Annotated in this window: 51 protein-coding genes, 3 tRNA genes, 3 rRNA genes, 14 pseudogenes and 1 riboswitch (2 of these 72 cut by a window edge); of the genes and pseudogenes, 37 read left to right on the top strand and 34 right to left on the bottom strand. The window is 69.8% G+C overall.

Annotated features, from left to right (window positions below):
• Together ACQ86J_RS30490 and ACQ86J_RS30485 are read right to left on the bottom strand one after the other, a co-directional pair.
• Positions 1-343, bottom strand: the start of a protein-coding gene (locus tag ACQ86J_RS30490) for an FG-GAP repeat domain-containing protein (RefSeq protein ID WP_431268441.1). 809 nt of this gene lie to the left of the window's left edge; the window shows 343 of its 1,152 coding nt (coding positions 1-343); the start codon lies at positions 341-343; its stop codon lies beyond the left edge, outside the window.
• A gap of 432 nt (positions 344-775) precedes the next feature.
• Complete coding sequence (locus ACQ86J_RS30485; protein ID WP_431268440.1) at positions 776-925, bottom strand: hypothetical protein; 150 nt, start codon at positions 923-925, stop codon at positions 776-778.
• A 188-nt stretch (positions 926-1,113) separates the two neighbouring features.
• Between ACQ86J_RS30485 and ACQ86J_RS30480 the strand changes: the two genes are divergently transcribed.
• The 11 genes and pseudogenes from ACQ86J_RS30480 (at position 1,114) to ACQ86J_RS30430 (ending at position 5,688) form a co-directional block, all read left to right on the top strand.
• A complete protein-coding gene (locus tag ACQ86J_RS30480; RefSeq protein ID WP_431268439.1) occupies positions 1,114-1,452 on the top strand; it encodes a hypothetical protein in 339 nt (112 codons plus the stop codon).
• Positions 1,418-1,519: pseudogene (locus ACQ86J_RS30475) on the top strand (hypothetical protein); the annotation flags it as partial. The gene ACQ86J_RS30480 and the pseudogene ACQ86J_RS30475, both read left to right, overlap by 35 nt.
• Before the next feature lie 61 nt (positions 1,520-1,580).
• Positions 1,581-1,778, top strand: coding sequence for an NAD(P)-dependent oxidoreductase (locus ACQ86J_RS30470; protein ID WP_431272590.1), 198 nt, complete (start codon positions 1,581-1,583; stop codon positions 1,776-1,778).
• A gap of 64 nt (positions 1,779-1,842) precedes the next feature.
• A complete protein-coding gene (locus ACQ86J_RS30465; protein ID WP_431268438.1) occupies positions 1,843-2,031 on the top strand; it encodes a hypothetical protein in 189 nt (62 codons plus the stop codon).
• A 238-nt stretch (positions 2,032-2,269) separates the two neighbouring features.
• Entirely contained in the window at positions 2,270-2,956 is a 687-nt protein-coding gene (locus tag ACQ86J_RS30460; protein WP_431268437.1) for an SbmA/BacA-like family transporter, read from the top strand.
• Positions 2,911-3,249, top strand: a pseudogene (locus ACQ86J_RS30455) (ABC transporter ATP-binding protein/permease); the annotation flags it as partial. The gene ACQ86J_RS30460 and the pseudogene ACQ86J_RS30455, both read left to right, overlap by 46 nt.
• A 122-nt stretch (positions 3,250-3,371) precedes the next feature.
• Positions 3,372-3,713, top strand: a complete 342-nt coding sequence (locus tag ACQ86J_RS30450) for an ATP-binding cassette domain-containing protein (protein ID WP_431272589.1) — start codon at positions 3,372-3,374, stop codon at positions 3,711-3,713.
• Between the two features lie 641 nt (positions 3,714-4,354).
• Positions 4,355-4,495 carry a hypothetical protein gene (locus ACQ86J_RS30445; protein ID WP_431268436.1) on the top strand — a complete coding sequence of 47 codons (141 nt, stop codon included), beginning with the start codon at positions 4,355-4,357 and terminating at the stop codon, positions 4,493-4,495.
• A gap of 91 nt (positions 4,496-4,586) precedes the next feature.
• A complete protein-coding gene (locus ACQ86J_RS30440) occupies positions 4,587-4,883 on the top strand; it encodes a hypothetical protein (protein ID WP_431268435.1) in 297 nt (98 codons plus the stop codon).
• The gene (locus ACQ86J_RS30435; RefSeq protein WP_431268434.1) at positions 4,868-5,254 is read left to right on the top strand and encodes a hypothetical protein; all 387 of its coding nucleotides are present in this window, start codon (positions 4,868-4,870) and stop codon (positions 5,252-5,254) included. The genes ACQ86J_RS30440 and ACQ86J_RS30435 overlap by 16 nt, the downstream gene beginning before the upstream one ends.
• Complete coding sequence (locus ACQ86J_RS30430) at positions 5,254-5,688, top strand: hypothetical protein (protein ID WP_431268433.1); 435 nt, start codon at positions 5,254-5,256, stop codon at positions 5,686-5,688. Before ACQ86J_RS30435 ends, ACQ86J_RS30430 begins: the two co-directional genes overlap by 1 nt.
• Before the next feature lie 92 nt (positions 5,689-5,780).
• Here the strand turns inward: ACQ86J_RS30430 and ACQ86J_RS30425 are convergent, their stop codons facing one another.
• The 4 genes and pseudogenes from ACQ86J_RS30425 to ACQ86J_RS30410 all read right to left on the bottom strand — a co-directional run bounded on the left by ACQ86J_RS30425 (position 5,781) and on the right by ACQ86J_RS30410 (position 8,549).
• Positions 5,781-6,020, bottom strand: coding sequence for a hypothetical protein (locus ACQ86J_RS30425; protein WP_431268432.1), 240 nt, complete (start codon positions 6,018-6,020; stop codon positions 5,781-5,783).
• A gap of 105 nt (positions 6,021-6,125) precedes the next feature.
• Positions 6,126-6,536, bottom strand: coding sequence for a hypothetical protein (locus ACQ86J_RS30420; RefSeq protein ID WP_431268431.1), 411 nt, complete (start codon positions 6,534-6,536; stop codon positions 6,126-6,128).
• A 97-nt stretch (positions 6,537-6,633) separates the two neighbouring features.
• A pseudogene (locus ACQ86J_RS30415) lies at positions 6,634-6,870 on the bottom strand (LLM class flavin-dependent oxidoreductase); the annotation flags it as partial.
• Positions 6,871-7,052: 182 nt separating this feature from the next.
• On the bottom strand, positions 7,053-8,549 hold the full coding sequence (locus tag ACQ86J_RS30410; RefSeq protein WP_431268430.1) for a YncE family protein: 1,497 nt from the start codon (positions 8,547-8,549) through the stop codon (positions 7,053-7,055).
• Positions 8,550-9,203: 654 nt separating this feature from the next.
• Here ACQ86J_RS30410 and ACQ86J_RS30405 point away from each other — a divergent pair.
• The 9 genes and pseudogenes from ACQ86J_RS30405 to ACQ86J_RS30365 form a co-directional block, all read left to right on the top strand.
• Positions 9,204-9,551 (top strand): annotated as a pseudogene (locus tag ACQ86J_RS30405) (2-dehydro-3-deoxygalactonokinase); the annotation flags it as partial.
• 88 nt (positions 9,552-9,639) lie between these two features.
• Positions 9,640-9,891 carry a 2-dehydro-3-deoxygalactonokinase gene (locus ACQ86J_RS30400; RefSeq protein WP_431272588.1) on the top strand — a complete coding sequence of 84 codons (252 nt, stop codon included), beginning with the start codon at positions 9,640-9,642 and terminating at the stop codon, positions 9,889-9,891.
• A gap of 20 nt (positions 9,892-9,911) precedes the next feature.
• Positions 9,912-10,082: a hypothetical protein gene (locus ACQ86J_RS30395; protein ID WP_431268429.1), complete on the top strand. Its 171-nt coding sequence runs from the start codon at positions 9,912-9,914 to the stop codon at positions 10,080-10,082.
• Positions 10,073-10,693, top strand: a complete 621-nt coding sequence (locus ACQ86J_RS30390; protein WP_431268428.1) for a 2-dehydro-3-deoxy-6-phosphogalactonate aldolase — start codon at positions 10,073-10,075, stop codon at positions 10,691-10,693. Before ACQ86J_RS30395 ends, ACQ86J_RS30390 begins: the two co-directional genes overlap by 10 nt.
• Before the next feature lie 79 nt (positions 10,694-10,772).
• Positions 10,773-11,138: a hypothetical protein gene (locus ACQ86J_RS30385; protein ID WP_431268427.1), complete on the top strand. Its 366-nt coding sequence runs from the start codon at positions 10,773-10,775 to the stop codon at positions 11,136-11,138.
• Positions 11,135-11,920 (top strand): hypothetical protein, encoded by a 786-nt coding sequence (locus ACQ86J_RS30380; protein WP_431268426.1) that lies wholly within the window; start codon positions 11,135-11,137, stop codon positions 11,918-11,920. The genes ACQ86J_RS30385 and ACQ86J_RS30380 overlap by 4 nt, the downstream gene beginning before the upstream one ends.
• Positions 11,821-12,102: pseudogene (locus ACQ86J_RS30375) on the top strand (TRAP transporter small permease); the annotation flags it as partial. The gene ACQ86J_RS30380 and the pseudogene ACQ86J_RS30375, both read left to right, overlap by 100 nt.
• Before the next feature lie 100 nt (positions 12,103-12,202).
• A pseudogene (locus tag ACQ86J_RS30370) lies at positions 12,203-13,180 on the top strand (TRAP transporter large permease); the annotation flags it as partial.
• A gap of 67 nt (positions 13,181-13,247) precedes the next feature.
• Positions 13,248-13,640 (top strand): TRAP transporter large permease subunit, encoded by a 393-nt coding sequence (locus ACQ86J_RS30365; RefSeq protein WP_431268425.1) that lies wholly within the window; start codon positions 13,248-13,250, stop codon positions 13,638-13,640.
• Here ACQ86J_RS30365 and ACQ86J_RS30360 read toward each other — a convergent pair.
• Together ACQ86J_RS30360 and ACQ86J_RS30355 are read right to left on the bottom strand one after the other, a co-directional pair.
• Positions 13,633-13,770: an EAL domain-containing protein gene (locus ACQ86J_RS30360; RefSeq protein WP_431272587.1), complete on the bottom strand. Its 138-nt coding sequence runs from the start codon at positions 13,768-13,770 to the stop codon at positions 13,633-13,635. The genes ACQ86J_RS30365 and ACQ86J_RS30360 overlap by 8 nt on opposite strands.
• Positions 13,771-13,864: 94 nt before the next feature.
• A pseudogene (locus ACQ86J_RS30355) lies at positions 13,865-14,431 on the bottom strand (EAL domain-containing protein); the annotation flags it as partial.
• A 176-nt stretch (positions 14,432-14,607) separates the two neighbouring features.
• Here ACQ86J_RS30355 and ACQ86J_RS30350 point away from each other — a divergent pair.
• From ACQ86J_RS30350 to ACQ86J_RS30325, 6 genes are all read left to right on the top strand, one after another.
• A complete protein-coding gene (locus ACQ86J_RS30350; RefSeq protein WP_431268424.1) occupies positions 14,608-15,873 on the top strand; it encodes an acetyl-CoA C-acyltransferase in 1,266 nt (421 codons plus the stop codon).
• A 108-nt stretch (positions 15,874-15,981) separates the two neighbouring features.
• On the top strand, positions 15,982-17,022 hold the full coding sequence (locus tag ACQ86J_RS30345) for an alpha/beta fold hydrolase (protein WP_431268423.1): 1,041 nt from the start codon (positions 15,982-15,984) through the stop codon (positions 17,020-17,022).
• Positions 17,019-17,135 carry a carboxymuconolactone decarboxylase family protein gene (locus ACQ86J_RS30340; RefSeq protein ID WP_431268422.1) on the top strand — a complete coding sequence of 39 codons (117 nt, stop codon included), beginning with the start codon at positions 17,019-17,021 and terminating at the stop codon, positions 17,133-17,135. The genes ACQ86J_RS30345 and ACQ86J_RS30340 overlap by 4 nt, the downstream gene beginning before the upstream one ends.
• Positions 17,135-18,580 carry a 3-carboxy-cis,cis-muconate cycloisomerase gene (pcaB, locus tag ACQ86J_RS30335; protein ID WP_431268421.1) on the top strand — a complete coding sequence of 482 codons (1,446 nt, stop codon included), beginning with the start codon at positions 17,135-17,137 and terminating at the stop codon, positions 18,578-18,580. Before ACQ86J_RS30340 ends, pcaB begins: the two co-directional genes overlap by 1 nt.
• On the top strand, positions 18,537-19,166 hold the full coding sequence (upp, locus tag ACQ86J_RS30330) for a uracil phosphoribosyltransferase (protein WP_431268420.1): 630 nt from the start codon (positions 18,537-18,539) through the stop codon (positions 19,164-19,166). The genes pcaB and upp overlap by 44 nt, the downstream gene beginning before the upstream one ends.
• Before the next feature lie 62 nt (positions 19,167-19,228).
• The gene (locus ACQ86J_RS30325; protein ID WP_431268419.1) at positions 19,229-20,032 is read left to right on the top strand and encodes an enoyl-CoA hydratase; all 804 of its coding nucleotides are present in this window, start codon (positions 19,229-19,231) and stop codon (positions 20,030-20,032) included.
• A gap of 66 nt (positions 20,033-20,098) precedes the next feature.
• Here the strand turns inward: ACQ86J_RS30325 and ACQ86J_RS30320 are convergent.
• Positions 20,099-21,701: pseudogene (locus ACQ86J_RS30320) on the bottom strand (ABC transporter substrate-binding protein).
• A 74-nt stretch (positions 21,702-21,775) separates the two neighbouring features.
• Positions 21,776-22,561: an alpha/beta fold hydrolase gene (locus ACQ86J_RS30315; protein ID WP_431268418.1), complete on the bottom strand. Its 786-nt coding sequence runs from the start codon at positions 22,559-22,561 to the stop codon at positions 21,776-21,778.
• A gap of 171 nt (positions 22,562-22,732) precedes the next feature.
• Between ACQ86J_RS30315 and ACQ86J_RS30310 the strand changes: the two genes are divergently transcribed.
• The 4 genes from ACQ86J_RS30310 (at position 22,733) to ACQ86J_RS30295 (ending at position 26,168) form a co-directional block, all read left to right on the top strand.
• Positions 22,733-22,939, top strand: a complete 207-nt coding sequence (locus tag ACQ86J_RS30310) for a hypothetical protein (RefSeq protein ID WP_431268417.1) — start codon at positions 22,733-22,735, stop codon at positions 22,937-22,939.
• Positions 22,936-24,399: an AMP-binding protein gene (locus ACQ86J_RS30305; protein WP_431268416.1), complete on the top strand. Its 1,464-nt coding sequence runs from the start codon at positions 22,936-22,938 to the stop codon at positions 24,397-24,399. Before ACQ86J_RS30310 ends, ACQ86J_RS30305 begins: the two co-directional genes overlap by 4 nt.
• A gap of 79 nt (positions 24,400-24,478) precedes the next feature.
• Complete coding sequence (locus ACQ86J_RS30300; RefSeq protein ID WP_431268415.1) at positions 24,479-25,849, top strand: thiolase family protein; 1,371 nt, start codon at positions 24,479-24,481, stop codon at positions 25,847-25,849.
• A complete protein-coding gene (locus tag ACQ86J_RS30295; protein ID WP_431272586.1) occupies positions 25,842-26,168 on the top strand; it encodes an acyl-CoA thioesterase in 327 nt (108 codons plus the stop codon). The genes ACQ86J_RS30300 and ACQ86J_RS30295 overlap by 8 nt, the downstream gene beginning before the upstream one ends.
• 49 nt (positions 26,169-26,217) lie before the next feature.
• Here ACQ86J_RS30295 and ACQ86J_RS30290 read toward each other — a convergent pair.
• From ACQ86J_RS30290 to ACQ86J_RS30265, 6 genes are all read right to left on the bottom strand, one after another.
• Positions 26,218-26,294, bottom strand: a tRNA-Met gene (locus ACQ86J_RS30290).
• Between the two features lie 45 nt (positions 26,295-26,339).
• Positions 26,340-26,454: ribosomal RNA gene (gene rrf / locus ACQ86J_RS30285) — 5S ribosomal RNA — on the bottom strand.
• A gap of 106 nt (positions 26,455-26,560) precedes the next feature.
• A 23S ribosomal RNA gene (locus tag ACQ86J_RS30280) occupies positions 26,561-29,294 on the bottom strand.
• A gap of 330 nt (positions 29,295-29,624) precedes the next feature.
• Positions 29,625-29,697, bottom strand: a tRNA-Ala gene (locus tag ACQ86J_RS30275).
• A 160-nt stretch (positions 29,698-29,857) separates the two neighbouring features.
• A tRNA-Ile gene (locus tag ACQ86J_RS30270) sits at positions 29,858-29,931 on the bottom strand.
• Between the two features lie 298 nt (positions 29,932-30,229).
• A 16S ribosomal RNA gene (locus ACQ86J_RS30265) occupies positions 30,230-31,719 on the bottom strand.
• Together the 16S, 23S and 5S rRNA genes with 3 tRNA genes alongside form the textbook arrangement of a ribosomal RNA operon.
• A gap of 655 nt (positions 31,720-32,374) precedes the next feature.
• Between ACQ86J_RS30265 and ACQ86J_RS30260 the strand changes: the two genes are divergently transcribed.
• From ACQ86J_RS30260 to ACQ86J_RS30250, 3 genes are read left to right on the top strand one after another with little or no spacing between them, the layout of a single operon-like run.
• Positions 32,375-32,677, top strand: a complete 303-nt coding sequence (locus ACQ86J_RS30260; RefSeq protein ID WP_431268414.1) for a hypothetical protein — start codon at positions 32,375-32,377, stop codon at positions 32,675-32,677.
• 43 nt (positions 32,678-32,720) lie between these two features.
• Positions 32,721-33,428 (top strand): peptidoglycan DD-metalloendopeptidase family protein, encoded by a 708-nt coding sequence (locus ACQ86J_RS30255; RefSeq protein WP_431268413.1) that lies wholly within the window; start codon positions 32,721-32,723, stop codon positions 33,426-33,428.
• Positions 33,425-33,643 (top strand): hypothetical protein, encoded by a 219-nt coding sequence (locus ACQ86J_RS30250; protein WP_431268412.1) that lies wholly within the window; start codon positions 33,425-33,427, stop codon positions 33,641-33,643. The genes ACQ86J_RS30255 and ACQ86J_RS30250 overlap by 4 nt, the downstream gene beginning before the upstream one ends.
• Positions 33,644-33,710: 67 nt before the next feature.
• Here the strand turns inward: ACQ86J_RS30250 and clpB are convergent.
• Positions 33,711-36,301: pseudogene (gene clpB / locus ACQ86J_RS30245) on the bottom strand (ATP-dependent chaperone ClpB).
• A gap of 45 nt (positions 36,302-36,346) precedes the next feature.
• Here clpB and ACQ86J_RS30240 point away from each other — a divergent pair.
• Positions 36,347-37,207 carry an MOSC domain-containing protein gene (locus ACQ86J_RS30240; protein ID WP_431268411.1) on the top strand — a complete coding sequence of 287 codons (861 nt, stop codon included), beginning with the start codon at positions 36,347-36,349 and terminating at the stop codon, positions 37,205-37,207.
• 91 nt (positions 37,208-37,298) lie between these two features.
• Positions 37,299-37,535 carry a hypothetical protein gene (locus ACQ86J_RS30235; RefSeq protein ID WP_431268410.1) on the top strand — a complete coding sequence of 79 codons (237 nt, stop codon included), beginning with the start codon at positions 37,299-37,301 and terminating at the stop codon, positions 37,533-37,535.
• Positions 37,536-37,601: 66 nt separating this feature from the next.
• On the opposite strand, the pseudogene thiC reads toward ACQ86J_RS30235, so the two are convergent.
• The 15 genes and pseudogenes from thiC to ACQ86J_RS30160 form a co-directional block, all read right to left on the bottom strand.
• Positions 37,602-39,412, bottom strand: a pseudogene (gene thiC, locus ACQ86J_RS30230) (phosphomethylpyrimidine synthase ThiC).
• Positions 39,413-39,490: 78 nt separating this feature from the next.
• Positions 39,491-39,600: riboswitch (TPP riboswitch) on the bottom strand.
• A 97-nt stretch (positions 39,601-39,697) separates the two neighbouring features.
• The gene (locus ACQ86J_RS30225) at positions 39,698-40,150 is read right to left on the bottom strand and encodes a DUF4167 domain-containing protein (RefSeq protein WP_431268409.1); all 453 of its coding nucleotides are present in this window, start codon (positions 40,148-40,150) and stop codon (positions 39,698-39,700) included.
• Positions 40,151-40,391: 241 nt separating this feature from the next.
• The gene (locus ACQ86J_RS30220) at positions 40,392-40,742 is read right to left on the bottom strand and encodes a sensor histidine kinase (protein WP_431268408.1); all 351 of its coding nucleotides are present in this window, start codon (positions 40,740-40,742) and stop codon (positions 40,392-40,394) included.
• Positions 40,718-41,218, bottom strand: a complete 501-nt coding sequence (locus ACQ86J_RS30215) for a hypothetical protein (protein WP_431268407.1) — start codon at positions 41,216-41,218, stop codon at positions 40,718-40,720. The genes ACQ86J_RS30220 and ACQ86J_RS30215 overlap by 25 nt, the downstream gene beginning before the upstream one ends.
• A gap of 125 nt (positions 41,219-41,343) precedes the next feature.
• Positions 41,344-42,171 (bottom strand): hypothetical protein, encoded by an 828-nt coding sequence (locus ACQ86J_RS30210; protein ID WP_431268406.1) that lies wholly within the window; start codon positions 42,169-42,171, stop codon positions 41,344-41,346.
• A gap of 203 nt (positions 42,172-42,374) precedes the next feature.
• A pseudogene (prmC, locus tag ACQ86J_RS30205) lies at positions 42,375-43,245 on the bottom strand (peptide chain release factor N(5)-glutamine methyltransferase).
• A gap of 22 nt (positions 43,246-43,267) precedes the next feature.
• Positions 43,268-44,323: a peptide chain release factor 1 gene (prfA, locus tag ACQ86J_RS30200; protein WP_431268405.1), complete on the bottom strand. Its 1,056-nt coding sequence runs from the start codon at positions 44,321-44,323 to the stop codon at positions 43,268-43,270.
• Positions 44,320-45,692 (bottom strand): annotated as a pseudogene (gene hisS / locus ACQ86J_RS30195) (histidine--tRNA ligase). Before hisS ends, prfA begins: the two are co-directional and overlap by 4 nt.
• Positions 45,693-45,731: 39 nt before the next feature.
• Positions 45,732-46,130, bottom strand: a complete 399-nt coding sequence (locus tag ACQ86J_RS30190; RefSeq protein WP_431268404.1) for a type II toxin-antitoxin system VapC family toxin — start codon at positions 46,128-46,130, stop codon at positions 45,732-45,734.
• Position 46,131: 1 nt separating this feature from the next.
• Positions 46,132-46,374, bottom strand: a complete 243-nt coding sequence (locus ACQ86J_RS30185; protein WP_431268403.1) for an AbrB/MazE/SpoVT family DNA-binding domain-containing protein — start codon at positions 46,372-46,374, stop codon at positions 46,132-46,134.
• 64 nt (positions 46,375-46,438) lie between these two features.
• Complete coding sequence (locus tag ACQ86J_RS30180; protein ID WP_431268402.1) at positions 46,439-46,606, bottom strand: hypothetical protein; 168 nt, start codon at positions 46,604-46,606, stop codon at positions 46,439-46,441.
• Between the two features lie 10 nt (positions 46,607-46,616).
• Complete coding sequence (gene ispG, locus ACQ86J_RS30175; RefSeq protein ID WP_431268401.1) at positions 46,617-47,756, bottom strand: flavodoxin-dependent (E)-4-hydroxy-3-methylbut-2-enyl-diphosphate synthase; 1,140 nt, start codon at positions 47,754-47,756, stop codon at positions 46,617-46,619.
• A gap of 91 nt (positions 47,757-47,847) precedes the next feature.
• Entirely contained in the window at positions 47,848-48,819 is a 972-nt protein-coding gene (locus ACQ86J_RS30170) for a helix-turn-helix domain-containing protein (RefSeq protein WP_431268400.1), read from the bottom strand.
• A gap of 158 nt (positions 48,820-48,977) precedes the next feature.
• Positions 48,978-49,975, bottom strand: a pseudogene (locus ACQ86J_RS30165) (NAD(P)H-dependent flavin oxidoreductase); the annotation flags it as partial.
• 4 nt (positions 49,976-49,979) lie between these two features.
• Positions 49,980-51,207: pseudogene (locus ACQ86J_RS30160) on the bottom strand (aspartate kinase).
• A 334-nt stretch (positions 51,208-51,541) separates the two neighbouring features.
• Between ACQ86J_RS30160 and ubiG the strand changes: the two are divergent.
• Positions 51,542-52,021 carry a bifunctional 2-polyprenyl-6-hydroxyphenol methylase/3-demethylubiquinol 3-O-methyltransferase UbiG gene (gene ubiG / locus ACQ86J_RS30155; RefSeq protein WP_431268399.1) on the top strand — a complete coding sequence of 160 codons (480 nt, stop codon included), beginning with the start codon at positions 51,542-51,544 and terminating at the stop codon, positions 52,019-52,021.
• Positions 52,022-52,496: 475 nt separating this feature from the next.
• On the top strand, positions 52,497-54,581 hold the full coding sequence (locus ACQ86J_RS30150) for a hypothetical protein (RefSeq protein ID WP_431268398.1): 2,085 nt from the start codon (positions 52,497-52,499) through the stop codon (positions 54,579-54,581).
• 313 nt (positions 54,582-54,894) lie between these two features.
• On the opposite strand, the gene ACQ86J_RS30145 is transcribed toward ACQ86J_RS30150, so the two are convergent.
• Together ACQ86J_RS30145 and grxC are read right to left on the bottom strand one after the other, a co-directional pair.
• Positions 54,895-55,383: a DUF1178 family protein gene (locus ACQ86J_RS30145; RefSeq protein ID WP_431268397.1), complete on the bottom strand. Its 489-nt coding sequence runs from the start codon at positions 55,381-55,383 to the stop codon at positions 54,895-54,897.
• 151 nt (positions 55,384-55,534) lie between these two features.
• A protein-coding gene (gene grxC / locus ACQ86J_RS30140; protein WP_431268396.1) for a glutaredoxin 3 crosses the window boundary here: on the bottom strand, positions 55,535-55,554 show its end. Its footprint extends 238 nt past the window's final position; the window shows 20 of its 258 coding nt (coding positions 239-258); the start codon falls outside the window, past its right edge; the stop codon is at positions 55,535-55,537.

The following is a 55,554-nucleotide window of genomic DNA, read 5'->3' as shown; positions in this document are numbered from 1 at the left end:
GCACGGTATTCCAGCCGGCTCCGTGGTTGATCAGCGCAATATCGGTCGTGCCGTTGCCGTTGAAATCACCAGTTAAGGGCTCGACGGTATAGCTAGCCGCCCAGGCCGCGAAGTCTCCCACGAACCGGTTCTGGATGGTAAAGCCATTCGGATCCGACAGGGCCACCGGCACCGTATTCCAGCCTGCATCATGGTTGACCAGCGCCAGGTCTGTCGTCCCGTTGCGATCGAAGTTGCCAACTAACGGCTCGACGAAGGCGGACCCAAAAACGTTAGGAGCCACCCAGTTTGCAAAATCCCCAACGAACCGGTTTTGTATCGTAAATGCCATAACGTCCTCCATATAAAATTTTCTTAAACAGACCTGCTAAGATGGACACTTTGCTCGAAATGCTATTCTGCTTTTTATATAGCAGATCTGTTCGGACTACTATGCCGGCTTCAACGCCATTAGTGATTAGCAGAACAGCAGTTGAAGCCTATGCTGCCAAATCTGCGAACTGAATCTTGTTTTTATGAGGAGCGTGCTGTGGCAACTCCTCGGCCGTTAAGGCTCAACCCGAAAAAGGCGATCCGATCAGCGCGGCAGCGGCACAAATGCCTTACCGGCGCCCCTCGCCATCATATCGGGCCGATGTCTCCCGTTGACATTCCAAGCCCCGTTGACCTGCCGCCGCTGTCTGGCCTTCCCGTTTCCCGCCCCAGCCGCGGTGATGATTGGAACATCCTGGCCGACGCCGAGGGGTCGTCTTCGCCGTAGAGTGTGCGTATTGCCTCATCCGACGATGCTCCCGAGCCGGGCGGCCCTTGCGTTATCCATCCACCAGAGGATCGCGGCGGACCGACAAGGGTGGCGCTGATTGGCGATCTTCTCGCCATGCTGCAGGCCGCTGACCTTGGGGAAGCCGGGAATCAGGACGTTCACGCCACTGGCGTCCGGGCCATGATCGCCAGTTCGGTAAGGGAGGGTCCAGCGAGGATACCTCCTCCCTGGCCTTGCTGCCTGCGGCCAGCCCCGGCATGACGGCAGGGCCTGTCTGGAGGAAACGAACATGGCCCCGCGCATCCTGATGATGGAGAACCCGCTCAGCGCGATCGAGATCGCGCGCGAGCTTGCCCCTGCCGGCATGGAGCTGGTGGTGGCGCCGCTCGGCAGCCCGGAATCTCGAGGCCGCCCTGCCCGGCGCCGACTTCCTGGTCGGCTTCGGCAACCGCGCGGTGAACGCGGATTTCTTCAAGCGGGCACCGAAGCTCAAGCTGATGCAGCTGCTCTCGGCCGGCTACGACACGGTGGACATCGAGGCGGCGCGCGGCGCCGGCATCCCGGTCTGCAACAACGGAGGTGCCAACAGCACGGCGGTGTCGGAGCACGCGATCCTGCTGATGATGGCGGTTGCCCGCCGCCTGGTATGGCAGCATGAGAGCGTCGCCGCCGGCCCGCTGGCGCGGTAACGACCTGGCCGGCACCAAGCTGTACGAGCTGCGCGACAAGACGCTCGGCATTGTCGGGCTCGGCGCGATCGGCAAGAAGGTGGCGCGGCTGGCGAACGCCTTCGGGATGACCGTCCACTACTACGGATATCCGCCGGGTCTCGGAGGCGGAGGAGGACGCGCTGCAGGTCCGCTTCAAGCTGCTCGGCGAGATCCTGCGGAATGCCGACATCGTCTCGCTGCACGTGCCGCTCACCGCGGCGTCCCGCCACATGATAGGCGCTGCCGAAGCTCGCGCAGATGAAGCCCAGCGCCTACCTGATCGAACACCTGCCGCGGCCCGGTAGTGGATGAGGCGGCGCTCGCACCGCGGCGCTGACCGAGGGCAGCATCGCCGGCGCCGGGCTGGATGTGTTCGACCAGGAGCCGCCGCCGGCCGGCAACCCGCTCTTCAGGCTGAAGAACGTGGTGCTGACGCCGCATTTCGCCGGGCCGACCTGGGACAACCAGCAGGCGCGGTTCAGGAACGCCTTCGACAATTGCCAGCGGGTGGCGCGGGGCGAGAAGCCGCTCTGGGTGATCCCCGAACTGGCCGACTGACCCGCCGCGGCGGTCGGCCCGTCGAGGGCCGGCCGCCGCCAGGCCGGCGCGCCGCGCACCGCCCCTTCCCGTATTCCCGAGCACAGCGCCGGCACGGCGGGCCTGCCGAGGGTCACCCTGGCCGGGTTGCCACACTTGCCCCGATCCCGCCCAATTTCCGCCTTGCAATCCATTTGCGGCCTCACGCTTATTTGTATACTGCCTCCTATTCCAGGGCAACCGTTAGGGAGAGGGCGAAGTGATCGACCAGACGGAACGGCCGCGCAGCCCCTTGGCCAGCACCGTCCGGCTCGCCCGCGGCTGGTACGGCTCCGCCGAGCGCCGCATGGCCTGGGGCCTGACGGTGCTGGTGGTGCTGATGACCCTGGCGCAGATCGCCACCGCGCTCGGCGTGAATGCCTGGAACGGCGCCTTCTTCGCCGCGCTCGACCGGCGCGACCAGGCTGCCATGACGCACCAGGCCTGGCTCTTCGCCGGCCTCGCCCTGCTGACCATGGCGCTGGCCGTCGCCCAGCTCGGGGCCCGGCAGATGCTGGCGCTGTCCTGGCGCCGCTGGCTGGTGCAGCACCTGCAGGGCCGCTGGGCGCGCGATGCCAGCAACTACCGCATGGGCCTGCTGCCGGACGCCGCCGACAACCCCGACCAGCGGATCAGCGAGAACACCCGCTGGGCCACCGCGGTCTCGGTCGATCTCGGCTGCAGCCTGCTCTATGCCGTGATCAACCTGGTCTCCTTCGTCGGCCTGCTCCTGGACCCTCTCGGCCGCGGTGCCGCTGGCCGGGCTCGCGGTGCCGGGCGGCATGCTCGGCCTCGCCGTCCTCTATGCCGGGGCCGGCACGCTGCTGACCTGGGCGATCGGCCGGCCGCTGATCGGGATCCATGTCGACCGCAACCGGGCGGAAGTCGGAGCACCGCTTCGCGCTGATCCGCCTGCGCGAGAATGCCGAGGCGGTGGCGATGATCGGCGGCGGCGCCGACGAGGCGCGCCACCTCGACGGCAGCTTCGGCAACGTGGTCGCCGTCATGCGGCGGATGCTGCGGCAGGAGCGGCACCTCATGTGGCTCGGCTCCGGCTACGGCATGGTCGCCGCCGCCCTGCCGCTGCTGCTGGCCGGCCCCGCCTTCTTCGCCGGCGCCATCGGCCTCGGCGCCCTGGTCCAGCTCGGCCAGGCCTTTGCCGAAGTGGTCCGCGCGCTGTCCTGGCTGCAGGAGCACTGGCCGCAGATCGCCGACTGGCGCAGTCATGTGGTGCGGATCGACGCGCTGGAGGACAGCCTGGAGGCGGCGGCGGCGCTGGGCCGGGCCGGCGGGATCGCCGTGGAGCCGGGCGCCGACTCCTGGTGCTGGACCGTGTCACGCTGCGCGCCCCGGATGGCCGCGTGCTGGTGGACAGCGCCAGCGCCACCATCCGGGCTGGCGAGCGTGTGCTGCTCCAGGGCGGCAGCGGCAGCGGCAAGTCGACGCTGTTCCGCGCCGCCGCCGGGCTCTGGCCCTGGGGCGAGGGCCGCATCCGCATGCCCGACCCGGCCGGGACCATGCTGCTGCCGCAGCGCCCCTACCTCCCGCTCGGCACCCTGCGGGAAGCGGTCTGCTACCCCTGCCCTGCCCGGCCGCTTCGCCGATGCGGCGATCGCCGCGGCGCTGGTCCGCTGCGGCCTGGCCGGGCTGACGGGGCGGCTTGAGGAAGCCGGCCGCTGGGACCGCACGCTCAGCCTCGGGAGCAGCAGCGCCTCGGCTTCGCCCGGCTGCTGCCGCACGCGCCGCGCTGGGTGCTGCTGGACGAGGCCACCTCAGCGCTCGACGAGCCGGCTGAGGCGCTGGTGATGGGGCTGTTCGAGCGCGAGCTGGCCGGGGTGGCGCTGGTATCGATCGGCCATCGCCCCGGGCTCGCCCGCTGGCATGACCGGGTGCTCCGGCTGGAAGGCGGGCGGCTGCAGGCGGCCGGGCTGCCCCCGCTGCCGGCGCCGGGCCGGGTGCGGGTGGCACATGCGCATGCCCTGCCGGGAGAGCGTGCGGCGGAGCGGTCGGCGGACCGCGGCATGGTCCGGCCGGAGCGGCGGCCGCGGCCCCGGGCTCTGGCAGCCGGTGGCGTGAGGCAAGACGCATTGCTAAACGCATTAAGTGATTGGTATGCGAACACCTCAACCATTCGCTTATTAAATCACGTAAGCCCCGGAGTTCCCGATGCGCAAGATCCTGCCCGCGGCCTTCGCCGCCCTGCTGATGCTGGCCGGCCCGGCCAGTGGCGGCGGACGACAACTACAACTCCGGAGCCGCCACCACCACGAACAATGATGGCAACGCCAACTGCCATTCAGCGACCATGCTGGACGGCTGCGGCGACAGCTACACCGAGGCGCCGTTGCCCCTGGCCGGCGCCGGGCTGGCCGGGTTGCTGCTGGCCGGCGGCGCTGGCGGCATCGTCATGCTGGTGCGCCGCCGCCGGGAACACCGGCCTGGCTGAGGCACGCGCCGCTGAGGCCGCCGCCCCCGGCCTCCTCGTCTCGCTGGGGATCCTGGCCGCCGCCGGGAACCTGGCGGCGAATGGCGGCGGGGTGCCGGGTCTGTCCTCAGGCACCGGACTGCTCGCTGCGGGCGCCGCGCTGCTGGCGCTGCGCCGCATCCCCGCCGGGGCGATCGCCACCTCCCTGGATTGGGCCTGCTTCACCGCGGCACTCGCCCTGGCCGCCGCGCCGCCGCGGGCCGGCGCGGCGGCGGCGCTCCTCCCTGCTGACCCTGCCCTGCCTGCGGCACGGCGCGGCCGCGAGGGGCGCCGCGGTGCTGCTGCTGGCGGCCGGCGCGGTCGGCCTCTTCGACCTGTTCGGCAGCGGCGTCGTTGGCGGCGCCGGTGATGGCGGCCGAGGCGCGGGTGGTCGTGGCGTTGCTGCATGCCGCCGGCCTGGCGGCTGAGGCGGTCGGCAACCTCGTTGCCCTGCCGGAGTCGCGCCATGCCCTGCTGATCCTGCGCGGCTGCTCGGCGCTGGTGCTGCTGCCGGAGATGCTGGTGCTCAGTCTCGCCCTGGCGCTGCTGCTGCGGCCACAGGGCCGGGTCTCGCGGGCCGTGGCGCTCGGCATGGGGATGGCACTGCTGCTGAACCTCGCCCGGCTGGCCGCCATGGCGGTCTCCGTGCCGCTGGCCGAGGCGTTGCACAGCGAATGGGGCCTGGCCGGCCTTCAGCTGCTCTGGACGGCGCTGGCCTTGCTCGCGGCCCTGGCCGCGTGATGCGGCGCTCCCTGGCGGTGCTCGGCCTGGCGGCGAGCCTCACCCTCGGCCTCGGCCTCAAGCTCGGCCGCGCGGTGCCGGAGCCGGCGGCGGTGGACGCAATAGCCTGGTTCGCCGCCCGGGGCGAGCCGGCGGTGGCGGCGCGCGGCCTCGGCCAGACCGGCAGCTACCGCATGCTGCGGCTGGCCGGGCCCTGCGCCCGGCAGGTGGTGCCGCTCGACAAGCCGGAGGAGATCCTGCCGCTGCTGCGCCGGGCCCTGCCGGACCAGGCCTGGGACGGCGCGCAGCTTTGGCTGGGCGGGCTGGAGCCCTGGCCGGAGGACCCGGCGAGCCTGCCGCGCCGGCGGCCTCGGCACCGGCTGCGGCATGGCGTCACGCCGACCCCGGCGCTGGTGCTGTCCGGCGAGGGGCCGCTCGCGCCGCGCTGCCGATAGCCGCCGCGGCAGGTTCCGGTCTGCGGCGCGAAAAGCCGAGCCGCCGACCGACGCCCGAGGGGCAGGAAGGGGGAGCCTTCCTGCGCCGGGTATCAGAGATCGACCTTGCCGGTGTGGAGGCGCATTCGCATGTGGTCGGGCACCTCCTGCCCGGCATCGACGAAGGCCTTGCGCAGCGCATTCATGCTCGGCCCGAAGATGCCGCTGCGGTTCTCCGAGCACCACTCGCGCGACTGGGCCGGCATGGCCAGCGAGTTCTGGAAATGCGGCATGACCCAGCGGGCGAAGAGCTTCGTAGCTCCGCATGGTGTCTTCCCGGTTCGCCCATTCATGCGCGCGGAACAGCACGCCGCCGGCCCCGCCCTCGGTGTATTCCAGCAGCCGCTCGATGCCCTTGACGATGGTCTCGGGGCTGCCCACCAGGGTGGTGCCGGCCTTCAGCCCGTCGCCGAGCGGGTTCTCCGAGCGCATCGGCGGCCGGCCGAGGGTTTCCGAGAAGTAGGACAGCGTCTCGATCCGCTCGCCGCGAGCGAGCAGTCGCGCGGAAGGCGCGCTCGTCCTCCTCGGCGCAATGCATGTTGACGACCAGCCGCCAGCCGTCGCGCTTGAACTGCTTGCCGTGCTTCGCCGCCTCGGCCTCGCCCTGCCGCCAGTAATCCGCAAGCTTGGCATTGCCGCCGGGCAGGCCGGCGCCGAGCGAGGAGCAGGCCGACGCCGTACTTGCCGGCCGCCAGCACGCCGGAAGGCGTGGTGGCCGAGGCCACCGCGATCGGGAAATGCGGGTAGGTGTAAGGGGCCAGGTGCAGCCGCGCCTGGTTCAGCTCGAACCAGTCGGTCTTCATCGTCACGGGCTCCTGGCAGGCCAGCAGCCGGGTGATGGCGTCGAGCTGACTCGTCCATCATCCGCCGCTGATCCTCGGCCTTGATGCCCATCATGTAGGCGTCCGAGACCAGCGCGCCCGGGCCGCAGCCGAGCATCGCCCGGCCGCGCGTCATGTGGTCCAGTTGGACGAAGCGCTGCGCCACCAGGAAGGGATGGTGGTAGGGCAGGCTCGTCACGCCCGAGCCCAGCATGATGTGCTTGGTGCGTTCCGCCGCGGCGCCGATGAAGATCTCCGGGGAGGCGATGATCTCCCAGCCCGCCGAATGGTGCTCGCCGATCCAGGCCTCGTCGTAGCCCAGGGTATCGAGCCAGGAGATCAGCTCGAGGTCGCGGCCCAGCGCCAGCGTCGGGTTGTCCCCGACCCGGTGGAAGGGGCGAGGAAGATGCCGAAGCGCAAGCCGGCATGGGCCATGGGATGGGTGCCTTTCCTGGAGCGGTTTGGTGTTTCCGTTAGCAGGCTAAGGACGTCTTCCGGCCGCGGTCAACCGGACGACTGACCACGGCCCATGCGCCCGTGCTGCGCCCGCGCACCGCGGCGCCGGCCGCGGGCTGTCATGGTTCCGTCACGCCAGGAGCCGCCGGTCCCGGCGGGACCAGGCCCGCACCCCGCCTCGGACCCTGCCGTCGCGGCGCGGGTGCGGCTCTGGCTGGCGGCAGCGGCGCCAGGCGGTGGTGCTGCGCCAGGTCGACCAGCGGCTTTGCGAAGATGCCGGGCTGCCGGTCGACCCGTCCCTGTCGAGCCTGTCCAGGGGCCGCCCGCGGGTGCTCCGCTTCCCCGGCGCGCCGGGCCGGGCGCTACCGCGCCGCCCGCTGCCGCGTCACCCGCAGCGCCGCCGAGCCGCCCGCCACCCTGAGCCGCGGCCCGCCCTCCGACAGCTTGCCGTCCTCGGCGACCTTCAGGACCGAGATGTCGCGGTCGGTCATGTTGCCGACGAAGAGCGTCCGCCCGTCCGGCGCGAAGGCGGCGCCCTGCGCCCAGGTGCCGACCTGCGCCTCCGCGACGATCGACAGCCGCATCCCCTCCACCTTCAGCAGCTTCACCAGACCGGGCCCGAAGAACGGCGAACTGGCCGGCTTGTTGGAGCCGTTCATCACCGTGACGGCCACGTGCCGCCCGTCCGGGCTGGCGGTGATGCCCTCCGGCGTCTGACCGACGCTGATGGTGTCGACGATGCGGAAGGGCTCCTTCGTCAGGTCCACCAGGCTGACGGTATCCGCATCGCCGGTGCCGCGGCCGATATTGGCCACCACCGCCCAGCGCCCGTCCGGCCCGACCGAGAGCCTCGTAGGGGCGGACCCCGGTGGTGATCTCCCGGTCCAGCTTGGTGACCTTCTCGCCCTCGACCTGCAGCACGTTCAGCATGTGGTCGCCGTTGCGGGTCACCAGGGCGAAGCGGCCGTCCGGGGTGAATCCACATGGCTGAGCTTCGGAGCCGACGGTGCCGACATCGACCTTGCCGGTCGGGGTCACCTGGCCCTGGGCGATGCGGTAGACGCTGACCGTCCCCTCCGCCCGGTTGGCGACCAACGCCAGGGTGCCGGCGCGGTTGATCGAGACGCCGGCCGGCGCGGCGCCGGTCGGCAAGGTCGCCTGCAGCCTCGGCGGGGTGGCGCCGAGGTCGATGACCGCCATGGTGTTGCCGGGCAGCAGCTTGCCCGGCTCGGCCGGGTTGGGCCGCTGGTTGGCGGTGACCAGGGCCAGTTTCTCGTCCGGCGTGATGGCGATGGAGGTGGGCGGGCCGACCACGCTCGCGGCGACGGCGATCTCCGCCCGCAGCGTCGGCGGGCTGGTCGAGAGGTCGAAGACGGCGAGGGTATCGGGCTGCGGCTCGCGCAGGGTTTTCACCACCCCGTTCTCCAGCACCACCTTGTTGTCGTTGGCCGAGAGCAGGAGCTGGGCGCGGGCAGCTCCGGGAACGGCCAGGACCGGCAGGGCGAGGCCGAGCGCGGCGACCCCGGCGAGCAGCAGATGTTTCATGGCGTGCGGCCCATCCCCCGATTGGCCAGCGAGTGTCGGGCGTGGGGGCTGGCTGTCCAGATGGGTGGTTGCGCGGCCGGCGCAGCTTTGCCATCGCCGCGCGGCGTCGGGCGGCGCAGGGCTGCGGCGCCGCTGCCCGCACAGCTGCTGATCAGGGACGGCTCGCTCACCGTCCTGCGCTTCGGCCGGGGTGGCTGCGCGCTGGCCCTGGTGGTGCTGCCGCCCGACCCCGCCCTGCTGGCGGTGGTGCAGTCCGCCTGGGGCCTGAGGCCGGGGGCCTGGGCATCGCCTTCCTCGCGGCCGGGCAGCTGCGTTTCGCGCCGCCGCGGCAACCCGGGCGGGCCGCGCGGCTGGGGCAGGAGATCCGCCGCCGGCTGGGCGGGCCACCGCCGCCATCTCCTTCAGCATCGCGGTCGCCGCCAAGGGCGGCCAGCAGGGATGCCTGGCCGGCCTCGACCTGCGCGGGGTGCTCGACTGGTACGGGCCGCCGCGGGTTCCGGGCCGCGGCCCGTAGGGCCGGGGCGCACGGAGGCGGAACCTTCCTGAGCGCGGCACGACCCTGCAAGCCGGGTGCGCCGGGCTGCGTCCGGCGCTACCCTCGGCCGGATGATCGGCAGCGACCCATGATCGGCAGGAACCCATGATCGGCATCGATTGGGGCACCACCGCCTTCCGCGCCTACCGGCTGGACGAAGGGGCAAGGTCCTCGACAGCCTCGACCGGGCTGCCGGCATCCTGACCATCCCGCCGGGCGGCTTCCCGGCGGCACTGCGGGAGGCCGTCGGCCCCTGGCTGGCTGCGGGCGAGACCCGGATCCTGCTCTGCGGCATGGTCGGCAGCCGGCAGGGCTGGGTGGAGGCGCCCTACCTGCCCTGCCCCGCCGGCCCGGCCGAGATCGCCGCCGCCGTGGTGGCGCTGGACTTCCCCGGCACCGATTGCCGCCTGGTGCCAGGCCTCACCGTCCGCGACGCCGGCGGGGTGCCGGACGTGATGCGGGGCGAGGAAACCAAGCTGATCGCGCTGCTGGCCGAGGCCGGGGCGAAGCCCGCGCTGGTCTGCCTCGCCCGGCACCCACAGCAAATGGGCCCGGATCGCCGGCGGCCGGATCGCCTGCTTCGCCACCCAGATGACCGGCGAGACCCGCGCCGTGCTGCTGCAGCACAGCATCCTCGGCCGGCTGGCCGAGCCCGGTCCCGAGGACGAAGCGGCCTTCCTGCGCGGCGTCCGCCGCGCCGCGGGAGTCCGGCGGGCTGCTGCACCACCTCTTCGGCACCCGCGCGCTCGGCCTGATGGGCGAACTGCCCGCCGCCGGCACCGCCAGCCTACCTCTCCGGCCTGCTGATCGGGCATGAGCTGCAGGCGGTGATGGCGGAAGGCGTGCCGGCCGGACCGATCCAGCTTGCCGGCAGCGAAACCCTGGCCCGGGCCTATGCGCTGGCCTTCACGGCACAGGGGCTGGCCTTCACCCGGCACGCCGACGACATCGTGGCGCGCGGCTTGGCCCGGATCGCGGAGACGATTGCATGGTCCTGACCCATTGGCTCGCCCGCTGCCCGCTGGTCGCCATCCTGCGCGGCCTGACGCCGGAGGAGGCGATTCCGGTCGGCGAGGCGCTGGTCGAGGCCGGCATCGTGGTGCTGGAAGTGCCGCTGAACTCGCCCGAGCCGATCGAAAGCATCCGCCGCCTGGCACGGCATTTCGGTGATCCGCGCCCTGGTCGGCGCCGGCACGGTGATGACCGCGGCGCAGGTCAGCGAGATCGCCGCGGCCGGGGCAGGCTGATGGTGACGCCGCATGCGGACCCCGGCCTGGTCCGCGTCGCGAAGACCCGTGGCCTGCTGGCGGCGCCCGGCTTCTTCACCCCGGCCGAGGCCTTCGCCCTGCTCGCGGCCGGCGCCGACGCGCTGAAGCTCTTCCCGGCCGAGGCGGCCTCCCCGGCCGTGCTGCGGGCGCTGCTGGCGGTGCTGCCGAAGGGCATCGCGGTGCTGCCGGTCGGCGGCATGTCGGCCGAGACGATCGGGCCCTGGCGCGCCGCCGGGGCGCAGGGCTTCGGGATCGGCTCCTCGCTCTACAAGCCGGGCGATTCCGCGGCGACCGTCGCGGCCAAGGCCAAGGCGCTGGTGGACGCCCTGCACGGCGGTTGAACCCGCCCGGTCCATCCGCCATATCGCGTAACGAGGCGGCCGCGCGCCCGGCCGCCCGCCCGTCCAGGAAACAATCAAGATGCACCGTCGTACCGCCCTCGGCCTGGGTACGTCCCTGGGCGCCGCCCTCGCCCTGCCCGCGCTCCGTCCCGCACGGGCGCAGGAGATGACGCTGCGGCTGCACCACTTCCTGCCCGCCGTTTCCAACGTCCACCGCTTCTTCCTGCAGCCCTGGGCGCAGAAGGTCGCGGCCGAGAGCCAGGGCAAGCTGAAGATCCAGATCTTCCCGGCGATGCAGCTCGGCGGCGCACCGCCGCAGCTCTTCGACCAGGCGCGCGACGGCGTCGCCGACATCATCTGGACCCTGCCCGGCAACACCCCGGCCGCTTCCCGAAGGTCGAGGTCTTCGAGCTGCCCTTCGTCTCGCACAAGCGGGCGATCGTGAATTGCCTGGCGATCCAGGAATACGCCGATGCGGTGCTGCAGGACGAGTTCCGCGAGGTGCATCCGCTGTGTGTCTGGGGGCATGGCGAGGGGCTGATCCACAGCCGGAAGCAGGTCACCACGATGGAGGACCTGGCGGGGATGAAGCTGCGCTTCCCCTCCCGGCTGAACGGGGAGGCACTGCGCGCGCTCGGCGCCGCGCCGGTCGGCATGCCGGTGCCGCAGATCCCGGAAGCCATGACCCAGGGCGTCATCGACGGCGCCGTGGTGCCCTGGGAGGTGGTGCCGAGCATCCGCCTGCAGGAGATGGCGAAGTTCCACACCGAGATCCCGGGCAGCCCGACGCTTCTACATCGCCACCTTCATCCTGGCGATGAACAAGGCGAAGTACGAGGGCTGGCGCCCGAGCTCCGCGCGGTGCTGGATGCGAACAGCGGCGCTGCCGCGGCCCGCATGGCCGCCGTCCCCTGGGACGATCGCGGCCCGATCGTCGAGGCCGAGGCGAAGAAGCGTGGCAACATCGTCACCATCATCTCGGAGGCCGAGAAGGCCCGCTGGGTTGAGAAGACCAACCCGGTAGTCGAGGCCTGGGTGGCCGGATCGAAGGAGAAGGGGTTCGACGGCGCGGCGCTGCTGGCCCAGCGCGCGCGCTGGTGGCGAAGCACGGCGCCGGCATCGCCTGAGTGGCGGATGATCCGGCACCGCCGCGCGGCCCTGTCGCGCGGCTGGCCTCCGTCCTGGCGCTGGCGGGCGGCGCGGCGCTGCTGGCGACCGCGTTGCTGACGACCTACAGCGTGGTGCAGCGCTGGATCACCCGCCAGCCGGTGCCCGGCGACTTCGAGCTGGTCTCGCTCGGCGCCGGCCTGTCCGTGATGGGCTTCCTCGCCTATGGCACGGTGATGCGCAGCAACATCCTGGTCGACAGCTTCTCGGGCTGGCTGCCGCGGCGGGTGAACGACTGGATCGACGCCTTCTGGATGCTGGTCTGGGCCGTGGTCGCGGCGGTGCTGGCCGAGCGGCTGACGGTTGGCGCGCGGGAGACGCTTGCGGAGCGGCACCACAACCATGGTGCTCGGCCTGCCGACCTGGTGGGCGATCGGGCTCGGCGCGCTGGCCTTCCGCCGCGACGGCGCTGGCGGCGCTTTACTGGACGCTCCGTTTCAGCCGGGGGCGCGGCTGATGGCGCCAGAATTCCTCCAGGCGGCGCTCGGCTTCGCCGCGCTGCTCGGGCTGATCGCGCTGCGCTGCCCGGTCGGGCTGGCCATGCTGCTGGTCGGCGCCGGCGGGTATCTTTACATCGTCGACCTGGCGACCCTGCTGAACTACCTGAAGACCACGCCCTGGCACCTCTTCGCCAGCTACACTCTCTCGGTCATCCCGCTCTTCATCCTGATGGGCGCGATCGCCGAGCGCGGCGGGCTGGCGCGCGATCTCTTCACCGCCGCCAATGCGCTGATCGGCCACAAGGCCGGCGGCATGGCAATGAGCGTGATCGGCGCCTGCGCCTGCTTCGGCGCGGTCTGCGGCAGCAGCGTGGCGACCACCGCCACCTTCGGCCGCGCCGCGCTGCCGGAACTCCGGCGCTACAGCTACGACCCCGGCCTCTCGACCGGCACCATCGCGGTGGGCGGGACGCTCGGCATCCTGATCCCACCCAGCGTGATCCTGGTGGTCTATGCCATCAGCACCGAGCAGAACATCGCCAAGCTCTTCATGGCGGCGCTGATCCCCGGCCTGCTGGCGACGCTCTTCTACATCCTGGCGCTGGCCGTCCTCGCCCGGCTGCGGCCGGCGCTGATGCCGGCGGCGGCCCGAGTCACCGGCGAGGCGAAGCGGCAGGCGATGCGCAACGTCATCCCCGTGCTGCTGATCGCCGTGGTGGTGGTGGGCGGCATCTATGGCGGCGTCTTCACGCCGACCGAGAGCGCCGCCATCGGCTGCATCGCGACGCTGGCGGTGGGCGGCCTGCGCGGCACCCTCAGCCCGCGCCAGGTGCTCGAGGCGCTGCAGGCCACGGCCGAGACCACGGCGATGATCTTCGTCATCCTGCTGGGCGCCGAGGTGTTCAACGCCTTCCTCGCCCTGACCTCGGCGCCCGAGGCTGCTGGCCGTGTGGATCGGCGAGCAGGGCTGGCCGCCCTATGGCGTCCTGGCGGTGCTGCTGGTCGCCTACATCATCCTCGGCGCGGTGATGGACGAGCTGGCGATGATCCTGCTGACCCTGCCGATCTTCTTCCCCGTCGTCACCGCGCTCGATTTCGGCCTGACCACCGAGGAGACGGCGATCTGGTTCGGCATCCTGGTACTGGTGGTGGTCGGCATCGGCCTGACCGCGCCGCCGATCGGGCTGAACGTCTTCGTGGTGTCCTCGCTGGCGCGGGACGTGCCGATCGCCCGGACCTACCGGGGCGTTGCCCCATTCCTGGCGACGGACCTGCTGCGACTGGCGCTCTGCGTGGCCTTTCCAGGGCTGAGCCTCTGGCTGGTGCGGCTGCTCAGTTGAGGCCGGCGGGCAGGCTCGCCCCCGGCAGGATGCGGAAGCCCGGCCGGGCGAAGAGGTAGCCCTGGAACAGCCCGACGCCCATTTCGCGCAGCGTGGCGTATTCGGCCCGCGTCTCGATCCCCTCGGCCACCACTTGGATGCCGAGTTCCGCGCAGAGCCCGCACCACGCTGGCGATGATCACCCGGCGCGGCCGGTCGATGTCGCAGCCGTGGACCAGCGCCATGTCGAGCTTCACCATGTCCACCCGCAGGTCGGCCAGCAGCGAGAGCCCGGCATTGCCGGCGCCGAAATCGTCGATCGCCAGGGTGAAGCCCATCGCGCGGTAGGTCTCGACGATGGATTGCAGGTGGCGCGGGTCGGTGACCTTCTCGCGCTCGCTCAGCTCGAAGATCAGCAGCTCGGTCGGGAAGCCGATGCGCTTCGCCGCAGCCAGCGTCGACTTCATGCAGGTCATTGGGTTGAGGATGGCATTCGGCAGGATGTTCACCGACAGCTTCGCGCCGCTGGCTGGCAGGCCGAGTCGGCTCGCCTCCTCGATCGCGGCAATGCGGCAGGCCTTGTCCAGCGCATAGACCGCCTCCGGCGCCACCTGGTCGAGCACCCAGGCGGCGCCCTGCCCGTCCGGCCCGCGCACCAGGGCCTCATGCGCCAGGGTGGCGCCGCCGCGGTCGGCATCGAGGATGGGCTGGAAGGCCGTCGCCAGGGCGAAGCCGAGCCCATGCCCGGTGCCGCAGCCCTCGCAGGCGGACACACCCGATCCGGCCGGCCGCCTGGATCCTCCAACCGCCATGGTTACGACTTTCGAACTGCAAGCGGCGGAGGTATGCCTGCGCCGGTGGGCTCTACATGGGGGCCCGGACCCTTGGCCGAAGGCCCATCGCGGCCTTGGCATGCGAAACCGGCCGGGCGTTGACCGCGGCCGGCGCCGGGGGCAAGTCTCGCCGACCTTGAGGGAGGAGAGCCGCCATGGCCGATGCCTATATCTGCGACGCCGTCCGCACCCCGATCGGGCGCTATGCCGGCGGCCTCGCCCCGGTCCGCGCCGACGACCTCGGCGCCATCCCGCTGCGCACGCTGATGGCGCGCAACCCCGGCGTGGATTGGGAGGCGGTGGAGGACGTGATTTACGGCTGCGCCAATCAGGCCGGCGAGGACAACCGCAACGTCGCCCGCATGGCCCTGCTGCTGGCCGGCCTGCCATCCAACATCCCGGGCAGCACGGTGAACCGCCTGTGTGGCTCCGGCATGGACGCCGTCGGCATCGCCGCCCGCGCCATCAAGGCGGGCGAGTGCGACCTGATGCTGGCCGGCGGGGTCGAGAGCATGACCCGCGCCCCCTATGTCCAGGGCAAGCAGGCCGAAGCCTTCGGCCGCGCGCCGGAGATCTACGACACCACGATCGGCTGGCGTTTCGTCAACCCGAAGATGAAGTCGGCCCATGGCGTCGATTCCATGCCGGAGACGGCCGAGAACGTCGCCCAGGACTTCCAGGTTTCCCGCGCCGACCAGGACGCCTTCGCCTGGCGGTCGCAGCAGCGCGCGGGCAAGGCGCAGGCCGCTGGGCGCTTCGCGCAGGAGATCGTCGCGGTCGAGATCCCGCGCCGCAAGGGCGACCCCGTCCGCGTCGAGCATGACGAGCACCCCCGCCCCGACACCACGCTCGAGGCGTTGGCCAAGCTGCCGACACCCTTCCGCAAGGACGGCGGCAGCGTCACCGCCGGCAATGCCTCGGGCGTCAACGACGGGTCCGCGGCGCTGATCGTCGCCTCCGAGGCGGCGGTGAAGAAATACGGGCTGACCCCGCGCGCCCGCGTCGTCGCCGCGGCGACGGCCGGCGTCGCGCCGCGCATCATGGGCTTCGGCCCGGCCCCGGCGACGCGGCGGGTGCTGGAGAAGGCCGGGCTCACGCTCTCCGAGATCGACGTCATCGAGCTTGAACGAGGCCTTCGCGGCGCAGGCGCTGGCCGTCACCCGCGACCTCGGCCTGGCCGACGACGCCGAGCACGTGAACCCGAACGGCGGCGCCATCGCGCTTGGCCACCCGCTCGGCATGTCCGGCGCGCGGCTGGTGATGACCGCGGTGCAGGAGTTGCAGAACCGCCAGGCGCGCTACGCCCTGACCACGATGTGCATCGGCGTCGGCCAGGGCATCGCCATGGTCGTCGAACGGGTCTGACAAAGGAAGGCTGGGGAGAAGGTATTCTCCCCAGGCCCCCTCATCTATTTCTCTGAGTTCGGCAGCCGCCGCGTGGCGCATGCCCGACTCACAAAAAGGAAGGGAGGGGCTTGGGGAGGGAATACCTTTCCCTCCCCAACCTTATCCTCGCAGGGAGCCTCGCCATGTTCTGCCAGATCGGCGACATCGCCATCCACGCCACGGTCGAGGGCCCGGCGCAGGCGCCGGCGGTGCTGCTGCTGCACTCGCTCGGCACCAACCTGCACATGTGGGACCCGCAGGCGGCGGCCCTGGCGCGGCGCTTCCGCGTCATTCGCATGGACATGCGCGGCCATGGGCTGACCGAGGCGACGCCCGGCCCCTACACCATGGCGATGCTGGCAGGCGATGCGCTCGGGCTGCTCGACAGCCTGGGTATCGCCGAGGCGCATGTCGGCGGCGTCTCGATCGGCGGGCATATCGCGCTGCAGATGGCGGCCCGCGCACCGGGCCGCGTCATCTCCCTCATCCCCTGCGACACCGCGCTGGAATTCGGCGGCGGGGCGAACTGGCAGGAGCGCATGGACCTGGTCGCCAAGGGCGGCGTCGCCGCGGTGGCGGATGCGACCATGGGCCGCTGGGTGCTGGATCATTCGCTTGCGACGTCCAAGGGGCTGAAGCGGATGCTGCTCGGCACCGACCCAACGGGCTGGCTCGGCTGTGCCGCGGCGCTGCGCGACACCAGCGCGGCCGATATCGCCGGGAAGATCGCCTGCCCGACCACCATCCTCGTCGGCGACCGCGACCAGTCGACGCCCCTTGCCGCGGCCGAGGCGATCCGCGACGCGATCCCCGGCAGCGCCCTGGTGCTGATCCCCGAGGCCGCGCATATCCCGAATTCTCGAGCAGGAGCACGCGGTGACCCGCGCCGTCCTGCACCACATGGAGCAGGTCACCGCCCTGCCCGCCGCGGCGGGCGGACGCCGGCATGGCGATGCGCAAGCGCGTGCTGGGGAGGCGCATGTCGCGCGCTCGGAGGCTGCGCTGACGGCGATGGACGCGCCCTTCCGCGACTTCATCCTGGAGGGCGTCTGGGGCCGCGTCTGGACCCGGCCAGGCCTGTCCGTGCGCGACCGCAGCCTGCTCTGCCTCGGCATCCTCTCCGCCCCTGCACCACCACGACGAGTTCCGCCTGCATGTCCGCGCCACGCAGAATACCGGCGTGACGCCGGAGGAGATCGCCGAGGTGCTGCTGCAGGTCGCCGCCTATGCCGGCGTACCCAGCGCCAACACCGCGCTGCGGATCGCCAAGGACACCTTGAAAGAGATGCAAGCCTGATGAGCGTCAACCCGGCCGACAGCCCCGTCTTAGGCGCCCTCTACGGCACCGACGCCATGCGCGCGGTGATGGGGGAGCGCGCCTTCCTCGCCCGCATGCTCGAGGTCGAGGCGGCGCTGGCCCGCGCCCAGGCGCGCCTCGGCATCGTGCCGGAGACGGCAGCCCAGGCCATCACCGCCGCCGCGGACGTGGACCGGCTGGACCTGCCGGCCCTGGCCGCAGCCACCCGCAACACCGGCTATCCCGTGGTGGGCTTGGTCAAGCAGCTTTCCGCGCTGGCGGGCGCCGAGGCCGGGCGCTGGACCCATTGGGGCGCCACCACCCAGGACATCATGGACACCGCCGTGGTGTTGCAGGTGCGCGAGGGCCTTGCGCTGGTCGGTGCCGAGCTCGACGCCGTCATCGCCGGCTTTGCCCGCATGGCGCGGGCGCATCGCGGTACGGTCATGGCCGGCCGCACCCACCTGCAGCACGCCCTGCCCGTGACCTTCGGCTACAAGGTCGCCGTCTGGCTCTCGCCGCTCATCACCATGCGGGAGCGCCTGGCGCAACTCCGCCCGCGGGTGGAGAAGCTGGAATCCGGCGGCGCCGCCGGCACCCTTGCCTCGCTCGGCGACCAGGGCTTGGCGGTGCAGGCGGAACTGGCAAGAGAGCTCGGCCTGGCCCAGCCCGACATCCCCTGGCATGTCGCCCGCGACGGGCTGGCCGAGGCGGTGTCCTTCCTCGGTCTGGTCTGCGGCTCGCTGTCCAAGATCGCCACCGACGTGATCCTGCTGATGCAGACGGAAGTGGCAGAGGTCGCCGAGCCGCACCAGGAGGGCCGCGGCGGGTCCTCGACCATGCCGCAGAAGCGCAACCCGATCTCCTGCGAATACATCATCGCCCAGGCGCGCGGCGTGCACGCGCTGGTGCCGCAGATGCTGGCCGCCATGGCGCAGGACCAGGAACGCGGCACCGGCCCCTGGCAGGCCGAGGCGCTGGCCATCGGCCAGGCCTTCACCCTGGCGCATGGCGCGCTCGCCTGCGCCCGGGTCCTTGCCGAGGGGCTGACGGTCGATGCCGCGCGGATGCGGCGGAACCTCGACAGCACCGGCGGGCTGATCGTCGCGGAGGCTGTCATGATGGGCCTCGCCCCGGTGACGGGCCGTGGAGAGGCGCACCATGTCGTCCACCACGCCTGCGACGTCGCGCTGGCCGAGGGCGTCCCGCTGGCCGAGGCGCTGCTGCGCGACACCCAGGTCTCCGGCAAGCTCTCGGCGGAGGAGGTGGCGCGCGCTGACCGACCCGGCCGGCTATCTCGGCGCGGCCGAGGCCTTCGTCGACCGGGTGCTGGCGCGCGCCTGACCTCCCGCGCGGGCGGTGCTACACGATGGACAGGCCCCGCCCCCGGAAGGACCCGCGATGAGGGAAGTTCACGTCGTCGACCACCCGCTGGTGCAGCATAAGCTGACCCTGATGCGGGAGGCCGAGCGCACAACCAAGGGCTTCCGCCAGCTGCTGAACGAGATCGGCATGCTGCTGGCCTATGAGGTCACCCGCGACCTCAAGCTGGAAGATGTCGAGATCGAGACGCCGCTGACCGCCATGAAGGCGCCGAAGCTGGCCGGCAAGAAGCTGGTCTTCGCCCCCATCCTGCGCGCCGGCGTCGGCTTCGTCGACGGCATGCTGGAACTGGTGCCGAGTGCCCGCATCGCGCATATCGGCCTCTACCGCGACCCGAAGACGCTGCAGGCGGTGGAGTACTACTTCAAGGCGCCGCCCGACGTGGCGGAGCGCCTGGTGATCGTGCTGGACCCGATGCTGGCCACCGGCAACAGCGCCGTCGCCGCGATCGACCGGCTGAAGGAACGTGGCTGCCGCGACCTGCGCCTGGTCTGCCTGCTGGCCGCGCCCGAGGGTATCGCGCATGTCCATGGCTCCCACCCCGAGGTGCCGATCTGGACTGCGGCGATCGACAGCCACCTGGACGAGCACGGCTACATCGTCCCCGGGCTCGGCGATGCCGGCGACCGGATGTTCGGTACGAAGTAGCCCGGTTGACGGCCGCCGCGGCCGGGCGCCAGGCTTCCGCCCGTCCAGGACGGGAGGAAAACATGGCCCATACCCAGATCGCGGTGGAGCGGCGCGGCGCCGTCGCCTGGCTGTTCCACGACCGGCCGGAAATGCGCAACGCCGAGAGCAGCGTGCTGCTCGACGAGCTCGACGCCGCGCTGCGCGAGGCCGCGGCGGACGACGAGGTCCGGGTCATCGTCATCGCAGGGAAGGGCGACCACTTCTCCGCCGGGCACGACCTGAAGGAGGGGCAGGAGAAGCGCCAGGGCTTCAGCGTGGAACAGCGCTACGCCTATGAGGAGCGCCGCTACCTCGAATACTCCTTGCGCATCTGGGACTGCCCGAAGCCGACCATCGCCTGCGTCCAGGGCGCCTGCATCGCTGGCGGCTTCATGGTGGCGAACATGTGCGACATGATCGTGGCATCCGAGGACGCCTTCTTCGCCGACCCGGTCTGCAAGACCCTCGCCGCCTCGGCGGTCGAGGTGCTGATGCACCCCTTCGTCATGGGGCTGCGCGCGGCGAAGGAGTTCTTGTTCACCGGCCGCCGCATGGGAGCGACGGAAGCGCTACGGCTCGGCATGGTCAATCGCGTGGTGAAGCGGGCGGAGCTGGAAGCGGCGACGCAGACGCTGGCGGAGGACATCGCCTCGGCCCCGCCCTTCGCCATCAAGCTGACCAAGCGGTCATTGAACCGCGCCGCCGACATGCAGGGCTTCCGCGACGCCATCAACGCGCATTTCGACACGCACCAGCTGTCGCATGTGACGGAGGAGTTCCGCCGGACGCGCGAAGCCGGGCTGGCCGCGGCGATCGCGCGCGGCAAGGCGCAAACCGCGGTGTAGAAGTAGGCCGAGGAGAAGGCATTCTCCCCGGCCCGCTCATTTGTTTCTGGAGGACTGGCAGCCGACCTAGGTCTTCTTCACGCCCCAGAAGACCGGGAAGCCTTTCGAGACGCCCGAGACGTTGGTGCGGTAGGCGGTTGGCTGGATGAACTGGCCGACCGGCACGCTCGGCAGCACCTGCATGGCGCGCAGCTGCAGGTCGCGGCAGATCTTCTGCTGCGCGGCGATGTCCGGCGCGTCGAACCAGGCGTTGCGCAGGTCCTCCAGCGGCTGGTCGACGCACCAGCCCGGCCATGCCGAGGGGTCGTTGCCGTTGCCGCGGGCAGCATAGTGGTTGGACGGGTCCATGTGGTCCGCGCCCTCCCAGCCCGTGTTGAAGCAGGACCAGCCGCCCTGGTCGATCGGCCCCTTGTTGCTGCGCCGCTGCAGCATGGTGCCCCAGTCGGTCGCCACGAAGTCGACATTGATCCCGATCTTCGCCATGGCATCCGCGGCGACCTCGCCGATCGCCTTGAACTGGGCGTAGTCGGTGGCGACCAGCATCGCCACCTTCTGCCCGGCATAGCCGGACTGCTTCAGCAGCTGCTTCGCCTTGTCGTAATTGCGCGGGCCCATCAGCGGCTCGAGCCCCGCCTCGCTCGCCATCGGCGTGTTCGGAGCAGAAGATGCCGTGCGGCACGTGGTACATCGCCGCGTCGTCGCCGACGATCGCCTGCATGAAGTCGGTCTGGCTGAAGGCATACAGCAGCGCCTGCCGTCCCTCCGGCTTGTCGAAGGGCGCCTGCAGATGGTTCAGCCGCATCATGTTGACGGCGCCGGTCGGGTTGATGACCTCCAGCTTGACCTTGCGGTCCTTCTTCAGCAGCGGGATCAGGTCGTGCGTCGGGTTCTCCCACCAATCCTGCTCGCCCTGCAGGATGGCGGCGACCTTGGTCGCGGCATCGGGGATGGTGGTCCATTCGACACGGTCGAAATTCACCACCTTCGGGCCAGCCAGCCAGTCCGCGCGGCCATCCCCGCGCGGGACGTACTTGTCGAACTTCACATAGACGTTGCGCGAGCCGGGGACGCGCTCGGCCGCGACGAAGCGGAACGGGCCGCTGCCGACCATCTCCGTCATCTGCTTGAAAGGGTCGGTATTGGCCAGCCGCTCCGGCATCATCGCCGGCATGGGCGAGCTGACCTTGCCCAGCGCCTCCGGCAGCAGGGGGAAGGGCTTCTTCAGGCGAAAGACGATGCGGCGGTCGTCGGGCGCCGAGAGCTCCTCGGTCGCCGCCATCAGCGCGCCGCCCAGCGCGTCGCGCTTCGACCAGCGGCGGATCGAGGCGACGCAGTCCCGCGCCGTTACACTCTCCCCATCGTGCCACGTCAGGCCGGGGCGCAGCGTCAGGGTCCAGAGCTTGCCGTCATTCTCGACGACATGGCCCTCCACCATCTGCGGCTGCGGCTTGAAGTTGCTGTCCAGGCCATAGAGCGTGTCGAAGACCATCTGGCTATGGCCGCGCGTGACATAGGCCAGGCTGCCATGCGGATCGATGGTGGACAGGTCGATCTGCGGGATGAACCGCATCACCCTGGCGCCCTGGGCGAGGGACAGACGCGGCGCGGCGAGGGCCGCCACCGTGGCCAGCAGGGCACGGCGGGTCGCTTGCGGAGTGGATTGGGTCACGACGCTCTCCTGATCGGGCGGGTGACTGGCGGCTTCCCTGTTGTGGGAAAGGCTAGACGGCCCCAGCGCCCGCGTCACTCCCCGGCCGGCAGCCGCGCCGTGAAGCGCCGCACCGCCGCCAGCACCGCCTCCGGCACTTCGGCCTGCGGCGCATGCCCAACGCCCGGCAGCAGCAGCAGCTCGACCGGGCCCGGCGCCTCCCGCGCGATGGCGTGCAGCTGCGCGGGGGTGCCGTATTCATCCGCCTCGCCCTGGATCGCCAGCACCGGCAGGCGGATGCGCCGCACCTCCGGCAGCAGGTCGAAGCTTGCGGGGAAACTAGGGTCCAGCCAGGCGCCGGCCCAGCCATGGAAGGCGATGTCGGGGTCGCGGTGGTGCCGTGCCAGCCGGGTGCGCAGATCGCCCGTCGCGTAGCGCGCCTGCATCGCGGCGACGCCGGCGAGGCCGATGGGTTCGGTGAAGACATGCGGCGCCACCACCACCACGCCTTGCAGCCGCGCATCGGCGCAGGCGCCGGCATGGAGGGCGGCGATGGAGGCGCCGTCGGAATGCCCGAACAGGATGAAGCGGCGCAGCCTGGCCGCGTCGAGCACGCGCGGCAGCAGCTCCGTCGCCTCCCGCCGGAGGTAGTCGAGCGGGCGCGGCAGGGCAACCGGGTCGGACTGGCCATAGCCGAAGCGCGACCAGGCGAAGACGCCCCGGCCGGTTGCCGCGGCGAGCCGTGCCGGGAAGTCCCGCCACAGCCCGAGGCTGCCGAGCCCTTCATGCAGCAGGACGATGCTCGGCGTCGCCTCCGGCTCCGGGCCCCACCAGCCGGTCTCGAGGCGCCCTTCCTCCAGCCGGATCTCGCCTGGCCGCATGCGGGCGGCGCCGCCGGGGGCGCCTTGGGCGCGGGTCCGGTCATGCCTGTTCTCCTCGACGCCGCGCAGGATAGGCCGGGCCGCCCGCCCGATCCACGCGCCGGGCCTTGCCGGTCCGCCGCCGGCATGGTTCGTCCCCGGGGCCCGTCTCGCGGGCACGATCGGGGGGCCATGACCGGGCAGACCGAAGCGCCGCTCTTCGCACCGGCGCGGATGGAGCGCATCGCGCTGCCAGCCGGCGGCTGGCTGCTGCGCTCGCGCGAGCCGCTCGCCGCCCATGCGCCGCGTATCGTCGACCGGCTCTGGCACTGGGAGGCTACAACGCCCGGCCGGGCCTTCCTGAGGAACGCAGCCCGGATGGTGGCTGGCGCGGCGTGACCTACAGGCAGGCCGCGGCGCAGGTGCGGGCGCTCGGCGCCGCGCTGCTGGCGCGCGGCCTGGGGCCTGGGCGTCCGGTGGCGCTGCTCTCCGGCAATCTCGGTGCGGCACGCGCTGCTGGCCTATGCGGCGCAGGCGGTCGGCGTGCCCTGCGCCGCAGTCTCCACCCCTATGCGCTGCAGAGCGGTGACCTCGGCAAGCTGCGGCACATCCTTCGCAGGCTCCGCCCCGGGCTGCTCTTCGCCGAGGATGCCGCGCCCTTCGCCCACGCCCTGGCCGTCGAGGAGGCACAGGGGATCGAGGTGCTTTCGGCCCTCGGCTGGAACGCGCTGATGGCGGAGCCGGTCACGGCAGCGGTGCATGCGGCGATCGAAGGCGTCGATCCCGATGGACTTGGAAAAATCCTGTTCACCTCGGGCTCGACCGGCGTGCCGAAGGGCGTGCCGGCGACCCACCGGATGCTGGCGGCGAACCAGCAGCAGCTGGCCCAGGCTTGGCCCTTCCTAGACCGGGAACCGCCGGTGCTGCTGGACTGGCTGCCCTGGAGCCATGTCTTCGGCGGCAGCCAGAACCTCAACCTGGTGCTTCGCTGCGGCGGCACGCTGTGGATCGACGAGGGCCGGCCGCTGCCGGGTGCCTTCGACCGGACGCTGGCCAATCTGCGGGAGGTCGCGCCGACGCTGCGCTTCGACGTGCCGCGTGGCTTGGCCCTGCTGCTGCCGGCGCTGGAGGCGGATGCCGCGCTGGCCAGGGGCTTCTTCAGCCGGCTGCGGCTGGTCTTCAGCGCCGGCGCGGCGCTGCCCGAGGCGCAGTTCCGTCGGCTGCAGGCGCTTGCGGCGCGGCATGCGCCGCGGCCGGTGCCGGTGGTCTCCGGCTGGGGGCTGACCGAGACCGCGCCGGCCGCGACCAACGCGCAGCGGGTGGACGCCGCGCCGGGCGGCATCGGCACGCCGCTGCCAGGGGTCGAGCTCAAGCTGCTGCCGGCCGAGGGCAAGACCGAGGTGCGGGTGCGCGGGCCGAATGTCTTCCACGGCTACCTGGAGGACGCGGCGGCGACCGCAGCGGCCTTCGACGCGGAGGGCTTCTTCCGCACCGGGGATGCCGTCGCCTGGATGGACGCGGCCGATCCGGATCAGGGGCTGCGCTTCGACGGCCGGCTGGCGGAGGATTTCAAGCTCTCCTCCGGCACGCGGATCAATGCGGCGGAGCTGCGGCTGCGGGCGCTGGGAGCGCTCGGCAGGCTCGCGCGGGACGTGGTGGTGGTGGGCGCCGACCGGGACGATGTCGGCCTGCTGGTCTTCCCGGCCGACCCGGCGGTGGCGGGGGAACAGGTGCGGCAGGCGATCCGGGCGATGAATGCGGCCGCGGGAGGCGGTTCCTCCCGCCGGGTGGCGCGTGCCATGCTGCTGGCCGAGCCTCCCTCGCTGGATGCGGGGAGGTCACGGACAAGGGCTCGCTGAACGCGCGGGCGATCCAGGCGCGGCGGGCTGATCTGCTCGCGCGCCTGTACGACAACGAGGATCGGGAGGTGATAACGCCATGAACGTCGCACTCAACGCCGCCGCGCCGGACTGGACCCGCTACGCCGACGCCGCGCTGGTGGAGCGCTTCGCCGATGCCACGCTGGTGGCCGGGGCGCGGACCCCCTTCGTCGACCTCAACGGCGCGCTGGCGCTGATCTCGCCGACCGATCTCGGCATTCATGCGGCGCGGGCGGCGATCGCGCGCGCGGGGATCGACCCGGCGCGGATCGGCGTGACGGTCGCCGGCAACTGCACCCAGGCGAGCTTCGACAGCCTGTTCTTCGCCCGGCATATCGGGTTGTACGCAGGAATGCCCGACGACCGGCCGGCGCATGGCGTGCAGCGGCTCTGCACCACGGGGTTCGAGGCGATCGCGCAAGGCGCACGGGCGACCAGCACCGGTCAGGTGGAGGCGGCGCTCTGCGTCGGTACCGAAAGCATGAGCCGGGCGCCGGTGGCGTCCTATACCTCGCGCGGCGGCTTCGGGCTGGGCCAGGTGGAGTTCAAGGACTTCCTCTGGGAGGCGCTCTACGACACCGGCTGCGCCACCGCTATGGGCGGCACGGCGGAGAACCTGGCGCGGCTGCACGGGGTCAGCCGGGAGGAGACCGACGCCTATGCGGCGGAGAGCTTCGTCCGCGCGCTGGCAGCCCAGGCGGCCGGGCGCTTTGCCGCGGAGATCGCCCCGGTGGTCGAGGCGGTCTTCGAGGGCAAGGGGCTGACGCCGCGTAAGCTGTCGCTGCCGCGGAAGGTCGCAGAGGTCGCGGCTGATACGCATATCCGGCCGACGCCGATCGAGGCGCTGGCGAAGCTGAAGCCGGTCTTCGGTGGGGTGCAGACCGGCGGCAACAGCAGCGCGATCGTCGATGGTGCGGCGGCGGTGGTGCTGACGACGCGGGCGCTCGCGGCCAGGCTTGGCGGCGATATGGCGCTCGGGCGCGTGGTGGCGGCGGCTGCGGCCGGCGTGCCGGCGGAGGTAATGGGGATCGGCCCGGTGCCGGCGGCCGTGGCGCTGCTGCGTGCCTGCGGCCTGGGGGTTGAGGATATCGATCTCTTTGAGATCAACGAGGCCTTCGGCGCGCAGGCCGAGGCGGTGCGGCGGGCGCTTGGCGTGCCGCGCGACCGGTTCAACGTGAATGGCGGGGCGATCGCCTTCGGGCACCCGCTGGCGGCAACCGGGGTGCGCTGCGTGCTGTCGGTGATGATGGAGTTGAAGCGGCGCGGGCTGACGCGCGGCATCGCCGGGCCTGCGCCGGCGGCGGTCAGGGGATGGCGGTGCTGGTGGAGGTCGATTGAGCGGCTTCACCCGGGCGATCCGCGTGCATTGGGGCGATTGCGACCCGGCGCGGATCGTCTTCCACCCGAACTTCATCCGCTGGATGGATGAGGGCTTCACCGAGATGGCGCTGGCGCGGGGCATCGACTTTGCCGAGTTGCAGCGGGCGGATCCGCATTTCCGCGGCGCGCCGCTGGTGGATGTGCGGTGCAGCTTCCGCGCGCCGGCACGCTATGGCGAGGTGATAACGCAGGAGGTGGCACCGCTGGTCTTCGGCGGCCGCAGCTTCAGTGTCGCGCATCGCTTCCTGTTGCCCGATGGCAACCTGGCAGCGGCGGGCGAGCAGGTGAGGATCTGGGGCCGCGAGGTGGCCGGCGTGTTGCGTGCGGTGACGATGCCGGAGGCGATCGCGGCCAGATTTGCAGGCTGACCTGGACGCAAGAAAAGGCGCTGGCCCGTGTGGGTCAGCGCCTTGCGTTTGGATGCGGGGACAGGATTTGAACCTGTGACCTTCAGGTTATGAGCCTGACGAGCTACCGGGCTGCTCCACCCCGCGTGGGTGAGTATGTTGAGAGGTGAATGGTGAGGATCCGGCTGGGTGGCCCGGCGGCGACCGACTCTCCCGTTGCTTGAGCAACAGTACCATGGGCGCTGAGGTGTTTCACGGCCGAGTTCGGGATGGGATCGGGTGTATCAACCTTGCGATGACCACTCGGGCCACCCGGCCGGATCCTTGGGGGGAATGGAAGTGCGTGTTGGGCAAGGCGCGGCTTGGTGCTGCGTGCGGTGCCGTCTTTGTGGGACGGCGTTGCGTTGCGGTGTGATGGGAGTTCTATCGGGCGATTAGGACCGCTCGGCTGCACCGGTTACCCGGCTTCCACCTGCGGCCTATCAACGTGCTGGTCTGGCACGGCCCTCGAGGGAGCACCTCGTTTAGAGGGGGTTTCCTGCTTAGATGCCTTCAGCAGTTATCCCGTCCGCACTTAGCTACCCAGCGATGCTCCTGGCGGAACAACTGGTACACCAGAGGTACGTCCATCCCGGTCCTCTCGTACTAGGGACAGATCCTCGCAAGTCTCCTACACCCACGGCAGATAGGGACCGAACTGTCTCACGACGTTCTAAACCCAGCTCACGTACCGCTTTAATCGGCGAACAGCCGAACCCTTGGGACCTGCTCCAGCCCCGGGATGCGATGAGCCGACATCGAGGTGCCAAACCTCCCCGTCGATGTGGACTCTTGGGGGAGATCAGCCTGTTATCCCTAGAGTACCTTTTATCCGTTGAGCGATGGCCCTTCCACGCGGGACCACCGGATCACTAAGGCCGACTTTCGTCTCTGTTCGCGCTGTCGCGCTCACAGTCAGGCGGGCTTATGCCTTTGCACTCAACAGCCGATGTCCGACCGGCTTGAGCCCACCATCGCGCGCCTCCGTTACCATTTGGGAGGCGACCGCCCCAGTCAAACTGCCCACCACGCAGGGTCCTGGCCCCGGCTTACGGGGCTCAGTTAGACGCCAGAAAGGCACAGGGTGGTATTTCAAGGTTGGCTCCACCAAGGCTGGCGCCCCGGCTTCGATGCCTCCCACCTATCCTACACAGTCCCTTCCTGGCGCCACTGCGAAGTTGCAGTAAAGGTTCATAGGGTCTTTCCGTCTGACCGCGGGTACCCCGCATCTTCACGGGGAGTTCAATTTCGCTGAGCCGATGCTGGAGACAGTGGGGAGGTCGTTACGCCATTCGTGCAGGTCGGAACTTACCCGACAAGGAATTTCGCTACCTTAGGACCGTTATAGTTACGGCCGCCGTTTACCGGGGCTTCGGTTCGATGCTTGCACATCTCCCCTTAACCTTCCGGCACCGGGCAGGCGTCAGACCCTATACGTCATCTCTCGATTTCGCAGAGCCCTGTGTTTTTACTAAACAGTCGCCACCCCCTGGTTTGTGTCACCCCACCCTGCTTGCGCAGAGAAGGGTCTCGCTTATCCCGAAGTTACGCGAGCAATTTGCCTAGTTCCTTCAGCATCGTTCTCTCAAGCGCCTTGGTATACTCTACCAGTCCACCTGTGTCGGTTTCGGGTACGGTCCATATGCCAGAGCTATTTCCCGAGCCGATCCAACTGCCACCCCAATCCGATAAGGGATAACAGAACTTCACGGCTGTCACTTCTGGCGGGCCCAGGAATCTTGACCTGGTTTCCATCGGCTACGGCTGTCGCCCTCGCCTTAGGGGCCGACTCACCCTGCGCGGATTAACCTTGCGCAGGAACCCTTGGACTTTCGGCGAGCGGGTTTCTCACCCGCTTTGTCGCTACTCATGTCCGCATTCGCACTTCCCATACCTCCACGGGCCCTCGCGGGTCCCGCTTCGCAGGCTTAGGGAACGCTCCGCTACCACGCACTTTCGTGCATCCACAGCTTCGGCAGATGGCTTGAGCCCCGTTACATTTTCGCCGCGGGACAGCTATTAGACCAGTGAGCTATTACGCTTTCTTTAAAGGATGGCTGCTTCTAAGCCAACCTCCTGGTTGTTATGGCCGTCCTACATGCTTTCCCACTTAGCCATCATTTGGGGGCCTTAGCTGGTGGTCTGGGCTGTTTCCCTCTCGACAACGGACCTTAGCACCCGCTGTCTGTCTGCCGCCCTGTACTCGCCGGCATTCGGAGTTCGGTAGGGTTTGGTAGGACTTTGGGTCCCCCTAGCCCTTCCGGTGCTCTACCTCCGGCGGTAATCGAGCGACGATCTACCTCAATAGATTTCGCGGAGAACCAGCTATTTCCGAGTTTGATTGGCCTTTCACCCCTAGCCACAGCTCATCCCCGACTTTTTCAACAGGCGTGGGTTCGGCCCTCCAGTGCGTGTTACCGCACCTTCAGCCTGGCCATGGCTAGATCACTCGGTTTCGGGTCTTCTACCGGCAACTCGACGCCCTGTTCGGACTCGCTTTCGCTGCGCCTACACCTCTCGGCTTAAGCTTGCTGCCAACAGAAACTCGCGGACCCATTATACAAAAGGTACGCCGTCACCCTTGCGGGCTCCGACTGCTTGTAGGCGCTCGGTTTCAGGTCTCTTTCACTCCCCTCGTCGGGGTGCTTTTCACCTTTCCCTCACGGTACTTGTGCACTATCGGTCGCCAAGGAGTATTTAGGCTTGGAGGGTGGTCCCCCCATGTTCAGACAGGGTTTCACGTGCCCCGCCCTACTCAAGGATCGCCACAAGCCATACGCCTACGGGGCTATCACCCACTCTGGCCGGCCTTTCCAGACCGTTTGGCTTAACTTGCAGCAACCACTGGCCTGCTCCGCTTTCGCTCGCCACTACTCGCGGAATCTCACTTGATGTCTTTTCCTCCAGGTACTGAGATGTTTCAGTTCCCCGGGTTCGCCTCCCACACCTATGTATTCAGTGCGGGATCTCCCTAAGGAGGGGTTTCCCCATTCGGACATCCGCGGATCAACGATCGCTCGCATCTCCCCGCGGCTTTTCGCAGCGTGCCACGTCCTTCATCGCCTCTTGGCGCCAAGGCATCCACCGAACGCCCTTGTCTCACTCACCATCCAATCACCACAACGCCCGCACGCAGTACCAAACCGCGCATCAAGCCCATGACGCATAGACAGCAAGCTCACGCTTACCAACTACACTTCCATTCCCAGATTCACCTGTCAAAGATCGCCCGCCAGGGCCAGGTCCGTAGACCCGACACCACGTGCGGCGGTTTTGGAAGCACGCACCCCCTCGAGGCCCAAGGGCCGAGGCGCAACTCCGTCGGACTGAACTGCGCCTGCCGCGGCCATGCCGCGGCTGACCACCGCAGAGCGATGGCGACCGGCTCAGGTCAGTCTCCGGCGGATTTCCCACTCTCGGCGCAGCCGAGAGCGAAAATGGAGGCAAACGGATTCGAACCGATGACCCCCTGCTTGCAAAGCAGGTGCTCTACCAGCTGAGCTATGCCCCCGCAGTACCGCACCCCGCAGATCCCACAGGACCCGACAGGCTGCATGCTGCATCATGCCTGCCGCGGCAGTGCCGCGACTTGCCTGCGCGCTTACGCGCCCCGGCAACCGGCTTACAGCACCCTCCGGGGGATTTCTCATCCGGCGCAGCCGGATGAAAAATGGGCCAGGGAGGACTTGAACCTCCGACCCCACGCTTATCAAGCGTGTGCTCTAACCAACTGAGCTACTGGCCCCCAGGCCCCAGCATGCGCCAGGGCTTGATGAGCCCAATAGCCAGCCAGGGCCGGATCACGGAATGGAAGAAGGATGCGCGGACGGCGCCGACCTCGAAAGGCCAGGCTGCCGCGCGGGATCTTCCCAATGGCCAGCAAGGCTGGCCGGGCGCGATGGTGAATGGATCAGGATGCGCCAGGTACCGAACCCTCCATCCGAAGGATCGCGGCCCAGCATCGCTCGCAGGCGATGTGGTAGTCTTGTTCAGGTAGGTCGCAACCAGGGTACATCCGCACCCAGCGTCACGCACTATCCTTGAAAGGAGGTGATCCAGCCGCAGGTTCCCCTACGGCTACCTTGTTACGACTTCACCCCAGTCACTGACCCTACCGTGGTCGCCTAGCTCCTTGCGGTTACCGCAGCGACTTAAGGTAGAGACCAACTCCCATGGTGTGACGGGCGGTGTGTACAAGGCCCGGGAACGTATTCACCGTGGCGTGCTGATCCACGATTACTAGCGATTCCACCTTCATGCACCCGAGTTGCAGAGTGCAATCCGAACTGAGACGGCTTTTGGGGATCGGCTCGGCCTTGCGACCTGGCGTCCCACTGTCACCGCCATTGTAGCACGTGTGTAGCCCAGCCCATAAGGGCCATGAGGACTTGACGTCATCCCCACCTTCCTCCGGCTTGTCACCGGCAGTTCCTCTAGAGTGCCCACCCAAACATGCTGGCAACTAAAGGCGAGGGTTGCGCTCGTTGCGGGACTTAACCCAACATCTCACGACACGAGCTGACGACAGCCATGCAGCACCTGTGCAGTCGGCCCCTTGCGGGGAAAGCGCATCTCTGCGCCGGTCCGACCCATGTCAAGGGCTGGTAAGGTTCTGCGCGTTGCTTCCGAATTAAACCACATGCTCCACCGCTTGTGCGGGCCCCCGTCAATTCCTTTGAGTTTCAACCTTGCGGCCGTACTCCCCAGGCGGTGCGCTTACCGCGTTAGCTACGACACTGAGTGGCTAGGCCACCCAACATCCAGCGCACATCGTTTACGGCGTGGACTACCAGGGTATCTAATCCTGTTTGCTCCCCACGCTGTCGCGCCTCAGCGTCAGTAATGGACCAGCTCGCCGCCTTCGCCACCGGTGTTCTTCCCAATATCTACGGATTTCACCTCTACACTGGGAATTCCGCGAGCCTCTTCCATCCTCTAGCTCTGCCGTATCAAGCGCAGTCCCCAGGTTGAGCCCAGGAATTTCACGCCTGACTAACAGTGCCGCCTACGCGCCCTTTACGCCCAGTAATTCCGAGCAACGCTAGCCCCCTTCGTATTACCGCGGCTGCTGGCACGAAGTTAGCCGGGGCTTCTTCTACGGGTACCGTCATCATCGTCCCCGTCGAAAGGGCTTTACAATCCGAAGACCTTCTTCACCCACGCGGCATTGCTGGATCAGGCTTTCGCCCATTGTCCAATATTCCCCACTGCTGCCTCCCGTAGGAGTCTGGGCCGTGTCTCAGTCCCAGTGTGGCTGATCGTCCTCTCAGACCAAGCTACCGATCGCAGGCTTGGTAGGCCTTTACCCCACCAACTACCTAATCGGACGCAGGCTGCTCCCAAGGCGCCTTGCGGCTTTCTGCCTCAGCAGATGTGCGGTATTAGCCCCAGTTTCCCAGGGTTGTCCCCCACCTCAGGATACATTCCTACGCGATACTCACCCGTCCGCCACTGACATTGCTGCCCGTGCGACTTGCATGTGTTAAGCATGCCGCCAGCGTTCGCTCTGAGCCAGGATCAAACTCTCAGGTTCATCAACGCCTCAACCCTTCCAGGTCAGGCGCCATACCCGCGAACTCACATCCAAAACCCATCCATGCCATCACCACCCAGCCATCCCCGCCAGAACCACCAGACGCAAACCCCGCCACAACAACACCCACCATAGCCAGGCCCAAACCCAACCACAGCAGCGCCGCCCGCGCATCCCACTCCCCATCCCCAACGAGACAGATCAACGCAAGACACACCCAGCAAAAGCCCGCCCCCAGCCATCCCTCAAACAGGATAACCAAACAGCAACGCATTCCACTAAACGCGCTTCCAAAACCGATGCAGTTTTCAATGAACAACTTCCTTCAGATCGCCCTGAAGCCTAAGCCCCAGTCCAACCTGCAGCAGACCCTGCCGGGTAGGAAGTTCCGCCTTTCAGCGGGGCCGAGAACCTAGTGGCGCAAGCCACTCCGGTCAAGACCTTTTTGCCTCCCGCCGCGGAACCAACCAGCCCGACGTCGGGAGGCGGGCTTCTATGCCCAGATCCCAAGCCTGTCAAACCTTTTTCCCGCTCCCGCGTTGTAACCGCTCACGTCTCTCACCTCGTGACGTAACCGGACAGTTCAACCTGTTGACTTGGCGTGATTTTGCCTGAAAGGGTTACGCCACATTTCAGCCCTGGGAGGGGTTTTTCCATGCTGCATCGCACCCGGCGCCGCGCGCGCTGGCTGTCAGTCGCGTGCCTTTCGCTCGGTGTAACCGCCGCCTCCGCCGCGTCCGACCCGAGGCCACCCGCCTATCGGCCCGTGCTCTCGACCGGCGGCATGCCCGCCAGCCAGGCCATCACGCGCGCGCGCCCCACGATCCGCACCGTCGTTGCCCGCCGCGGCCAGACCGTCGCCCAGGTCCTGGCCGCGGCCGGCGTCGAACGGCGCGAGCTGGAAGCCGGCCGTCTCCGCCCTCGCCTCGCTGCTGCCCCCGCGCGCCGCCCTGCATGACGGACACGAGCTCACGCTGCGCCAAGCCGCCGCCGATGACGCGTTGCTCGCCCTCACCTTCCAGCCTCAGCCGGGCCGGACCGTCACCGTCACCCGGACGCCGAGCGGCTGGATCGCGCACGAGGAGACCGCTGGTCAGCGCCGCCATCTGGTGCTCGCCCGCGGCACGATCCGGCAAGACCTGCTGGACGACCTGCGCGCCGCCGGCCTGCCCGATCCCCTGGCGCGGCAGCTGGTGCAAGGCCTGGCACACGATGTCGACTTCCAGCGTGAGCTCCGTCCCGGTGACACCTTCACGATATTGTTTGAACGCTTCCGCGATGCCGAAGGCGACCTGCTGCGCGAAGGCCGAATGCTGCACGCCGGATTCGCGCTATCCGGCCGCGACCTCTCGCTCTGGCGCTACGACACCGAGGATGGCCCCGACTGGTTCGACGACCAGGGCCGCAGCCTGCGCCGCGCCTTCCTCCGCACTCCGCTCGACGGTGCCCGCGTCACCTCGGGCTTCGGCATGCGGGCGCATCCGGTGCTCGGCTATACCCGCCAGCATCAGGGGATCGACTTCGCCGCGCCGAGCGGCACCCCGGTCCTCGCCGCCTCGGATGGCGAAGTCGTGCAGATCGGCTGGCTCAGCGGCTATGGCCGCGTCATCACCCTGCAGCACCCGGAGGACCGCTCGACCCGCTATGCGCATCTCTCTGCCTTCGCTCCCGGTCTCAAGCTCGGCGACCGGGTGCGGCAGAGGAGATGATCGGCAAGGTCGGCCGCACCGGCATCGCCACCGGCAACCACCTGCATTACGAGATCGCCGAGGCCGGCCAGCAGATCGACCCCAGCCGGGCCCGCACCCGTCCTGCCGCAGTGCTGGAAGGGCCGGCCTTGGCCGCCTTCCAGGCGACCCGGCAGGGCCTCACGGTGCTGGCCGGCCACCTGCAGCCGATGCAGGAGGTGGCGGCGGCCGACTGACCGCACGGCACCCGCCCCTCCCTGCTCCTCCCAAGGGCGCGCCCCGTGCGGGACGCGCCACCCGGCGTCAGGCCGCCTCGGCCAGCGGCTTCGCCGCGATCTCGAGGCCATCGAGCCCCGCGGTGACCCGCAGCCGCTCGCCGTCGTGGATGCGGCCTTCCAGCAGCAGGTTGGCCAGCTTGTCCTGCAGGTTCCGCTGGATCACCCGCTTCAGCGGCCCGGGCGCCATAGGCCGGGTCGTAGCCGGCCTCGGCCAGCCATTCCCGCGCCGCCGCGTCCAGCTCCAGATGGATCTTGCGATCCTCCAGAAGCTTCCGCAGCCCGCCCAGCTGGATGTCGACGATCGAGGCCATGTCGCCCCGGGCCAGGCGGCGGAACAGCACGATCTCGTCCAGCCGGTTGAGGAATTCCGGCCGGAACCGGTCCCTGACCGCCCGCATCACCGCCGGCCGCGCCGCCTCGATATCGGCGGTCTCCGGCAGCTCGGCGATCGCCTGGCTGCCGAGATTGCTGGTCAGCACGATAATGGTGTTGCGGAAGTCGACCGTCCGCCCCTGCCCGTCCGTCAGCCGCCCGTCGTCCAGCACCTGGAGCAGGATGTTGAAGACATCCTCATGCGCCTTCTCGACCTCGTCGAACAGGATGACCTGGTAGGGCCGCCGGCGGATGGCTTCCGTCAGCGCACCGCCCTCGTCGTAGCCGACATAGCCCGGCGGCGCGCCGACCAGGCGGGAGACGGCGTGCTTCTCCATGTACTCGGACATGTCGATGCGCGTCATCGCCCGCTCGTCGTCGAACAGGAAGCTCGCCAGGGCCTTCACCAGCTCGGTCTTGCCGACGCCGGTCGGGCCTAGGAAGAGGAAGCTGCCGATCGGCCGGTTCGGATCCTGCAGCCCGGCGCGGGCGCGTCGTACCGCCTTGCTGACCGCCTCCAGCGCCTCCTCCTGGCCGACCACCCGCTGGCGCAGCTGGTCCTCCATCTTCAGCAGCTTGGCCCGCTCGCCCTCCAGCATCTTCTCGACCGGGATGCCGGTCCAGCGGCTGACCACGGCGGCGATGCCCTCTTCCGTCACCGCCTCGTTCACCAGCCGCGCATCGCCGTCGCCGGCACCCGAGATCTGCTTCTCGAGCCCCGGGATGACGCCGTATTTCAGCTCGCCCGCGCGGCCGAAATCGCCCTTCCGCTCGGCCAGCTCCAGCTCGGTGCGGGCACGGTCCAGCTCCTCCTTCGCCTTCTTGGTGGCGACGACCTTGCCCTTCTCCTCGTCCCAGCGCTGCGTCATCTCGCGCGAGCGCTCCTCGAGGTCGGCCAGCTCCTTCTCCAGCTTGCCGAGCCGGTCGCGGGAGGCCGTGTCGTCCTCCTTCGCCAGCGCCGCCTGCTCGATCTTCAGCTGCATCAGCCGGCGGTCGAGCTCGTCGAGCTCCTCCGGCTTGCTGTCGACCTGCATGCGCAGGCGGCTGGACGCCTCGTCCACCAGGTCGATCGCCTTGTCCGGCAGGAAGCGGTCGGTGATGTAGCGGTTGGACAGCGTCGCGGCGGCGACCAGGGCGCTGTCGGTGATGCGGACGCCGTGATGCGTCTCGTACTTGTCCTTGATGCCGCGCAGAATGCTGATGGTGTCCTGCACGCTGGGTTCGCCGACGAAGACGGGCTGGAAGCGCCGCGCCAGCGCCGCGTCCTTCTCGACGTGCTTGCGGTATTCATCCAGGGTGGTCGCGCCGACGCAGTGCAGCTCGCCGCGGGCGAGCGCCGGCTTGATCAGGTTCGACGCGTCCATCGCGCCGTCCGCCTTGCCGGCGCCGACCAGCGTATGCATCTCGTCGATGAAGAGGATGATGTCGCCGGCGGCCTGCTCGACCTCCTGCAGCACGCCCTTCAGGCGCTCCTCGAACTCGCCGCGGTACTTGGCGCCGGCGACCATGGCGCCGAGGTCGAGCGCCATGACGCGCTTGTCCTTCAGCGCCTCCGGCACGTCGCCCTTGACGATGCGCAGCGCCAGCCCCTCGACGATCGCCGTCTTGCCGACGCCGGGCTCGCCGATCAGCACCGGGTTGTTCTTGGTTCGGCGGGCCAGCACCTGGATGGTGCGGCGGATCTCCTCGTCCCGGCCGATCACCGGGTCGAGCTTGCCCTCGCGCGCCGCCTCGGTGATGTCGCGGGCGTATTTCTTCAGCGCGTCGAAGGCCTGCTCGGCATTCTGGCTGTCCACCTTGCGGCCCTTGCGGAGATCGGCCACCGCCGCTTCCAGCCGCTGCGCATCGGCACCGGCCTGCTTCAGGATGCGGCCCGCGGCGCCGTCGCTGGCGGCCAGCGCCACCAGCAACCGGTCCTGCGCCACGAAGGCATCGCCAGCCTTCTGCGCCTGCTGCTGCGCGGCATCCAGCACGCGGACGATGTCCGGGGTGGATTGCAGGCTGCCCGGCGCCGCCGCCGGTCACCTTGGGCTGGCGGCCCACTTCCGCGTCCACGGCCTGCTTGGCGGCGGCGGGGTCGCCGCCGGCGGCGCGGATCAGGCCCGCGGCCGCGCCCTGCTCGTCATCCAGCAGCGCCTTGAGCAGGTGCTCGGCGGTGACGCGCTGGTGGTACTCGCGGATGGCGATGGTCTGCGCCGCCTGCAGGAAGCCCTTGGCGCGGTCGGTGAATTTCTCGATGTCCATCTTCATGTCCCTCGTCGTGAGGCGACTGGCCTCAGCCACCCCTGCATGAGGCGATGGCGAGGACCAAGTTCACCCTGGATGTGGTATTTCGCCTTGCGGCGGGTCAAGGTCCCCACGGAGGAAAATGTTCCGATGCGCGTCGAGCACATCTATCGCTATCCAGTGAAGGGGCTGACCGCCGAGGCGCTGGAGGAAGTCCTGCTCTCGCCCGGGGAATGCCTGCCGCATGATCGCCGCTTCGCCCTGGCCCAGGGTGATTCGCCGATGGATCCGGCGGCTCCGGCCTGGCTGCCCAAGCGGCATTTCGGCTGCCTCGCCTACAACGCCCGCCTTGCCGCGCTGCACTCCGCCTTCGACCCGAAGACCGGCACCCTGGCGATCCGCCCACCAGACGGCCCGACGCTGCAGGCCAGTACCCGGACCGAGGCGGGCCGGGCCGAGATCGCCGCCTTCCTGACCGGCTTCCTCGGCGAGGAGGCGCGTGGCACGCCGCGCTTCGTCGAGGCGCCAGGCCATAATTTCACCGATGTCGCGGCCAAATGCGTCTCGATCATCGGTCTGTCGAGCCTCCATGCGTTGGCAGCGAAGGTCGGCATGCCGCTCGACCCGCTGCGCTTCCGGGCGAACATCTATGTCTCGGGCGCCGGCCCCTGGGCCGAATTCGACCTGCTGGGTCAGGAGGTGCTGCTGGGCGGCGCCCGTCTGCGGGTGTTCAAGCGGATCGTTCGCTGCCCGGCCACCGAAGTGAACCCGGACACCGCCGAGCGTGACGCGGCGCCGCCAAAAATGGCTGCGCGAGCATTTCGGCCATGCCGATCTGGGTGCTCTATGCCGAGGTGCTGGAGGGCGGCCGGATCGCCGTGGGCGATGCGCTGGAAGCCGACCCAGGGCGATCTGCTGCATTGACCGGACTAACGTTCCGGTTATTAACGCTTTCTCGATTTTCTACTCGAAGGCGAGGAGGGCATTCATAATCCGGTAACGGAGCCTACTTGCGATGGCGAAAGAGCGCGGCTGTAAATTCTACGGCTATGTGAAAGTTGATCTGCAGTCCCACTCCCCGCGCCGCTGGAAATGGAGCGTACGCCGGGATGGCAGCGATGTGGTCGTCTTTTCCTCCGACGCTCCTTTCGCCCATGCGGAAGATGCCTGGGCGGCCGGGCAGCGGGTGCTGACCTCGCTCGAGACAGGCGCGGTGGTGGATCCGCACCGGCTGCTGGTCGAGGTCGACTGAGCCACCGGCTGCGGCAGGCAGGGGTGGGGAGACAGCATCCCCACACCCCCTCTTCCCTTTCCCAGGCTATTCCGCCGCGGGCTGCGGCGCGGCGTAGATCTGCCCGCCATCGTTGCGGAATCGCTCGGACATCTCCTCCATGCCCTTCTGCGCCGCGGCCCGGATATCCTGGCTGATCTTCATCGAGGCAGAATTTCGGCCCGCACATCGCTGCAGAAATGCGCCAGCTTGGCGCCCTCGGCCGGCAGGGTCTGGTCGTGGAACTTCTCCGCCGTCTCCGGGTCGAGCGACAGGTTGAACTGATCCGCGCCAGCGGAACTCGAAGCGGGCGCGGGAAAGCGCATCATCGCGCAGCTTGGCGGCCGGATGCCCCTTGGCCAGGTCGGCGGCATGGGCGGCGATCTTGTAGGTGATCACCCCGACCTTCACGTCGTCCCGGTCCGGCAGGCCGAGATGCTCCTTCGGCGTGACGTAGCAGAGCATGGCGCAGCCGAACCAGCCGATCATCGCGGCGCCGATGCCGGAGGTGATGTGGTCGTAGCCCGGCGCGATGTCGGTCGTGAGCGGGCCGAGCGTGTAGAAGGGCGCCTCGCCGCAGACCTCGAGCTGCTTGTCCATGTTCTCCTTGATCTTGTGCATCGGCACATGGCCGGGCCCCTCGATCATCACCTGGACGTCGCGCTTCCAGGCGATCTGGGTCAGCTCGCCCAGCGTCTCCAGCTCGGCGAACTGCGCCGCGTCATTGGCATCGGCGATGGAGCCCGGCCGCAGCCCGTCGCCGAGCGAGAAGCTGACGTCATAGGCCTGCATGATCTCGCAGATCTCGTCGAACCGCTCATACAGGAAGTTCTCCTTGTGGTGCGCCAGGCACCACTTGGCCACGATCGAGCCGCCGCGTGAGACGATGCCGGTGACGCGCTGCGCGGTCAGCGGGATATAGGCCAGCCGCACCCCGGCATGGATGGTGAAGTAGTCCACCCCTGCTCGGCCTGCTCGATCAGCGTGTCGCGGAACACCTCCCAGGTCAGGTCCTCGGCCTTGCCGTTCACCTTCTCCAGCGCCTGGTAGATCGGCACCGTCCCGATCGGCACCGGGGAGTTGCGGATGATCCACTCGCGGGTAGTGTGGATGTTCCGCCCGGTGCTGAGGTCCATCACCGTGTCGGCGCCCCAGCGGATCGCCCAGACCAGCTTGTCGACACCTCCTCGGCGACCGAGGAGCTCGACCGCGCTGTTGCCGATATTGGCGTTGATCTTGACCAGGAAGTTCCGGCCGATCGCCATCGGCTCGGATTCCAGGTGGTTGACGTTCACCGGGATGATGGCCCGGCCGCGCGCCACCTCGTCGCGGACGAACTCCGGCGTGACGTAGTCGGGGATGGCGGCGCCGAAGCTCTCGCCGTCGCGGAGCGCTGCCTCGCGCAGCCGCTCGCGGCCAAGGTTCTCCCGGATTGCCACGTATTCCATCTCGGGGGTGATGATCCCGGCCCGGGCATAGGCCAGCTGGGTCGGCCGCGCGCCCGGCTTCGCCGCCAGCGGCTGGCGCCCGGCGCGGTCAGATGCGGCACCCGCCGCGCCTCGCCGGGCTTCAGCCCGTCATCCTCGGGCTGCGGGTCGCGCCCGGCATAGGCCGCGACATCGCCGCGCGCCTCAATCCGAGGAGGCGGCGCAACTCGGGCAGGCCGCGGCGGATGTCGGTGCGGTGGGCGGCGTCGGAATAGGGCCGGACGGGTCATAAACGCGCAGCGGCGGCTCGCCGCCGCTGACCGCGATCTCGCGCATCGCCACGCGCAGATCGGGGTGCAGCACGCCCGGCACATGCACCTTGCGCGAGGCCGGCAGCGGGCCGGTCGTCACCTGCGGCAGATCGGGGGTTATCCAGATCGGGCACTTGGACCTCCTCAGAATTGGAGATCCGGGGGCAATCGATGCGCGGGGCGGACGCGCTCCAGGGGCGGCGGCCGTTCGTTCCTCTCCCTACGCCGGCATGACCCGGATCAGGTTCAAAGGGTCACGGCGCCTTTGCCGTATCTCAGCCCCATGCAGGGACCCCGCTCGGAACATCACCGAGCCTGCGTCCGGCGCCACGCCCTGTCAACGCGGCGTCCGCAAGCGGTCGGACCGGCACTCCAGGCCGGTTCGCGGGTCTCGGGCTGCGGGCCGTCATAATCGGCATCGCCCTCGAGCGCATGGCCGTTCACCTGGCCGTTCATCTCGCCCGGCTCGTTGCCTCCGCCGACCTCGCCGCCCGCACTCTGCTCGCCACCCTGCTGGTAGCGGCGTTGCGAGGCCTGCTGGCCGCCCTCGCGCTGCTGCTGCGCCTGGACTCATGGCGTTGAGGATGCGGAAATAATGCTCGGCGTGCTGGAAATAGCCCTCGGCCATCACCCGGTCGCCGGAGCTGGTCGCGTCGCGGCCAAGCTGCAGGTACTTCTCGAAGAGCTGCTGGGCGGTGCCCCGCAGCCGCATGTCCGGACCACTCGAGTCGAAGACGTGGTTGCGGTTCATCGGCGACTGGCCGGTCTGGCGGAACTGCGGCGAGCCGCCGCCACCGCCGCCACCCCCGCCGCCCCCACCATGCCGATGGTTGCGGCCGCGCATGCGTTTCATGTTCATCAGTGTTGCGTCTGCCGTCTCCGCAGGTGGGCCGCCCCGGTTACCCCAGGACGTCCGGGGTGCACGGCATTGGCGGTCGATGTCATCCAAAAGCATCGCGGCCGGCGTGATATCCACGGACCTTCCGCTGCACGGACCCACGCGCCTCGGCGGCGGGCCGTGCCCGTCCGCCCGCGAGGGCCTGTCGCAAGCTAGCCCCAGCCGGCCGGGCCGCCAAACGGTTTTTTCGTCGCAGGCCGCCTCAGGCCGGCGCCATCGCCATCGCACAAGGCAGCGTGACAGTGAAGACCGCCCCCTCCGGCGCGTTCCGGGCGGTGATCGTGCCGCCCATGCTGCGAACCAGGCCATGGCTGACGGACAGCCCGAGCCCCAGCCCCTCGCCCGCCGGCTTGGTCGTGACGAAGGGTTCGAAGAGCCGCGGCAGGATCGCCGGGTCCAGCCCGGGGCCGGTATCCGCCACCTCGATCGAGACCTGGCCCGCGCCGGCCGGCCTGGCCCGCAGCCGGATCCGCCGCGGCGCCCCGGGCGGCTGGCCGCGGATCGAGTCGCGGGCATTCAGCAGCAGGTTCACCAGCACCTGCTCCAGCGACACCAGCTTGCGCCCGCACCGGCGGCAGGTCGGCCGGGATGTCCTGCTCCAGCGCGATCTCCTCCTGCCGCAGCCCGACGCCGGTCAGCACCAGCGCACCCTCCGCCGCCCGTGCCACCACGACCGGCCCGAGCGCGATCGGCTCCGCCCGGGCGAAGGCCTTGAGGTGCTGCATCAGCGCGCCCATCCGCTCGCCCTGCTCGGCGATGCGGTCGAGCCGCCTGAGCGCGTCGAGAATCGACGCCTCGCCGCGCTTGCGCAGGCCCCGGGCGGCGTTGCCCGCGGCCAGAGCACATGGTCGCCGCCGGCTGGCCCAGCTCATGCGCCAGGTTGGCGGCCATCTCGCCCAGCGTCGCCAGCTTGGCGCTGGCCTGCACCTGGGCCGCCAGGCTGCGCTCGCGGGTGATGTCGACGATGAAGCCGACCACCGAGACGCTGCCATCCTCGTGGCGAGAGGCGACGCGGGAGCCGCGCCGCACCCAGAGCAGGCTGCCGTCGGGGCCGGCGCATCGGCACCTCGACGACCACCTCGCCCCGGGTGGTCAGCTCCTGCAGCGCCTTCCGCTTCTCAGCCTCGCTCCATTCCGTCCGCGTCTCCAGCGGGTCATCGGCATCGAGCGAAGCGCGCGGCCAGCCGATGACCCTTTCGGTGTTGCTGCCGAGGAAGGTCCGGGTCCAGCGGAAATCCGGCCGGATGCGGTTCATGTAGACCACCGCCGGCAGGTTCTCGATCAGCCGCGACAGCAAGTCGCCGGGAAGCAGCGGTGTCGGCATGCGCTGCGGCGAGCCTGGCCCCGGCCTGCCGCTCCGCCCGGCGCAGCGCCTCCGGTACCAGGACGACGGTGCAGGCGAAGATGGCGGCAAGCCCGCTGAGGACCATGGCCGGGTTCAGCGCTGCCACCCCTTCCGCGCCGTGCAGGGCGGCGGCGGCCATGCGGAGGAGTTGCGCCAGCGGATGAAGGCCGCAGAGCAGCAGGATGATCGGCCGCAGGGGACGCCAGCCGGTCCAGCTGCGCGCCAGCTCCCAGGCGGCCAGCCCTGCCAGCAGGCCGGCGAGGCCGCCGCCGAGAAAGGCACGGGTCGGAAAGCTGGCCATGAAGGCGGGCACCAGGCAGGCCAGCATCCAGGTGCCGGCTGCGGCCGGCGGCAACCAGGCCCAGGGCGGCCGTCCCGCGCAGCGGCGCACCGCGACCACCTGCAATCCCCAGCCAAAAAGGCCGATGCTGTTGCCGAGGACGATGCCGAAGGCCGCATAGGGTCCGCCCCGCAGCAGCAGCATCGGCATGCCAAGCGCGAAGCAGAGATGGCCGAACCCGCAAAGGCGAAGTGGCCGGAGCGGCGTCTCCGACTGCGCCATGACGAAGCAGAGCAGACCAAGCACCAGGCAGGTGCCGGCGGCCGTGACGAGCAAGGTGGGGTAGTCGATCTGCATCGGATGCCCGGCCGGCGATGAGCGCAAGCGTTGATATACAATTTTTAAGTGCCACAACCAGAACGCGTTACGGCTATTTGCAGCCAGAGGCGAATGCGCCACCGGTGTAGCCCATCCGTTCCGGAGCCAGCTTGCGCGTACGGACGTTCCGCCCTGCCGCGACCGGACCGGTATTGCCCTGCCCCGGTCAGGGTGGCATCGGCCTAGGCACGGGTGAGCACCAATGCCCGCGCCACCCCGCCGAGATCGGCCCGGCAGCCGAGGCTGCGCAGCCCCTGCGTCGCGGCGATCGCCTCGACTGCCCTCTGCTGCCCCTGGCCGAGCTCGAGGATGGCCCGGCCGCACTGCGTCAGCAGCCCGGGCAGCGCCGCGGCGATGGCGCGATAGGCGTCCAGTCCGTCCACCCCGCCATCCAGCGCCGAGGCGGGTTCGTGCCGCGCCACCTCGGGCATCAAGCCGGGGATGGTGGCGCTTTCGATATAGGGCGGAGTTGGACAGCACCAGGTCGAAGCGGCCGGCGACCGGCGCGGACCAGTCGGCCACGACGAAGCGGGCGCGCCCGGCCAGGCCCAGCCGCGCCGCATTGTCCCGCGCCAGCGCCGCCGCCGCCGGCACGCGGTCGAGCCCGAGGCCGGTCGCCGCGGGAAACTCCGTCAAGGCCGCCAGCAGCAGGCGGCCGGTGCCGGTGCCGAGGTCGAGCACCCGGCGCACCAGGCCCCGGTCGGGGAAGGCCTCCAGCGCCGCCTCGACCAGCGCTTCCAGATCCGGGCGGGGGATCAGCGTGGCGGGTGAGACGGCGAGGCTCAGCGACCAGAACTCCTGCTCCCCCAGCAGGTGGGCGACCGGCGCATGGTCCAGCCGCCGGCGCAGCAGATCGGCGAAGCGGGACGCCGCGGCAGGCGGGACGGCGGCGCGGGGGTCGCGCAGCAGGTCCTCCTGCCGGCAGCCCATGGCATGCGCCAGCAGCAGCCGGGCCTCCATGCGGGGTGTCTCGATGGCGGCGGCGCGCAGGTGCTGGCCGGCGCGGCAGAGGAAGAAGCCGACCGTCCCTGCGGGGTCGGCGCAGGCGGTCATGGTCCGGCCGCCATCCCGGGACTCACTCGCCCTCGGCCGCCAGCCGCGCCGCCTCGTCCTCGGCGGTCAGCGCATCGACGATCTCGTCGAACTCGCCGAGCATCACCCGGTCGATCTTGTGCAGGGTCAGGCCGATGCGGTGGTCGGTGACGCGACCCTGCGGGAAGTTGTAGGTGCGGATCCGCTCCGACCGGTCGCCGGTGCCGACCTGGCCTTTCCGATCGGCGGCGCGGGCGCCAGCCAGCTTCGCCCGCTCGGCCTCGTAGATCCGGGCGCGCAGCACCTTCATCGCCTTGGCGCGGTTCTTGTGCTGGCTGCGCTCCTCCTGCATCGCCACCACGGTCCCGGTGGGAATGTGGGTGATGCGGACGGCGCTGTCGGTCTTGTTCACATGCTGGCCGCCGGCGCCGCTGGCCCGGTAGGTGTCGATGCGGAGATCGCTTTCGTTGACCTGCACGTCGACCTCCTCGGCCTCCGGCAGCACGGCGACGGTGATGGTCGAGGTGTGGATGCGTCCCTGCGTCTCGGTCGCCGGCACGCGCTGCACCCGGTGCACGCCGCTTTCGTATTTCAGCCGGGCGAAGACGCCCTTCCCCTGGATCTCGGCGACCGCGCCCTTGACCCCGCCAAGCTCGCTCTCGTCGTAGTCCATCACCTCGAACTTCCAGCGCCGCGTCTCGGCATAGCGCTGGTAGGCGCGGAACAGCTCGGCGGCGAAGAGCGAGGCCTCGTCGCCGCCGGCGGCGGGGCGGATCTCGAGGATGGCGCTGCGCTCATCCGCCGAATCCTTCGGCAGCAGCATGAGGCGGACCTCGCGCTCCAGCCGCGGCACGGCCTCCTTCTGCGCGAGGTACTCGTCCTCGGCCAGCTCGCGCAGCTCGGGGTCGGCCAGCATCGCCTCCGCCTCGTCGCGGGCCCGCTCGGCGGCGCGCAGCGCCTCGACCTTCTCGACCAGCGGCTCGAGCTCCGAGAGCTCCTTCGACAGGGCGCCGAACTGGCCGCCCTCGGCGGTCGAGAGGAGGTGGCGCACCTCCTCCGCCCGGGTCAGGACGCGGTCGAGCTTGTCGGCGATGCTCACCCGCGGGCCTCGTCGTCATCATCCGCGTCGAGCGGCGCGTCCAGGTCGTCGCCGCCGAGTTCCTCCTCGAGGAGGGTCTGCAGCACGGCTTGGGCGGCGGTCTCGACCACGCCGGTCTCGGCCAGGGTGCGCAGCAGGTCGGGCAGCGCCACCCGCTCCTGGCTGCCGGCATCGAGGTTCTTCACAATGGCCATGTTATCGGCCAGCTCGGCCTCGCCGAGGATCACCGCGGCGCCGGCATTGATCTTGTTGGCCCGCTCCATCCGGCGCTTCATGTTGCCCTTATAGGCGATCTCGGCGACGACGCCGTTGTCGCGCAGCGCCTGCAGGATCTGCAGCGCGGCCTCCTCGGCCGCCTCGCCCATCGGGATGACGGCGACCGGGCGCGCCGGCTCGGGCGTCAGCGCATTCGCCTCGACCAGCAGCGACAGGCGCTCGACGCCCGCCGCCCAGCCGACCGAGGGGTGGGCGGGCCGCCCATCTCCTCCACCAGCCCGTTGTAGCGGCCGCCGCCCATGACGGTGCCCTGGGCGCCGAGCCGGTCGGTGACGAATTCGAAGGCGGTGTGGCTGTAGTAGTCGAGGCCGCGCACGATCCGCGGGTTTTCCCGGAAGGGCACGTCGAAGGCGGTCAGGTGGCGCTTCACCGCGGCGTAGAAGGCGGCCGCTTCCGGCGTCAGGTGGTCGTGGATGGTCGGCGCGCCGGCGACCAGCGCCTTGTCCCTGGGGTCCTTGCTGTCGACGATGCGCAAGGGGTTCTTCTCCAGCCGCGCCCGGCTGTCCTCGGACAGGTCGTCCTTGTGCACGGTGAAGTAGTCGATCAGCGCGGCGCGGTAGGCATCGCGGCTGGCGGCGTCGCCGAGCGTGTTGATCTCGAGCACCGTGCCCTCGTCGATGCCGAGCTCCTGCTGGATGTGCCAGCCGCAGGCGATCACCTCCGCATCCGCCAGCGGCTCGGCGGCGCCCAGCACCTCGATGCCGATCTGGTGGAACTGCCGGTAGCGGCCCTTCTGCGGCCGCTCGTAGCGGAACATCGGCCCGGCATAGAAGACCTTGCGCGGCAGGTTCGATTGGGTCAGGCCGTTGGTGACCAGGGCGCGGCAGACGCCGGCGGTATTCTCCGGCCGCAGGGTGACGCTCTCGCCGCCGCGATCCTCGAAGACGTACATCTCCTTCGAGACGACGTCCGAGGTATCGCCGAGGCCGCGGGAGAAGACCCGAGTATCCTCGAAGATCGGGGTCGCCCATTCCTCGAAGCCATAGAGCATGGCCACGCGCCGCGCGGTCTCGATGACGAGGTGATGGCGGCGGAACTCGGCGCCGATCAGGTCATGGGTGCCGCGGGCGGGCTGGAGCGGAGCTTGGGCCATGGGCGCGGTGTGCCGCGGGATGCGGCGCGGGGCAAGGGTTCAGGGGGCGATGAGGTCGAGCGCCGGGAAATAGGTGCGGTAGCGTGCGACATCACGGGTGATCAACGGCAGGCCGGCCACCGCGGCGTGGGCGCCGATCAAGAAGTCGGGCAGGACCCCGGTGCGGCTGCCGCCCCGCCGGCGATAGGCGTGGAAGACCCGGCCGGCCAGGAAAAGCGCTGGGCGGGGCATCGGCAGCAGCCTGACCGGGAGAGCGGCCAGGAAGGCCTCGCAATCCTCGATACCGTCAAAGCCGATCGAGAGCTCCGCGAAAACGATGTCGTTGATGCAGAGCGGCCCCCGGATCGCCGCCGTGTCCAGGGCCTGCTCCGACCAGGATGCCCAGCGGGGATCCGCCGCGGCCAAGTCCACCAGGACATTGGTGTCGATCAGCGTCACCTCAGTCTTCGCCGCGGGTCAGCTTCATGATCTCGTCGGTCGTCATCCCGTTCCAGCCGGGCGCCGGACGCGGCCGAGCGAGGCGACCGGGTGCCGCGGAATCGCCCTGCCCGGCCTTCCACAGGAGGACGCGGCCATCCGCCTCGATGCCGAATTCGACCTCGCTCCCCGGGCTCAGCCCCAGCCGGTCGCGGATGGGCTTCGGAATGGTAACCTGCCCCTTCACGGTGACGGGCATGCCCATGGCGGTATTACCTCGGTCCGGGACGGTAATACTTAGGTGTACCACTCGGCCGGGGCAAGGACGTTCAGCGGATAGCGATGGTCACCGCCAGGAAGAGCGCCAGCTGGATCGCCAGCAGGACCGCCAGCCGCCGCAGCGCGGCGTCCCGCCGACCGATATCCTCGTCCAGCCCCGGCACCTTGTGGCGCCGCATCGCGCCCAGCATCAGCGCCGAGAGGCCGAAGCCGTTCATCCCCCGGGGCCTACTCGGCCGCCTGCTTCGCCGCCTCAACCTTGGCCGCGGCCTCGGCGGCCTGGATCTGCGCCACCTTGCCCTCGACCAGCGCCACCAGATGGTCGACCATCCCGGCCTCGTCCACCGTGTGGTCGGTCTTGCCCGAGGCATAGATCATGTGCCGGCCCGCGCCGCCGCCGGTCAGGCCGATATCGGTCATGAGCGCCTCGCCCGGCCCGTTCACCACGCAGCCGATGATCGAGAGCGTCACCGGCGTCTCAATATGCGCCAGCCGGTCCTCGAGCGTCGCCACGGTCTTGATCACGTCGAAGCCCTGCCGGGCGCAGGAGGGGCAGGAGATGATCTTCACGCCGCGGTGGCGGATGCCGAGCGACTTCAGGATCTCCCAGCCGACATGCACCTCCTCCTCGGGCTCCGCGCTGAGGGAGACGCGCATGGTGTCGCCGATCCCGGCCCAGAGCAGGCTGCCGAGCCCGACCGCCGATTTCACCGTGCCGGTGCGCCGCCCGCCGGCCTCGGTGATGCCGATATGCAGCGGGTGGTCGCAGACCTCGGCCAGCTGCTGGTAGGCGGCGACGGCGAGGAAGACGTCGGAAGCCTTCACGCTGATCTTGAACTCGTGGAAATCGTTGTCCTGCAGATGCGCGGCGTGCCAGAGCGCGCTCTCGACCAGCGCCTCCGGGTTGGGCTCGCCATACTTCTCCAGCAGGTGCTTCTCCAGGCTGCCGGCATTGACGCCGATGCGGATCGAGCAGCCATGGTCGCGGGCGGCCTTCACCACCTCCTTCACCCGCTCGGCGCTGCCGATATTGCCCGGGTTGATGCGGAGGCAGGCGGCCCCCGCCTTCGCCGCCTCAATGGCGCGGCGGTAGTGGAAGTGGATGTCGGCGACGATGGGGACATTCACCTCGCGCACGATCTCATGCAGCGCCGCGGTGCTCTCGGGCGTCGGGCAGGAGACGCGGACGATGTCCACCCCCGCGACCTCGGCCCGGCGGATCTGGGCGATGGTCGCCGCGGCATCCTCCGTCGGCGTGTTGGTCATGGTCTGCACGGTGATCGGCGCGTCGCCCCCGACCGGCACCTTGCCCACCATGATCTGGCGGGACTTGCGGCGGGTGATCATCTGGTAGGGACGGTAGCTCATGGGGTTTCCCGGATCGTCCTGCGGAATCCAGGCCAATATGGCAGCCCTGGCGCCGATCCCAAAGCACCGGCCATGCAGGGCCGGGATGTGCCTATTGCGGCGCCGATGCCGCGGCCGGCGCCGCGGCGGCAGGGCGTGGCTGCGGGGCCAGCGGAGCCAGCGGCTGCCCGGCCTTCAGCCGCTCGGCATCGACCTGCAGGTCGCGCCGCACCGACGGACCGGCGCCGAGGCCAGCCGTCGGCTGGCCATCCACCAGCACCTCGAGACCTCCGGCATTTCCGGTCGAGAGCAGCAACCCGTCCCTGGCCGGCACCTGCCAGGACTCGCCCGGACGCAGCACGCGGTTGACCAGCACCGAGCCGGCCTGGCGCTCGCGCACCTGGATCCAGGCCTCGGCCTTGGCGCGCAGCAGGATCCGGCCCTCGGCGGCGGAAAGTGGCGGGGTCGGCGCTGCGGCGGGCGGCGTCGGGGCGACAGCGATGAGGGGCCTGGCAGGGACGACCGGGACCGGCGCCGCATTGGCATTGGTCGGATTAGGTGACGGGGCGGCCGGCTCTGGCACCGTTTCGGGCGGGCTGCCCTCGCGCAGCGCCTGCTCAATCGCGGCCGGCGGCGGCGGTACCGCATCCACCGTCCGGCTGCCGCTGCCGGACCACTGGTACCACCCGATATAGGCGCCGACCGCCAGCACCACCCCGACCAGCATCACCGCCCCGGCCGGCACGCCGCGATCAGGCACCGGCTCGGGGAAGACCAGGTCGGTCTTGCGGTCGACGGTTGGGCCGCTGGCCTCGCGGAAGCGGCGGACCATATCGGCCTCGTCCAGGCCGAGGCTGCGTGCATAGGTGCGGACGAAGCCGACGGCATAGGCGGGCGCCGGCAGGTCGCGGACCCGGCCTTCCTCCAGCGCCGCCAAGTAGACGCGGCGGATGCGCAGCGATTGCGCGAGATCCTCGATCGACAGGCCGAGCGCGGCACGCGCGTCGCGCAACTCGGCGCCGAGCCGGGCCGGCTCGGCAGGGGCGGAGTCGAACTGGGAGAGGCGCTTCATATCGTCGGGCACGCCTCGCGATGTAACCCGGTCACGCCAGGACGGCAAATCGAATTCACGGTTCCGCGATCATTCCCCAGACGGAGTAGGCCGGGCCCTCCAGCACGGGCCCAGACATTTATGCCACGGAAAGCGATCGGGCGGCGAGCGCGGCCTCGGCCTGGGCCATCAAGCTCGGCGATGATCTCGGCCGCCGGTTGCTCCCGGGCCACCATGCCGACGCTCTGGCCGGCCATCAGGCTGCCCTGCTCGACATCACCGTCGATCACCGCGCGGCGCAGCGCGCCCGCCCAGAAATGCTCGATCTCCAGCTGGGCTTCGTCCTTGGCCAGGTCTCCCGCCTGGAAGCGCTTCAGCACCGCGGCCTGGTGCTCCATGAAGCGCTTGGTGCCCTCGTTCTGCAGCGCGCGCACCGGGATGACCGGGAAGCGCTCGTCGATCTGCACCGTCGGCAGGGCGTCGCGCGCGGCGCCACGGATGAAGGCCTGCTTGAACTTCGGATGGGCGATGCTCTCGGTGGCGCAGACGAAGCGGGTGCCGAGCTGGACGCCCGCCGCCCCCATCTCGAGATAGGAGAGGATCGCCTCGCCGCGGCCGATGCCCCCGCCACGAAGACCGGGACCTCGCGCGCCATGCTCGGCAGGATCTCCTGCGCCAGCACGTTGAGCGAGACCGGGCCGATATGCCCGCCCGCCTCGGAGCCCTCGATCACCAGGGCATCGGCCCCGCTGCGGACCAGCTTCTTCGCCAGCGCCAGGGCCGGAGCGAAGCAGACCACGCGGGCGCCGCCCTCCTTCGCCCGCCTGATGGCCGAGCCCGGCGGGATGCCGCCGGCGAAGACGATATGCGTCACGCCCGCCGCCAGGCAGGTCTCGACCAGCTGGTCCAGCCGGGGATGCATGGTGATCAGGTTTACGCCGAAGGGCTTCGTCGTCAGCGCCTGGGTGCCGGCGATCTCCTCGGCCAGCCGCGGCGGCTCCATCGCGCCGCAGGCGATGACGCCGAAGGCGCCGGCATTGGACAGCGCGGCGACCAGGTGCCGCTCGCTCACCCAGCTCATCGCCCCGCCCATGATGGCATAGCGGCTGCCGAAGAAGGCGGCGCCGCGCGCCATCAGGCGGTCCAGCGTGGCGGCGGGCGCGGCGGCGACGGGGGTGAGCGCGTCCATCGGCTCAGGCCGCCGGGCCGTCGAGGCCATAGGCGGTGTGCAGCGCCCGCACCGCGAGCTCGGTGTACTCGGCCGAGATCAGCACGCTCACCTTGATCTCCGAGGTTGAGATGACCTGGATGTTGATGCCCTTCTCGGACAGCGCCTTGAACATGGTATTCGCCACGCCGGCGTGGCTGCGCATGCCGACGCCGACGACGCTGATCTTGGCGACCTCGGGGTCGGCCAGGATCGCCTCGAAGCCGAGCTCGCCGCGCGCCTTCTCCAGCGTATCCTGCGCCCGGGCGAGGTCCGCCTTGCCGACGGTGAAGGTCATGTCCGTGGTGGCATCGGCGCCGATGTTCTGGACGATCATGTCGACATTGCAATTGGCCGTGGCCAGCGCGCCGAAGACGCCGGCGGCGATGCCGGGCCGGTCCGGCACGCGGCGCAGGGTGACCTTGGCGTCGTCCCGCGAATAGGCGATGCCGCTGACGATGGGCTGCTCCACGATCTCATCCTCATCAACCACCAGGGAGCCTGGCGCGTCGGAAAAACTGGAAAGCACCTGCACCCGGACCCGCTGCTTCATGGCGAAGCTCGACCGACCGCGTCTGCAATACCTTGGCGCCCACCGAGGCCAGTTCCAGCATCTCCTCGTAGGAGATGCGCTCCAGCTTGCGGGCGCGCGGCACGATGCGCGGGTCGGTGGTGTAGATGCCGTCGACGTCGGTGTAGATGTCGCAGCGGTCGGCCTTCACCGCCGCTGCAATGGCAACCGCCGAAAGGTCGGAGCCGCCGCGGCCGAGGGTGGTGACACGGTTGCGCGCCGGCTCGATCCCCTGGAAGCCGGCGATGACCGGCACCTGGCCCTGCTGCATCCGCTCGATCAGCAGGCCGCCCTCGATTCGCTCGACCCGGGCCTTGCCATGCGCGCCGTCGGTGACGATCGGAATCTGCCAGCCCTGCCAGGACCGCGCCTCGACCCCGATGGTCTGCAGCGCGATGGCCAGCAGGCCGATGGTCACCTGCTCCCCGGTGGCGACGACCACGTCGTATTCCCGGGCATCGTGCAGGGGCGAGAGCTCCTGGCACCATTTCACCAGCTGGTTGGTGGCGCCGGACATGGCGGAGACGACGACGGCAACCTCGTTCCCGGCCTCGACCTCGCGCTTCACGCGGTTGGCGACGTTGCGGATACGGTCGAGATCGGCGACGGAAGTGCCGCCGAACTTCATCACGATGCGGGCCATGGGGCGCTTCTTGGTGGGAAATGGGTGGTGCAGGCGGCGCGCCGCGCGGTTGCGCCCGCGCGAAGGCCGGCACAGATACCCACCCGGACCCCGCGCTGCAACATTCGCGAGCGGGACGGGCAAGAGATGATGCGCATGGCGGCAGCCGGACAGGGCACGGCGATCGGGGCGGAGATCGCCAATTCGACCGGCTGGCGGCGGAATGGTGGGACCCGCGGGGGCCGATGCGGCCGCTGCACGCCATGAACCCGGCGCGCATGGGCTGGATCACTGCCCGGCTCGCCCGCCTGCACAAGCGGCCCCCGGGGCGGAGCGCCCGCTGGAGGGGCTGCGCGTGCTCGACGTCGGCTGCGGCGCCGGGCTGGCGAGCGAAGCACTGGCCCGCGCCGGGGCGAGCGTCACCGGGCTCGACGCCGCCGGCTCGGCGCTCGAGGCGGCGCGGGCGCATGCCGCGGCCGGCGGCCTGGCGATCGACTACCGGGAGGGGCGGCCGGAGGACCTGCTGGCCGCCGGCGGCGGCGGTTTCGACGCGGTCCTGGCGCTCGAGGTGATCGAGCACGTGGCCGACCGGGAGGGCTTCTGCCGGCACCTCGCGGGGCTGGTGAAGCCGGGCGGGCCGGTGTTCCTGTCCACCCTGAACCGCACCCCGCGGTCCTGGCTGATGGCGAAGTTCGGGGCCGAGTACCTGCTGCGGCTGTTGCCGGTGGGGACGCATGACTGGCGCATGTTCGTCCGCCCGGCGGAGCTCGGGCGGAGCTACGGCAGGCGGGGCTGCGGGTGGCGGATATCGCCGGGCTGTCGATGGATCCGCTGACCGGACGCTGGAGCACCGGGCGGGATGTCGGGGTGAACTACCTGATGATGGCCGCGGCCTGAAACGATCGCCGGCGGCCGCCGCGCCGCCCGGTTCGGATCCGCGCCGTACCCGTCCGGCCGCGCTGTTCTTGCAGGGCTGGAAGCGGACGCCCCGCGGCCGCCGTCCGGCCGAGCCAGGGCCTCGCCAGACGCTCGATCGCAACAGTAGGAATTTATATTCGTAATTTTTCCGTTATTGGTTCAAATTCTGCGGGTGCCCGCGAGCTGGCAGCGCCCGGCCGCAGAGGGGAGCAGAGGCATCGGCCAGCCCGGCGCCAACGCCAGAACCAAAAGGATCTCGCATGGGGCTCAATCACCCGCATCCCCACCCGGCCCCCTCCCCGACACCCACGCCGCCGCCCGATCAGGGACACAGCCTCGGGTACTGGATCTGCGAAATCGTCATCAAAGGCGTCCTGCACTTCTTCCACCTGTTGAATCCGCTGACCTCCGAAGTCACCGATTACGCCTGCAAGAAGATCTTCGATCCCCTGGTCCTCGACCTGACCGGAACCGGGATCCACACCACCCGGCTGGAGGACAGCGACACGCATTTCAAGGTGGTGGCCGGCGCGACCGCGCAGCGCACCGCCTGGGTCGCGGCCGATACCGGGATGTTGGTCCTCGACGCCAACCACAACGGCCGGATCGACGACATCACCGAGCTCTTCGGCAATACTGGCGGCTTCGGCAACGGCTTCGCCAATCTGCGCAGTCATGACACCAACCACGACGGCCGGATCACCGCCGCCGATGCCGTCTTCGCCGAACTGCGCGTCTGGGTGGATGCCAATGGCGACGGGATCGCCTCTCCCGCCGAGCTCAGAAGCCTCGCTGAGCTCGGGATCACCGCGCTCAACCTGGCGAGCAGCGTCGACGGCACCACCGATGCCAGCGGCAACTACATCGCTCTGACCGGCAGCTATACCCTGGCCGGCGGGGCCACCCGCGCCATGGCCGATGTGTATTTCTCCTATTTCGCCTCACAGACCGAGGACCAGCGCAACATTGCCGTCCCGGCGGACGTGCTGTCCCTGCCCGACCTGCACGGCGCCGGCCAGGTCGGCACGCTGCACAATGCCATGGCACTCGATCCGGCACTGAAGCAACTGGTCGACGCCTTTACCCAACTGCCGGACGGCAGCAGCCTCGCCAGCCTGCGGCAGGCTGCCGATGCGATCATCTATCGCTGGGCCGGGGTCGACGGGGCCGCTGCCGGCAGCCGCGGACCGAACATCGATGCCCGCCTGGTGGATGCGATCGAGCGCTTCACCGGCACGCCGGTCACCAGCCCGGGCGTCGACGTCGCCCCGCGTCAGGTCGCCGCGTTGCAGGCGCATTTCACCGAGGTCGAGGCCTGGGTGACCGCGCGCCTCATGCTGGCCGGCCCGCTCAGCGCCTTGGCGGACGACTTCACCTATACCCTGGCCACCGACTCGCTCGACCTCGCCAAGCCCATGGCGGCGGTGATGGCCGACGCCACGGCCTATGCCGGCAGCTTCGGGGCGGCGAACGTCGAGCCCTGGTCGAAGGTCGCCCTGCTGCTGGCTGGCTATGGCATCACCCATGCCCTGGATCCGGCCGTGCTGGCCGCCGAGGTTGGCGCCGCGAGCAGCGGGAATATCGGCGCCTTCGCCGCCGCCACGATGCAGGGCCTCGGCATCCAGCTCGCCGCCGATGGCAGCCTGACACTGACCGGAACGCTGGCCGACGAGGTCTTTGCCCCGGTCACCGGCGACACCCAGGTCATCGGCGGCGGCGGCGGCGACACCTTCCAGTTCGAGGCCGGCAACGGGCATCTCACGATCACCGAGGTGGACTGGACCGCCGCGGCGGACAACGAGCTGTTCCTCGGCGCCGGCATCCTCGCCGCCGATGTCGCGGTCCACCGCAATGCTGCGCGCGACATCGTCCTCGACCTCGGCCATGGCGACCAGGTCACCCTGACCAAGATGTACGGCACGCAGCACGGCGTGCAGTGGGTCTTCTTTGCCGATGGCACGGGCTGGTCGGCCCGACAGGTGATCGACCTCTCGACCAAGGGCAGCGCGGCGGCCGAGACACTCTATGGCTACAGCGACGACGAGGTCTTCGACGGCCATGGCGGGCACGACCTGCTGGTCGGCGGCGGCGGCAACGACACCTATGTCTTCGAGGCCGGCTACGGCGCCCTGACCATCAACAACATGGCCTACGAGACCACCAGCGCCCGCGGCACGCTGGATATCGGCGGGCATGGGCCGGCCGATCTCTGGCTGGCCCACCGCGGCGCCGACCTGGTCATCACCGCGGTCGGCAGCGCCGACAGCGTCACGCTATTGGGCTGGTACAACAAGGCCCGCGCCCAGGTGGCGGAGATCAAGGCCGGCGGCGAGTTGCTGGATGCCGGGCTGGATGGCCTGGTCGGCGCAATGGCAAGCTATGCCGCCGCGCATCCCGGCTTCAATCCCGCATCCGCGGCCGCGATGCCGGCGGATGCGGCGCTGCAGGCCGCGATCGCCAGCGCCTGGCATCTCTGAGTCAAGGCTAGTGCCGCCGCGCCTCCCCGGTGCGGCGGCCGGACTGGTCGTAATAGCGGGTCGTGTCGCCGCGGGTCTCGGCCCGGCCGGCCGCGCGGCCGGCGCTGTCGTAGAACCGCGTCGTGCCGTCCCGGGTCTCGGCGCGGCCGGTGCTGCGGCCGGCGCTGTCGTAGAAGCGGGTGGTGCCGTCCCGGCTCTCCTGCCGGCTGGTCAGCCGCCCGGCGGCGTCATCAGGTCCGCACCGTCTCCTGCGCCGCGGCCGGCCAAGCCAGCAGCACCAGCACCAGGGCCAGGGCCAGCCGCCGCAGCGGCCTCACCCGTCTGCGCGCGGCACCCAGGGCAGCCGGGCGATCTCGATGCCCTCCTCCTGCAGCGCCTCGGTATCGGCGGCCGAGGCCTCGCCGTAGATGCCCCGCCGGTCGCTCTCGCCGCGATGCATCTTGCGCGCCTCCTCGGCGAAGCCCGAACCAACATAGTCGCAATGCTTCTCGACCTCGGCCCGCATCCGCTGCAGCAGCGCCACCACCTGGGCCGGTACGGGGCCGGCCGCGGCCTGGTTGCTGCCCGGCGGCGGCAGAGGCGGCGGAGCGGCGGGCACCGCCGCGGGCGGCGCGACCTCTTTCGCCCGGCTGCGGCCCTTCTTCGGGATGGCCGGCGCCATCAGGCGCTTCGTGACCTCGGTCCCGCCACAGACCGGGCACTCCACGAAGCCGGCCTTGGCCTGGGCCTCGAAGCCGGCACTGTCCTTGAACCAGCCGTCGAATTCATGCCCGGCGGTGCAGCGTAGATCGTAATGGATCATCCCAAGCTTTCCCCGGCCCCCCGCAAGACCGGGGTACCAACCTTGCATTATAGGCGAGCACTCGGACTTGGGGAGTGCCAACCCCTTGCCAGGACGCAAAGATCGCCGGCGCGCACGCATGTGACATACGCTGGCGCTCAGGGGTGCGGCCTCAGGCCGCCAGCAGGGTGT

This window comes from Dankookia sp. P2, from assembly GCF_050632255.1.
Taxonomy (GTDB): domain Bacteria; phylum Pseudomonadota; class Alphaproteobacteria; order Acetobacterales; family Acetobacteraceae; genus Paracraurococcus.
The sequence above is the reverse complement of the archived record's forward strand: the minus strand, read 5'-3'. Positions and strand labels throughout refer to the sequence as shown.

Coding starts and splice junctions, on each gene's coding strand:
- ACQ86J_RS30385 (WP_431268427.1), top strand. CDS start 10,773: ATGCACCGTCGTACCGCCCTCGGCCTGGGTACGTCCCTGGGCGCCGCC.
- ACQ86J_RS30250 (WP_431268412.1), top strand. CDS start 33,425: ATGATCGGCAAGGTCGGCCGCACCGGCATCGCCACCGGCAACCACCTG.
- ACQ86J_RS30145 (WP_431268397.1), bottom strand. CDS start 55,383: ATGATCCATTACGATCTACGCTGCACCGCCGGGCATGAATTCGACGGC.
- ACQ86J_RS30425 (WP_431268432.1), bottom strand. CDS start 6,020: ATGAATGGGCGAACCGGGAAGACACCATGCGGAGCTACGAAGCTCTTC.
- pcaB (WP_431268421.1), top strand. CDS start 17,135: ATGAGCGTCAACCCGGCCGACAGCCCCGTCTTAGGCGCCCTCTACGGC.
- ACQ86J_RS30210 (WP_431268406.1), bottom strand. CDS start 42,171: ATGCAGATCGACTACCCCACCTTGCTCGTCACGGCCGCCGGCACCTGC.
- ACQ86J_RS30410 (WP_431268430.1), bottom strand. CDS start 8,549: ATGAAACATCTGCTGCTCGCCGGGGTCGCCGCGCTCGGCCTCGCCCTG.
- ACQ86J_RS30260 (WP_431268414.1), top strand. CDS start 32,375: ATGCTGCATCGCACCCGGCGCCGCGCGCGCTGGCTGTCAGTCGCGTGC.
- ACQ86J_RS30185 (WP_431268403.1), bottom strand. CDS start 46,374: ATGGGCATGCCCGTCACCGTGAAGGGGCAGGTTACCATTCCGAAGCCC.
- ACQ86J_RS30350 (WP_431268424.1), top strand. CDS start 14,608: ATGGCCGATGCCTATATCTGCGACGCCGTCCGCACCCCGATCGGGCGC.
- ACQ86J_RS30240 (WP_431268411.1), top strand. CDS start 36,347: ATGAGGCGATGGCGAGGACCAAGTTCACCCTGGATGTGGTATTTCGCC.
- ACQ86J_RS30180 (WP_431268402.1), bottom strand. CDS start 46,606: ATGAACGGCTTCGGCCTCTCGGCGCTGATGCTGGGCGCGATGCGGCGC.
- ispG (WP_431268401.1), bottom strand. CDS start 47,756: ATGAGCTACCGTCCCTACCAGATGATCACCCGCCGCAAGTCCCGCCAG.
- ACQ86J_RS30300 (WP_431268415.1), top strand. CDS start 24,479: ATGAACGTCGCACTCAACGCCGCCGCGCCGGACTGGACCCGCTACGCC.
- ACQ86J_RS30295 (WP_431272586.1), top strand. CDS start 25,842: ATGGATGAGGGCTTCACCGAGATGGCGCTGGCGCGGGGCATCGACTTT.
- ACQ86J_RS30430 (WP_431268433.1), top strand. CDS start 5,254: ATGCGGCGCTCCCTGGCGGTGCTCGGCCTGGCGGCGAGCCTCACCCTC.
- ACQ86J_RS30445 (WP_431268436.1), top strand. CDS start 4,355: ATGCTGGACGGCTGCGGCGACAGCTACACCGAGGCGCCGTTGCCCCTG.
- ACQ86J_RS30315 (WP_431268418.1), bottom strand. CDS start 22,561: ATGCGGCCAGGCGAGATCCGGCTGGAGGAAGGGCGCCTCGAGACCGGC.
- ACQ86J_RS30225 (WP_431268409.1), bottom strand. CDS start 40,150: ATGAACATGAAACGCATGCGCGGCCGCAACCATCGGCATGGTGGGGGC.
- ACQ86J_RS30310 (WP_431268417.1), top strand. CDS start 22,733: ATGACCGGGCAGACCGAAGCGCCGCTCTTCGCACCGGCGCGGATGGAG.
- ACQ86J_RS30390 (WP_431268428.1), top strand. CDS start 10,073: ATGGTCCTGACCCATTGGCTCGCCCGCTGCCCGCTGGTCGCCATCCTG.
- upp (WP_431268420.1), top strand. CDS start 18,537: ATGAGGGAAGTTCACGTCGTCGACCACCCGCTGGTGCAGCATAAGCTG.
- ACQ86J_RS30235 (WP_431268410.1), top strand. CDS start 37,299: ATGGCGAAAGAGCGCGGCTGTAAATTCTACGGCTATGTGAAAGTTGAT.
- ACQ86J_RS30325 (WP_431268419.1), top strand. CDS start 19,229: ATGGCCCATACCCAGATCGCGGTGGAGCGGCGCGGCGCCGTCGCCTGG.
- ACQ86J_RS30345 (WP_431268423.1), top strand. CDS start 15,982: ATGTTCTGCCAGATCGGCGACATCGCCATCCACGCCACGGTCGAGGGC.